A 57,671-nucleotide genomic window follows, 5' to 3' on the forward strand; every position below is an offset into this window, starting at 1 on the left:
CGGCGGCTTGACGCCCATCGAGTTCGAAGCCAAGCTAGCCGAGCCGCACACACTGGCGGCCTAAACCGAACCTGTCACCAGTTCGTTCCTCACGCCCACCAGGTGAAGTTGATCCAGGCCCACACCACCGCGAACATCGCGAACCCGAAGCCGAGGAGCGCGGGCGCGTAGTGCCCTTCGGCGAGCAAGTGCGCGGTCTGGTCGGCGGCGAGTCCGAAGGCCACGACGAACGTCAGGTCGAAGAGCAGTTCGAGCGGGGTCGCGGCGCGATGGGCCTGCCCGACATCGCGGCCGACCATACGGCGCAGTCGGGCCGCGGACGGGGCTGTCGGGGACGATGTCGAGTTCGTCATGCGCCTACTTTGGCATGCGACGCGCGAAGGTTGGCGCGGTGCTGGCGAGAACTCGACGGTGGTGGCGGGAGCGACGGTGGATGATGGCAGGGTGAGTGCCGTGACCGACGTCGATCCCGCCACCGCCCATCGACGGCTCGGCCTTGCGCAGGCCTCGGCGATCTACGTCGCCGCGGTGCTCGGCACCGGCATCCTCGTGCTGCCCGGTCTCGCCGCGGATGCCGCCGGGCCCGCCTCCGTCGTCGCGGTGCTCGTCGTGCTCGCGCTCTCGATCCCACTGGCAGGCACGTTCGCCGCCCTCGCGGCGCGGTACCCCGACGCCGGGGGCGTGGCCACCTTCGTGCGGCTCGCCCTCGGGTCGACCGCCTCGCGCATGGCCGGTTACTGGTTCCTGTTCGGGGTCGGCTTCGGGGCGCCTGTCGTCGCGACGCTCGGCGCCGAGTACCTCCTCGCCGCGATCGGCGCGGGACGGGGCGCCACCGCACCGCTCGCGCTCGCGTTCCTGCTCGTGCCCACGGTGGTCAACCTGTTCGGCCTGCGGGTGAGTGGATCCGCGCAGCTCTTCCTGACGGGATTGCTCATCGCGGTGGTCGTGGCGGTGAGCGTCCCGGCGATCGATCCCGGCAACTTCACGCCGTTCCTGCCCCACGGCTGGCGGGGAGTGGGCCTGGCGATCAGCCTCTTCGTGTGGGCCTTCGCGGGGTGGGAGGCTGTCACGCACATCGCGGGGGAGTTCCGCGATCCGCGGCGCACCATCTCGCTCGCGACGGGGATCGCGATCGTCATCGTGGGGCTCGCCTATCTGGCCCTCCAGCTGGTGACCGTTGGCGTGCTCGGCGCCGGCGAGCCGCGCGGCGCAGTGCCGCTCATCGATCTCGCCGCCGCGACGGTGCCGGGGATCGGTCCCTCCGTCGTCGCTGTGATCGCTGGCGTCGTCGCAGTGGGCGTGCTCAATGCCTATATCCCCGCCTTCGCGAATCTCGCCGCCTCGCTCGGCCGCGACGGGCACCTGCCCGGGTTCCTCGCCAAGGGTGCGGCGGCCGGGGAGGTCCCCAGGCGGGCGATCCTGTCTACGGCGACGATCTCGCTGACGTACTTCGGCGTGATGTGGCTCGCGCTCGACTTCGAGCTCGAGCCGTTCATCCTGATCCACACGAGCTCGATGGTCGCGGTCTACGCGCTCGGCATGGTCGCGGCAGTGCGCCTGCTTGAGCGGTTCAGCGCCGGATGGTGGATGGCGGCGGTCTCCGTCGTGCTCGTCGCCTGCCTGCTCGTGCTCGCGGGAGCGCACCTCATCGTTCCCGCGGTGCTCGCGCTCGCGGCGGTTGTCGTCACGCTCGTGAAACGGCGGCGCGACCGGGATGCTCTCAGCTGAGGTCCGCGTTACCGCGACGCGGGTTCGAGTAGTCCGTCGCGCCCGTGATCGCCGAGATGATGAGCTCGTTCGTCGCCTCGTCGGAGCGGAACTCGCCGTTGTTGCGACCGAGGCGCAGCACCACGATCCGGTCGGCGACAGCCTGCACATCCGCGATGTTGTGGCTGATCAGGATGATGCCGAGCCCGCGCTCGCGCATGCGCTCGATGAGGTTGAGCACCTCGGCCGTCTGTGCGACGCTCAGCGCCGCGGTGGGCTCGTCGAGGATCACGATGCCGGGCTCCCCGATGAGGGAGCGCGCGATCGCGACTGTCTGACGCTGGCCGCCGGAGAGCGTCGACACCGGTGCCCGCACCGAGGGGATGCGCGCGTTGAGCTCGCGCAGCAGCTGCCAGGAGCGCTGCTCCATCTCGATCTTCTGCAGCACGCCGCGTTCGGTGATCTCCCGACCGAGCCACAGGTTCGCTACGACGTCGAGGTTGTCGCACAGTGCGAGGTCCTGGAACACGGTCGCGATGCCGAGGTCGTGGGCCTCCATGGTGCTGCCGATCATGACCGGCCGACCGCCGAAGGTGATCGAGCCGGAGTCGGGACGGTGCACGCCGGCGAGGATCTTGATGAGCGTCGACTTGCCCGCGCCGTTGTCGCCGACGATCGCCACCGCCTCGCCCGCATGGACTTCGAGGTCGACGGAGGTGAGTGCGCGCACGGCACCGAAGCTCTTGCTGATCCCGCGCATGGCGAGCATCGGCTCGGCGCTCATGCGGACCTCCTTGTCTGCTGGCCATCGTATCGGGGCATCTCAAGCACCGGTCGGCCTCCGTTCGGCGGCGACGTTGTCGATCGCGAGGGCGAGGCATCCGAGCAGTTCCGCCCGCTCGCCGAGGGCGCCGAGCACGATCTCGGGGGCATCGCTGCCCCCACCGGGTGCCGCGCGTTCGAGGGCATGGCGCATCGGGGCCAGCAGCAGTTCGCCCGCGTCCGAGAGCTCGCCGCCGATGACGATGACGTCGGGATCGAAGAGGTTGGCGAGGCTCGCCGCGGCGATGCCGATGTGCCGGCCGGCATCCGCGATCGCCCGCCGTGCACCGGCATTGCCCTCCTCGGCGCGGTGCACGATGTCTCGCAGGCGCTGGAAGCCTGGGTCCTCGCGGAACAGGTCGAGCAAGGCTGGCCCGCCCGCGAGGGTCTCGAGGCAACCGCGGTTGCCGCACCGGCAGATCGGGCCGTTCTCGTCGATCGTCACGTGACCGATCTGACCGGCTCGGCCGTTGACGCCGTGGTAGGGGCTGCCGCCGATCAGCAGGGAGCCGCCGATCGTGTAGCCCACGCGGATGTAGGCCGCTCCCTTCGCCCCGCGCGCGGAGCCGAGCCGCGCTTCGGCGAGGCCGCCCAGGTTGGATTCGGTGTCGACGAACACCGGGAGCCGGATTCGTTCGCGCATCGCGTTGGCGATCGGCACGCCGTCCCAGCCGCGCATGAGCCCGCGGGTCGCGATGAGGCCGGTCGAACCGTTCACCGGAACCGGCAGCGCCATCCCGACGGCGAGCAACTCGGTCAGGGGGGTGTCGAGCGAATCCGCCATATCGCTCAGCAGGAGTGTCGCCCGGTCCATCTCGCGGTCGTACTTGTGGTCGTGCGCGAGGGGCGCGTGGTGCTCGGCGACGATCGTGCGTTCGACGTCGGCGATCGCCACGCGCAGGTGGCGTGCCGAGAAGTGGATGCCGGCGACGAGCCCCGCCCGGCGCACGAGCGTCACTTCCACAGCCCGGCGGCCGCTGCGCGAGGTCGTCGCGGTGTTGAGCACGCCGACGGCGGAGAGCTCCTTGACGATGTTGGACACGGTCGCCGCCGAGAGCCCCGTTGCCCCGGCGAGTTCGACCTGGGTCAGGTGCCCGTGCCGCTGCAGCGACTCCACGATGCGCGCCCGGTTGGCTTCGCGCAATGAAGTCTGGGAACCCGGCGTCGGGTTACGGCTCGCCACGGTGATCACTGTAATGCTTCGGCGCGTTTCCCGGCGAAACGCCGAAGTCTCGGGCCTCGGCGGTAACGCGAGGGTCACGATCCGGCGGTTTCTTGTCTTCACTATTTGACGACAAGCACTTCGGGGGCTACCGTCGAGGTCGAACGCCCACGCAGAACCCAACCGACGAGGAGGTCCGGACCGTGAATCCTGCCGCGTCCGAATCCCCCACCATCCTCGAGATGCGCTCCATCACCAAGGAGTTCCCGGGCGTCAAGGCCCTCGAGAACGTCACGCTCACGGTGCACGCCGGCGAGATCCACGCGATCTGCGGCGAGAACGGCGCGGGCAAGTCCACCCTCATGAAGGTGCTCTCGGGGGTGTACCCCTACGGCAGCTACGAGGGCGAGATCGTCTACCAGGGCCAGGAGATGCGGTTCCGCGACATCCGTGCGAGCGAGGCCGCCGGCATCGTCATCATCCACCAGGAGCTCGCGCTCATCCCGCTGCTCTCGATCACCGAGAACATCTTCCTGGGAAACGAGCCGCGCAACCGTTTCGGGGCCATCGACTGGGTCGACGCCAAGCGCAAGGCGATCGAACTGCTCGCGCGGGTCGGCCTCGACGATGACCCGGACGCCCTCATCAAGGACATTGGCGTCGGCAAGCAGCAACTCGTCGAGATCGCGAAGGCGCTCAACAAGTCGGTCAAGCTGCTCATCCTCGACGAGCCGACTGCGGCGCTCAACGAGTCGGACTCCCAGCACCTGCTCGACCTGCTGCGCGGCCTCAAGGGCCGTGGCATCACGTCGATCATGATCAGCCACAAGCTCAACGAGATCGAGGCGATCGCCGACGAGATCACGATCCTGCGCGACGGTCGCACGATCGAGACGCTCGACGTCGGCGCCGGCGGGGTCGACGAGGATCGCATCATCCGGGGCATGGTCGGCCGCGTGCTCGAGCACCGCTTCCCCGAGCGCAACTCCACGATCGGCGAGGTGTTCTTCGAGGTGCGCGGCTGGACGGTGCAGCATCCCCTCGCAGCCGAGCGCCTCGTGGCCAAGGGCTCGAGCTTCACGGTGCGTCGCGGCGAGGTCGTCGGCTTCGCGGGCCTCATGGGCGCCGGTCGCACGGAGCTCGCGATGAGTATCTTCGGCCGCTCCTACGGCACCTACATCTCGGGCGAGATCATCAAGGGCGGCAAGGTACTGCGCCTGCGCACCGTCGAGGAGGCGATCGATGCGGGCCTGGCCTACGTCAGCGAGGACCGCAAGGCGCTCGGCCTGAACCTGCTCGATGACATCAAGGCCTCGATCGTCTCCGCGAAGCTCGGCAAGATCTCGCCGTTCGGCGTCGTGGACAAGGTCGCCGAGCACAACGTCTCTGAGGAGTACCGCAAAAGCCTGCGGATCAAGACGCCCACCGTCGACGAGGGCGTGAACAAGCTCTCCGGCGGCAACCAGCAGAAGGTCGTGCTGGCCAAGTGGATGTTCACCGACCCCGACCTGCTGATCCTCGACGAGCCGACGCGCGGCATCGACGTCGGCGCGAAGACCGAGATCTACCACATCATCCGCGAGCTCGCCGCCCAGGGCAAAGGGGTCATCATGATCTCCTCCGAGCTTCCCGAGCTGCTCGGCGTCTCCGACCGGATCTACACGATCTTCGAGGGCGCCATCACCAACGAGATCCCCGCAGCCGACGCCGACCCGGAGACTCTGCTCCGCGGCATGACCTCCGAGAAGAAAGTCACCCAGCGATGAGCGACAGCACTCCAGCGCCCAAGAAGTCCGGTGGAATCCGCGACCTGGCAAAGATGTTCGGCGGGTCGAACTCGGCGGGTCGCCAGTTCGGCATCCTCGGCGCCCTGATCGTGATCATCGTGCTGTTCCAGGTGCTCACGGGCGGCAAGACGCTCGACCCGAACAACCTCATCAACATCGTCAACGGCAACGCCTACGTGCTCGTGCTCGCGGTGGGCATGGTCATGGTCATCGTCGCCGGGCACATCGACCTCTCGGTCGGGTCCGTCGCCGCCTTCGTCGGCATCGTGGTCGCGCAGTCGATGTACGTCTTCGACGTGCCGTGGCCCGTAGCGATGGTCATCGGCCTCGCCCTCGGCGCAATCGTCGGAGCCTGGCAGGGATGGTGGGTCGCCTACATGGGCGTCCCCGCCTTCATCGTCACCCTCGCCGGCATGCTCTTCTTCCGCGGAGCGAACCAGTTCGTCGGCAACTCGACCTCGATCCCGGTGCCGCGCGACTTCACCTTCATCGGCGGCGGCTTCCTGCCCGACTTCGGGCCGGACTTCGGCTTCTCCAACCCGACCCTGATCCTCGGCGCGCTCGTCGCCGTCGCGGTGGTGTGGCAGGAGGTGCGGCTGCGGCGCAACCAGCAGCGCATGGGTGCGGAGAGCGCACCCCTGTGGGTGAGCATCGTGAAGGTGGGGGTGATGCTCGCCGTGGTGGTGCTCGCCACCATTCTGTTCGCATCCGGGCGCTCGGGCACGAGCTTCCCGATCGCCGGCATCATCCTCGGCGTGCTCGTGCTCGGCTACTCCTTCCTCACCAACAACACCACGATCGGCCGGCACATCTACGCGGTCGGCGGTAACTGGCGCGCCGCCGAGCTCTCGGGCGTCAACATCCGCCGGGTCAACTTCTTCGTCATGGCCAACATGTCGGTCATCGCCGCGATCGCCGGCATGCTGTGGATCGCCCGGTCGGTGGCCTCGGGGCCTGGTGACGGCGTCGGCTGGGAGCTCGACGCGATCGCGGCGGTCTTCATCGGCGGCGCCGCGGTCTCGGGCGGCATCGGCACGGTCGCGGGCTCGATCATCGGCGGTCTCGTGATCGCCGTGCTCAACAACGGCCTGCAGCTGCTCTCGGTCGGGGCCGACCGCGTGCAGATGATCAAGGGCCTCGTCCTGCTCGTGGCCGTCGGCATTGACGTGTACTCGAAGCGCCAGGGTCGGCCCTCGCTCATCGGGCGATTGACGCGGGGCCGCAAGTCCGACGAAACGCCCGTACCTGCGGCCCCGCAGGGCACTCAGACTCCCACTCCTTCACAGGGTGGGGCCCAGGAAACCGCTCGGCCGCAGGACCTTACTCCCGAGGGCTGAGCACACGGTTTCCACAAACCGGAATGCACCAGGAAAGAGAATATCAATGAAGAAATTCGTCATCGCCTCGGCGTCGATCGCGGCGGTCGCCGCGCTCACGCTCGCAGGCTGTGCTCCGCGTGACGGCGGCGACACCGAGGCGGCTGCCGGCTTCGCCGCCGACGCCACGATCGGTGTCGCACTGCCCGACAAGACCTCCGAGAACTGGGTGCTCGCGGGCGATCTGTTCACCACGGGTCTCGAGGAGGCCGGGTTCAAGCCGGACGTGCAGTACGCGCCCGCCAGCAACACGGTGGCCGAGCAGCAGAACCAGATCACCTCGATGGTGACCAACGGCGCCAAGGTCATCATCATCGGCGCCAAGGACGGCGCGCAGCTCTCCGCTCAGGTCGAGGCCGCGCACGACGCCGGCGCCGTGGTGATCGCGTACGACCGCCTCATCCTCAACACCGAGGCCGTCGACTACTACCTCGCGTTCGACAACTTCAAGGTCGGCCAGCTCCAGGGCCAGGCGCTCCTTGACGGACTCGCCGCGGCGTACCCCGACAAGACGACCTACAACATCGAGTTGTTCTCGGGCTCGCCCGACGACAACAACGCCGGGGTCTTCTTCGACGGTGCGATGGACGTGCTGCAGCCGAAGATCGACGACGGAACCCTCGTCGTCGTCTCGGGCCAGACCGAGGTCAGCCAGACGGCGACCCAGGGCTGGCTCGCCGCCAACGCGCAGAGCCGCATGGACACCCTGCTCGCCGCGAACTATCAGGGCACCGACCTCGACGGCGTGCTGTCGCCGAACGACACCCTGGCCCGCGCCATCCTCGAGTCGGTGCGCAGCGCCGGCAAGCCCCTGCCGGTCGTGACCGGTCAGGACTCCGAGGTCGAGTCGGTGAAGTCGATCGTCGCCGGTGAGCAGTACATGACCATCTACAAGGACACCCGCGCGCTCGTCGCGGCTGCCATCGACATGGTCAAGGAGCTGCAGGCGGGCGCGGAGCCCACCGGCATCAACGACACGGAGTCGTACGACAACGGCGTGAAGATCGTCCCGGCCTACCTGCTGGCTCCGGTCGTCGTGACCAAGGAGAACGCGGCGGAGGCGTACAAGGACAACGAGTCCCTCTTCCCGCTCACCCAGTAGCACCCACTGCGCGAACCGGAAGGCCGGTCGGGGTTCGCCCCGGCCGGCCTTGCGGCATCGAAGGAGTAAGCATGACCCGGCAACTCGGCGTCGCCATGATCGGGCACGGTTTCATGGGCGCGGCGCACTCGCAGGCGTGGCGCACCGCGCCCCGGGCCTTCGACCTCGGCGCGGAACCGGCGATGTCCGTCGTCGTCGGCAGGAACGCGGATGCCGCGGCGGCGGCCGCGCGCCGGTGGGGCTGGGCCGACTCTGGCGCCGACTGGAGGTCCGTGCTCGAGCGGGACGACATCCACATCGTCGACATCGTGACCCCCGGCGACTCGCACGCCGAGATCGCGATCGCCGCCCTCGCGGCGGGCAAGCACGTGCTGTGCGAGAAGCCGCTCGCCAACTCGGTCGCCGAGGCTGAGGCGATGGCGCAGGCGGCGGCGCGCGCCGGCACCGTCGTCATGACGGGGTTCGTCTTCCGCCGGGTTCCCGCGGCGACGCTCGCGCGCGACCTCGTCGCGCAGGGGGCGATCGGCGAGGTCCGGCAGGTGCGCGCGAGCTACCTGCAGGACTGGCTCGCCGACGAGAGGGCACCGTTCGTCTGGCGCCTCGACCGTGAGCTCGCGGGCTCCGGCGCGCTCGGCGACATCGGCGCCCATGCCGTCGACCTCTCGCAGTTCATCACGGGCATGTCGATCGAGTCCGTCTCCGGCACCCTCGCGACGCTCGTGCCCGAGCGGCCGCTGCCCGGCGGCGGGACCGGCACCGTGACGGTCGACGACCTCGCGATCTTCACCGCGCGCTACGACACCGGCGTACTCGGAGTGTTCGAGGCGACCCGGTTCGCCACGGGGCGCAAGAACTCCCTGCGCATCGAGGTCTCCGGCTCGACCGGCGCGATCGCGTTCGACCTGGAGGACATGAACACCCTGCAGGTGTACGACGCGACGACACCGCAGGCGGTGCGCGGCTTCACGCGCGTGAACGTCACCGAGCCCGTGCATCCCTACCTCGAGGGCTGGTGGCCGCCCGGCCACGCGCTCGGCTACGAGCACGGATTCTCGCATCAGGTGAAGGACCTCGTGGACGCGATCGTCGCCGGCGGGCAGGCCTCACCGGACTTCGCGAGCGGACTGCAGGTGCAGCGCGTGCTCGGCGCGATCGAGGCGAGCGCCGCGGCGGGCAGCGCCTGGACGCGCGTCTGAGCGCAGGCGCGGTGCAGAATGGTGCAAGCGTTTCCACCACGGCGCTGCGATCGGAGTCAGCATGGTCACGACAGGTACCCCGGACTACCGCGACAGCGGGCTCGAGTTCGCGAGCGACTTCGTGATCGGCTCGGCGACCGCGAGCTATCAGATCGAGGGCGCCGCCCACGAGGACGGTCGCGGGCCCTCGATCTGGGACACCTTCAGCCACACCCCGGGCAAGACCACCAACGGCGACACGGGGGATGTGGCCGACGACCACTACCACCGGCTGGATTCCGACCTCGACCTCATGCAACGACTGGGGCTCGAGGCGTATCGGTTCTCGATCGCATGGCCGCGCGTCCAGCCGACCGGCGCAGGCAAGCCCAACGCGAAGGGCATCGACTTCTACGCGCGGCTGACCGACGGGCTGCTGGCACGCGGCATCCGCCCGATCGCGACGCTCTACCACTGGGACCTGCCGCAGCCGCTCGAGGATGCCGGCGGCTGGCCGAACCGGGACACCGCGCTGCGGTTCGCCGAGTACGCCGCGATCACGACGCAGGCCCTCGGCGATCGCGTGCACACCTGGACGACCCTCAACGAGCCCTGGTGCTCGGCGTACCTTGGCTACGGTTCCGGAGCACATGCCCCGGGACGTATGAACGGCGCGGACGCGCTCGCCGCGGTGCACCACCTCAATCTGGCGCACGGCCTGGCAATCCCCGAGATCCGTCGTAACGCCCCCGCGGCGCTCGCCTCGGCCACGCTCAACTTCCACGTGATCCGTGGCGACGACGACGAGGCGCGCCGCCGCATCGACGCCCTCGCGAACCGCGCCTTCACGAGTCCGATGCTGCTCGGCCGTTACGACGCCGACCTGCTCGAGGACACCAAGGAGGTCACCGACTGGGGCTTCGTGCGCGATGGTGACCTCAAGCAGATCAACCAGCCGATCGATGTGCTCGGCGTCAACTACTACTCGACCGTCACCGTCAAGATGTGGGACGGCCGCTCGCCGCGCACCAACAACGATGGCCACAAGGACATGGGCGGCTCACCGTGGCCCGGCAGCCGCAACGTCGAGTTCCTTCAGCAGCCCGGCCCCTATACCGACATGGGTTGGAACATCGCCCCCGACGGCCTCGAAGAACTGCTCGTGAGTCTGCACGAGCAGTTCCCGCAGTTGCCGCTGATGATCACCGAGAACGGCGCCGCCTTCCCAGACGCGGTCGTCGAGACCGAGTCGGGCAAGCGGGTGCCGGATGCCGACCGCATCGACTACCTCAACCGGCACTTCACGGCCGCGCACCGCGCGATCGCCCGCGGGGTGGACCTGCGCGGGTACCTCGTGTGGTCGCTCATGGACAACTTCGAGTGGGGCTACGGCTACACCAAGCGGTTCGGCATCGTGCGCGTCGACTACGAAACCCAGGAGCGCATCGTCAAAGACAGCGGGCGCTGGCTCGCGCGCCTGATCGAGACCCGTCGTACGCCCTGAGCGCGCGCCGCGTACTTCGTGGCCACCGCGACGATCGAGCGCGACTGATCCGACACCCGGGCGCGGGGCGTCGTAGGCTGGGTCAACCGGCCGACGGCGTCCCGGTCCACCACTCGCACCACAGTCAGGATCCCGTCTTCTCGTGACCACCGTCGTCCACCCAGGTGATTCGCTGAGCGCACGCCAACGACTCGTCTACGTACTCGTGCTCGGCGCGCTCACCGCTCTCGGTCCATTCACGATCGACCTCTACCTGCCGGCGTTCCCGCTCATCGAGAACGATCTCGGTGTGAGCTCGGCAATGGTGCAGCTCACGCTGACCGCGACGACTCTCGGGTTCGCCGTCGGTCAGCTGTTCGTCGGGCCGTGGAGCGATCGGGTCGGTCGGCGCCTGCCCCTGATCCTGTCGACCGCCGTGCACATCGGCGCGAGCCTGGGTGTGTTGCTCGCGCCGAGCGTGGAGTGGCTCTTCGTCTTCCGCCTGTTGCAGGGCGCGGGAGCCGCCGCCGGTGGTGTCGTCTCGATGGCGATCGTGCGCGATCTCTTCGGCGGCCTGCCGCTCGTGCGGATGCTGTCGCGGTTGTCGCTGGTCAACGGGCTCGCCCCGATCATCGCCCCGCTCATCGGCTCGCAACTGCTGTTGATCATGCCCTGGCGTGGGATGTTCGGATTCCTCGCCATCTACGGCCTGCTCGTATTGCTCGCCGCCTTGTTCTTCATCGTCGAGACCCTGCCGCCCGCGCGGCGCGTGGGCGACCCGGGTCACGCAACGATCGGGCAGCGCTACCGTGCACTGTTCACCGACCGCATCTTCGTCGGCGTCGCGATCATCGCGGGGATGACCTTCTCCGGCCTCTTCGCCTATCTGTCCTCCTCGTCCTTTCTGTTCCAAGACGTCTACGGCCTGGATGCCCAGCAGTACGGCCTGCTCTTCGCTGTCAACTCCGTGGGGGTCGTGGTCGGCGTTCAGCTCAGTTCCTTCCTCGCGCGCTTCATCGGCCCCCAGTGGATACTCACCGGCACGACCGTGCTCTTGTTGCTCTCCGCGAGCGCCATCGTGCTGCTCGACCTCGCCCAGGTCGGGCTCGTGGGCATCCTCGTGCCGCTGTGGTTCTTCATCTTCGCGTGCGGGCTCTCGTTCCCGTGCAACCAGGTACTCGCGCTCGCCGGACACGGTGGCGAGGCCGCGACCGCCGCATCCCTGCTGGGTGCCCTCAACTTTGGACTCGCCGGGGCGATCTCGCCGATCGTCGGACTGTTCGGCATCGAGAACGCGATCCCGATGGGCGCGATCATGGCAAGCACGGCGCTCGTCTCGATCGTCGTGCTGTGGACCGTCGTGCGACCGTGGACGGTGCCCGCACTCGTGCGCTGACCGTCTCTGCCCGGCGATCGCGTGCGATGCAGCAACGCGCGCTCCGCGCGCTAGCGTGGCTGGATGACGCCGCCCCAGCCCTCGTCGCGTGCACCCCGGCGCTGGCCGTTGATCACCGGCGCCACGGCATTGGCGCTCGCGGTCGCGCTCGGCACCCTCATCGTGCTTCGCGGTGCTCGGGAGCCGTACCTCGACCTCGAGTGGATGCACGAGATCATCGAGCATCGCAGCCCGGTATGGGAGGTTCCCGCGCTCGTCATGAGCTTCATCGGCGGCGGTTGGTTCGGCATACTCGTCGTCCCCATCGGTGCCGCCCTCGCTCTCGCGCTGGCGCGCGGCCGATGGTCGGCGACCTATTTCTTGGTGGCGAGCATCGCGAGCGCGACGCTCGTGCAACTGCTCAAACACCTCTTCGGGCGGGCCAGGCCCGAGCAGATGCTCGTGCCCGCAGACTTCGGTTCGTTCCCTTCCGGCCATGTCGCCAATGCCGCGACCGTCGCGATCGCCCTCGCGCTCATCGCGCGACGGTGGTGGGTGTGGTTTGCCGGCTCGCTGCTCGTCGTGCTCATGGCGCTCAGCCGCACCTACCTCGGCGTGCACTGGCTCAGCGACACCGTGGGTGGGTTGCTCGTCGGAGTGGGGGTCGCTGTGATCGCCTGGGCTCCCTTCTCGGCGCATCTTCAACGGGAGCGACTCGGTCGAGACGCGCCGGCAACCGGTGACGCCGCCGGAGCCACGCACTAGCGTGGTGCCATGAGAATCCTCCTGGTCGGCGCCGGTGGCGTCGGCGATGCCATCGCCAAGATCGCAGCACGACGCGACTTCTTCGAGACCATGATCGTGAGCGACTACGACGTCGCTCGCGCCGAGCGCACCATCGCCTGGATCGAGGCCCGCGGCGAGGGCAAGGGGCGGTTCGTGGCGTCGAAGATCGATGCATCCGACCCGGACAACGTGGCCGCCGTCGCGCGCGAACACGGCGCCACGCACGTCATGAACGCCGTCGAGCCCAAGTTCGTGCCGACGATCTTCGCTGGGGCGCTCGCGGCTGGCGCGGACTACCTCGACATGGCGATGAGCCTGAGCGAGCCGCATCCCACCGATCCCTATGCGCAGACCGGAGTCAAGCTCGGCGACGACCAATTCGCGCAGGCGCCCGACTGGGAGACCGCCGGTCGACTCGCGCTCGTGGGCATGGGCGTTGAGCCCGGGCTCAGCGACGTGTTCGCGCGATATGCGGCGGACCACCTGTTCAGCGAGATCGACGAGCTCGGCACGCGCGACGGCGCCAATCTCGTGGTGCGCGACGAGGCGGGCAACGAGATCTTCGCACCGTCGTTCAGCATCTGGACGACGATCGAGGAGTGCCTGAATCCGCCGGTGATCTGGGAGAAGGATCGCGGCTGGTACACGACGGCGCCGTTCAGCGAGCCAGAGGTCTTCGACTTTCCCGAAGGCATCGGCCCGGTCGAGTGCGTTAACGTCGAGCACGAGGAAGTGCTGCTCATGCCCCGCTGGGTGGACGCGAAGCGCGTGACCTTCAAGTACGGCCTCGGCGACGAGTTCATCGGCATTCTGAAGACCCTGCACCAACTCGGACTCGACAAGACCGAGCCGCTGCGCGTGCGCTCCGCGGACGGCCCGGTGATGGTCGCGCCACGGGACGTCGTTGCCGCAGGCCTGCCCGACCCCGCCACGCTCGGACCGCGGATGACCGGCAAGACCTGCGCCGGCCTGTGGGTCACCGGCACCGGCCTCGACGGCGCGCCGCGTGAGGTGTACCTGTACCACGTGAGCGACAACGAGTGGACGATGGCGGAGTACGAGAGCCAGTGCGTGGTGTGGCAGACCGCCCTCAACCCGGTGATCGCGCTCGAGCTGCTCGCGAACCGAACCTGGTCCGGTGTCGGCGTGCTCGGCCCGGAGGCCTTCGATGCCGCGGCGTTCCTGGAACTCATGGCGCGCCCGATCGCCGACGGCGGCTACGGGCAGCCCTGGGGCCTGCAAGACCGTGCGGTCGCCTGACGATGACGCGCGTGGTGATCGCCCCCGGGTACGGGGAGCCGGAGATCCTGCAGCTGGTCGAGGTCGAACGCCCCGAACCGGAGCCCGGTCAGGTGCGCATCGCGGTGCGCGCCGCCGCGATCAACCCCGCCGACCTCAAGCGGCTCCGCGGCCAGTTCGGCGGCAAGGATCGCATGCCCATGCGATTCGGCAGCGAGGTGTCCGGGGTGGTCACGGCGGTGGGCGCGGATGCGGTCGGTCCGCTCGGCGCGATCGCACTCGGCGATGAGGTGATCGGCTATCGCGTCTCGGGCGGATACGCGGACGAGGTGGTGGCCGCCGGTTCATCCGTGCTGCCGAAGCCCTCGACGTTGAGCTGGGCCGAAGCGGCCGGGTTGATGGTCGCCGGTGTCACCGCGATGCACCTGCTCGAGGCCACCGGTGTGGGTGCTGGGGACCGGATCGTGGTGCACGGCGCCTCCGGCTCCGTGGGGGCGATGGCCGTGCAGTTGGCGCGAGTGCGCGGCGCCGAGGTCGTCGGCACGGCAGGGGATGCCGCGCAGGAGCGGGTGCGGGCGTTGGGTGCCACACCGGTGCGCTACGGCCCCGGACTCGCCGACCGCATCCGTGCCGTGTTCCCCGATGGAGTCGATGCCGCGCTGGACACGGTCGGCACCGATGAGGCACTCGACGTCTCCGCCGAACTCGTGACCGATCGCACGAGGATCGCCACCATCGCCGGCTTCGCGCGCGCAGCGGAGCTGGGCATCGCCGCCCTCGGCTCGGGGCCCGGTGCCGACCCGGGCACCGAACTGCGCAACGCCGCCCGCGCGGTGCTCGTCGACCTCGCCGAGCAGGGGCGGCTCACCGTGTCGATCGCCCGCGAGTTCCCGCTCGAGGAGGTCGCCGCGGCGATGCGTCTGGTCGCGAGCGGACACCCGGGGGGCAAGGTCGTGCTCGTGCCGGATCAGAACCGTTCGAACCAGTAGGCCAGGCGCGGGTGGTCCCGCGCCAGCTCGCGCAGGGTCACCACATCGACGAGCACGGTCACGGGCACGTCGAGCGCCTCGGTGAGGGCATCCATGTCGCGACTGGACCAGAACTGGCCGCGCATGCGCACCATGCACCGACCCTCGGCATCGCACACGAAGAGCTGATCGACCTCTTCGGATCCGTGCCGGAACACGCGGGCGCGCACCACCTGCGCGACCTGGGAGAGCGGGAACACCCGCTTGGGGCTGAAGAATCCGCGCTCGCCGAGGCCCGCCGCGCTCACCCAGATCGCCACGGAGAAGAAGCGGGCGCATCCGATGAACACGGCGACGCTCGCCGCGATCTGCACGGCCAGGACCGCCGGCCAGCCACCCGTCGGCCCGTTGATCAGATACAGCGCGACGAAGATCGGGCCCAGGAAGACGATGCAGGCGACCAGTCCCTGCCACAGCAGCGCAGGTCGCGGACGCAGGCGCAGCTGCGGTTCCGCGTCCGGAAACCGCACGTCATTGCGTTCGCTCGTCACGTCGACCACGGTTCTCCCGGGCGTTCGGCAATTAGGGGTGTGTGCGAAAAGTGAAGATTGCACTGCAATGAGTATGGCGGAGAATGGGGGATTCGAACCCCCGAGGGCTTGCACCCAACACGCTTTCCAAGCGTGCGCCATAGGCCACTAGGCGAATTCTCCCGGAGCTTCGGCGACGTGGCCGAAGACCTCAAGGAATCATAGCGGTACAATCGTGGAGGCTCCTCGCGTGGCGCCATCCAGGCCAACTCCCCCAGGGCGGAAACGCAGCAAGGGTAACCGGGCTCTGGCGGGTGCGCGAGGGGCCGTTACCGTTTCAATCGCCGTAGGCTGAGGTTGTGGCGAGTTCGGTGTACATCACCTCGGTCGAAGGTCATTCCGGCAAGTCCGCGATCGCGCTCGGGGTGCTCGACACCCTCGCGCACAGCGTCGAACGGGTGGGCGTGTTCCGCCCCATCGCGCGGTCGACGGCCGAGCCCGACTTCGTGCTGGAGCTGCTGCTGGCGCACGACGGGGTCACGCTCGACTACGAGGAGTGCGTCGGGGTCACCTACGAAGAGGTGCACGAAGACCCGGATGCGGCCCTGTCGCGCATCGTCGAGCGATTCAAGTCCATCGAACGCCAGTGCGACGCCGTCGTCATCGTCGGTTCGGACTACACGGATGTCGCGACCCCGACCGAACTCGGATACAACGCCCGCATCGCAGCCAACCTCGGCGCCCCGGTGCTCGTCGTGCTCACCGGCCAGGCCACGGACGAGGGCCGGCCCCGCACGGTGCACGACCTGCAGCAGGTCGCGGAACTGATCCTGCCCGAGCTGACCGGCGCGCACGCCACGGTGCTCGCCGCGGTCGTCAACCGCGCGGATCCCGATCACCTCGACGAGATCGTCGCCGCGATGGCCGCGACCTTCGGTACACCGGCATGGGCCGTTCCCGAGAGCGAGATCCTCGTCGCGCCGAGCGTGGAGTCGATCATGGAGGCCGTCGACGGGCTCCTCGTGCGCGGCGATCCTGCGCTCCTGGCCCGCGAGTCCCTCGGCACCGTCGTCGCCGGCATGGGCATGGAGAACGTGCTGCTGCGCCTGATCGAGGGCGGCGTGGTGGTCGTCGCCGGCGATCGCAGCGACGTGATCGTCGGCGCCCTCACGGCGAACGCCTCCACGACGTTCCCCACCATCGCGGCCCTCGTGCTCAACGGCGGCTTCGAACTCTCTCCCGTGATCGAGCGGCTCGTGGGCGGTCTCGACGACACCTTGCCGATCATCTCCACCGAACTCGGCACCTACGCCACCGCGCAGCGCATCGCGCAGGTGCGCGGGCGGCTCACCGCCGCATCGCAGCGCAAGGTCGACACCGCGCTCGCGCTCTTCGAGCAGCACGTCGATGCCGCGGTGCTCACCGACGCTATCGGTGCCGGCACCACCGCCGTCGTCACCCCGCTCATGTTCGAGTACGGCCTGCTGGAGCGCGCTCGCTCGGACCGCAAGCACATCGTGCTGCCCGAGGGCGACGACGACCGCATCCTGCAGGCGGCGGGCACACTGCTCAGCCGCAATGTCGTGGAGCTCACGATCCTCGGCGAGGAAACGGAGGTGCGCGCCCGTGCGGCCGCACTCGGTGTCGACATCGCGGCCGCGCGCATCCTGAGCCCGCTCGACCCCGAGCTGCACGAGCGGTTCGCCGCCGAGTACGCCAGGCTGCGGGCGCACAAGGGCGTCACGCTCGAGCAGGCCGCCGACATCGTGACGGATGTCTCGTACTTCGGCACCATGATGGTGCAGCTCGGCCTCGCCGACGGCATGGTCTCGGGCGCCGCGCACACCACCGCCCACACCATCACGCCGGCCCTGCAGTTCGTCAAGACGGTGGAGGGGGTGAAGGTCGTCTCGAGCGTGTTCTTCATGGCGCTCGCCGACCGGGTGCTCGTCTACGGCGACTGCGCGATCGTGCCCGACCCGACCGCGGAGCAGCTGGCCGACATCGCGATCTCATCGGCCGCCACCGCGGCCAAGTTCGGCATCGAGCCGCGCATCGCGATGCTCTCGTACTCGACGGGGGAGTCCGGCACCGGCGCGGACGTCGACAAGGTGCGCGCCGCCACCGAGCTGGTGCGCTCCCGCCGACCCGACCTGCTCGTCGAGGGACCCATCCAGTACGACGCCGCGGCCGATGCCGCGGTCGCCGCGAAGAAGATGCCGGAATCCCGGGTGGCGGGGCAGGCCACGGTGTTCATCTTCCCCGACCTCAACACCGGCAACAACACCTACAAGGCGGTGCAGCGCAGCTCCGGCGCGGTCGCGATCGGTCCGGTGCTGCAGGGCCTGCGCAAGCCGGTGAACGACCTCTCTCGCGGTGCGCTCGTGCGCGACATCGTCAACACCGTCGCGATCACGGCCATTCAGGCGCAGTCGGCGGGGGAGGCGCTCGCGTGAGTCTCGTCTTCGTCGTCAACTCGGGCTCGTCATCCATCAAGTACCAGCTCGTCGGCCCGGGCACCGAGGAGGTCGTGGTCGGCGGCATCATCGAGCGCATCGGCGAGCCGGGGCAGGTTCCCGACCACGCCGCGGGGATGCGGGAGGTGCTCGAGCGCATCGGCCCAGGTCGCGAGATCGCTGCGGTCGGTCACCGAGTGGTGCACGGCGGCTCCCGGTTCACCGAGGCGACCCTCATCACGGACGAGGTGGAGCAGGCGATCGACGAGCTCTCCGCGCTCGCGCCGCTGCACAATCCGGCGAACCTGCTCGGCATCCGCGCCGCGCGGGCGGCGCTGCCCGGAGTGCCGAACGTGGCCGTCTTCGACACCGCGTTCCACCACACCCTGCCGCCCGAGTCGTACACCTACGCGATCGACGCGGCGCTCGCCGCGCAGCACCAGGTGCGTCGGTACGGATTCCACGGCACGTCGCACCAGTACGTCGCCCGGCAGACCGCGCTCTACCTCGGGCGACCGCTCGAGTCCCTGCGGCTCATCATCATGCACCTCGGCAACGGCGCATCGATCACGGCGGTGCGTGGCGGTGATTCGATCGACACCTCGATGGGCCTCACACCCCTCGAGGGACTCGTCATGGGCACGCGTTCGGGCGACCTCGATGCCGGCGTCATCTTCCACCTCGCCCGTCAAGCCGGCCTCGGCATCGACGAGCTCGACGATCTGCTCAACCGACGCAGCGGACTGCTGGGACTCACCGGCACCGGTGACATGCGCGATGTGCAGGAGGCGGCATCGAACGGCGACGAGGCGGCGCTGGCCGCGCTCGCGGTCTGGCGGCACCGCATCCGGCACTACATCGGCGCCTACCTCGCCGAACTCGGCGGGGTGGATGCCCTGGTCTTCACCGCGGGCATCGGCGAGAACAACGCGCTGCTGCGTCGTCGTGCGCTGGCCGGACTCGAGTTCCTCGGCATCGAGATCGACGACGACCGCAACGAACTCGCCTCGCGCCGGGCGCGCACCATCTCGCCCGAGGGTGCCGCGGTCGCGGTGCTCGTGGTGCCCACCAACGAAGAACTCGAGATCGCCCGCCAGAGCCTCGCGGTGGTCTGAGCCGCGAGTGCCTGACCGCACTCGACCGTGCGCGGCGGCACCCTGCGTCACTGCACCGTGTGCGCAACCGCACGGATTCGGGGCGGCACGCCGCGCGCGGCCGGCCGACACGCGGCATCCGGCCTGAATCCGTGCAGCCCCGTACGCCGCGCGAGCTACCGTCGCCGAGCATCCGCAACCATGCGCTCGATCGCGGCGAGGGTGTCGGGCCAACTGTCGAACACGTGCGGGGAGCCGAGCCGCAGCACCCGGATGCCCCAGCTCTCGATCGTGATGTCCTTGCTGCGGTCCGCGATGAACGTCGCCTCATGGAATTGCCTGCCGTCGGTCTCGACACCCACGCATTCGTCGACGAGCAGATCGAGCGGTCCGGCACCGGGGACGATCGCCTGCGTGCGAACACGGTGTCCGGCATCCTGCAGTCTGAGCCTCGCGTGCGTCTCCAGCCCGGACTGGGCACCACGGTCCAACCGGGCGAGGGTCGCCCGCATCCAACGCGGGGCGAGCTCCCGCAACCGGCGCAGGCCGCGCTCGTCCAATTCGCGAAGGTGCAGGGCCGACTCGATGCAGGCGAGGGCGTCGTCGTGGTCGAGGCAGCGCATCGCCTGCAGCAGGGCATCCACGATCGACACCTCGAGTGGATGCTCGCCCGTCTCGTGTCGCCCGGCCCAGTGCACGACGGCTCCGATCGGCACGGCGCCGTGGTGGCGCCCCGCCTGCGCGCGCAGGTGCAGTCGGGCGTCGCGGATGCCGGACCACACCCCGCGCCGGGCCAGAGCGGTGACGCAATCGAGCCGGAGGCCCGCTCGCGCCGCAGTGAGTTGCACGGGTTCGAGGTGCGGGCATGCGTACACACCGCGCGCGGGCCGGAGGGCCCGCCCGACGGTAACGGCCCTCGCGAGCTCCCGCCGCGTGAGTCCGGCGGCGAGCAGGTCGCGCGTCGAGGCGACGTGGCCGAGGGAGCACAGGCGGTGCATCCGCCCAGCCTCGCGGGACGGATGCCAGCGCGCGTTCCCCGGCGGCGATCGGTGTCGTTCGCGCGCCTGCACTCGCGGTGGGCGAGAGGCCCCGGCATCGACGTGGTCGCGGTGCGCAACTGCACGGATCGCGGCGCGGCGCGGGCGCGTCGGCGCGCGGGGGCGGCGAGCCGCGCCGAATCCGTGCAGGGGCGCTCACCACGTCCCTCGGCGCCCGCACGTGTCACCCGGCGCGGCTACGCTGGTGACGTGGTCGCTGCCCTGTACCGCCGTTACCGGCCGGAGACGTTCGCCGAGCTCATCGGCCAGTCGCAGGTGACCGATCCGCTGCGCACGGCGCTGCGCACCGACCGGGTCAACCACGCCTACCTGTTCAGCGGTCCGCGCGGCTGCGGCAAGACCACGTCGGCGCGCATCCTCGCCCGCTGCCTCAACTGCGCCGAGGGGCCGACGGATACGCCGTGCGGGGTGTGCCCCTCCTGCGTGGAGCTCAGTCGGGACGGCAGTGGCTCGCTGGACGTCGTGGAGATCGACGCGGCATCCCACAACGGCGTCGACGACGCGCGGGACCTGCGCGAGCGCGCCGTGTTCGCCCCGGCGCGCGACCGGTTCAAGATCTTCATCCTCGACGAGGCGCACATGGTCACGCCGCAGGGCTTCAATGCGCTGCTGAAGATCGTGGAAGAGCCGCCGGAGCACGTGAAGTTCATCTTCGCGACCACCGAGCCCGAGAAGGTCATCGGCACGATCCGCTCGCGCACGCATCACTACCCGTTCCGGCTCGTGCCGCCCGCGCAGATGCTCGACTACGTGCAGCAGTTGTGCACGTCCGAGGGCATCGAGGTCGAGCCCGGTGTGCTGCCGCTCGTGGTGCGCGCCGGTGGCGGCTCGGTGCGCGACACGCTCAGCCTGCTCGACCAGCTCATGGCCGGCTCGGAGGCCCCGTCGGATTCGGGCACCGTGACGATCGAATACGAACGCGCGGTCGCCCTGCTCGGCTACACGCACGGCGCGTTGCTCGACGAGGTGGTCGAGGCCTTCGCCGCCCGGGATGCCGCGGCCGTCTTCTCCGCGATCGACCGCGTCATCCAGACCGGCCAGGACCCGCGGCGCTTCGTGGAGGACCTGCTCGAGCGACTGCGGGATCTCATCGTGGTCGCGGCGACCTCCGGCAATGCCGCGGCGGTGCTCCGGGGGGTTCCGCAGGACCAGCTCGACCGCATGACCGCGCAGGCGGCGAGCTTCGGTGCGGCCGAGCTCTCCAGGGCTGCGGATGCCGTCAACACCGCGCTCACGGAGATGACCGGCGCCACCTCGCCGCGACTGCACCTCGAGCTCATGGCGGCGCGCATCCTGGTTCCGGCCAGCGACGACACGGAGCGCGGTGCCCTCGCGCGCGTGGAGCGGCTCGAGCGCCGCATCGGGGTCGCGGATGCACCGGCGCAGGCGACCCCGACCGCTCGACCCGATGCGGCACCGACGCGAGGCGAGGCGGTGCCCGAGCCAACCGTGGCGACGGAGCCGACGGTCTCGCGGGAGGCGGCCACGGCGCCTCCCGCGAAGCCGCCGGTCGCGGCGCCGAAACCGGTGGGCCCCGTGACGCTGCAGCACGTGAAGGACTCGTGGCTGGAGATCCTCGACGTCGTCAAGGAGACCAAGCTCAACGCCTGGATGGTCGTCTACACGGCTCGCCCGCTCGAACTGCGCGACGGCAAGACCCTCGTGCTCTCGTTCCCGAGCCAGAAGGATGTCGACGCGCTCAAGCAGCCGGCGGCACCGGGCCAGGGCGTCGGCGAGCTGCTCAAGAAGGCGTTCGTGCAGGTGCTCGGTCTCGAGCCCGCGTTCATCGCCCGCGTGGATGCCGCGACCGCCCGCACCTCCGATGCCGAGGCCGCGCCCGCCGACCCCGCCCAGCCCCCCGCTGCCGCGCAGGCACCCGCCGAGACCGCGTCGTCGTCGCCCGCTGCGCAGCCGCCCGCCGCGCCGGCCGACCCCCCGCCCTCGGACGAGCCGCCGATGGACGAGCCGCCGGCCGACGACTTCCCGCCCACCGAGAGCGAGGGCTGGGCGGTCGCCGCGATCCCGGACGCCGCGCCGGCCCCGGCCCCGCAGAAGCCCGAGGCGAAGGCCGTGGTGCCCACCGCATCGAGCGAGCCGGCCCGCTACGGCGAGTCGGTCGTGCGCGAGCTGCTCGGCGCCAGCTTCATCGAGGAGCAGACCGTCGCGCCGCGCGTCGTACCGCGGGCGGAGGACTGATGTACGACGGCATCGTGCAGGAGCTCATCGACGAACTCGGTCGGCTTCCCGGCATCGGACCGAAGTCAGCGCAGCGCATCGCGTTCCACATCCTGCAGACCGAGAGCTTCGACGTCACGCGCCTGTCGGAGGTGCTGCGCGACGTGCGCGACAAGGTGCGCTTCTGCGACATCTGCGGCAACGTGACCGAGGAGAGCACCTGCTCGATCTGCCGCGACCCGCGTCGCTCGGCCGCGACCATCTGCGTCGTCGAGGAGGCGAAGGACGTCGTGGCGATCGAGCGCACCCGCGAGTTCAAGGGCCTGTACCACGTGCTCGGCGGTGCGATCAGCCCGATCGATGGCATCGGACCGGACGATCTGCGCATCAAGCAGCTGCTGTCCCGCCTCGCCGACGGCACGGTCACCGAGGTGATCATCGCGACCGACCCGAACCTCGAGGGCGAGGCGACGGCGACGTACCTCACGCGCCTGTTGCAGTATCCGAACCTGCGGGTCACGAGGCTGGCATCCGGTCTCCCGGTCGGCGGCGACCTGGAGTACGCGGACGAGGTCACGCTCGGGCGGGCCTTCGAGGGCCGCCGACTGGTCGAGAACTGAGCCTGCCCGAACCCCGGCATCCGCCCACGAGGTCAGGCTAGCGCTGTGCACGCCGTAAGATGGTGCGTCGCCGTCGTCCATCATCCGGAGTTCCAGTGAGCCTCATCGTCCAGAAGTTCGGGGGCTCATCGGTCGCCGATGCCGAGAGCATCAAGCGCGTCGCCAAACGGATCGTGGAGACCAAGAAGGCCGGTCACGACGTGGTGGTCGTCGTCTCCGCGATGGGCGACACGACCGACGACCTGCTGGAGCTGGCCGAGCAGGTGGTGCCGGTGCCGTCCGGTCGCGAGCTCGACATGCTGCTCACCGCCGGCGAGCGCATCTCGATGGCGCTGCTGGCCATGGCGATCAAGGGCCTCGGGGTCGAGGCCCGCAGCTACACCGGCAGCCAGGCCGGACTGATGACCGACGCACGGCACGGCTCGGCCCGCATCGTGGATGTCGCCCCCAAGCGGGTGCGCGACGCCCTCGAATCGGGCGCCATCGCCATCGTCGCCGGCTTCCAGGGCATCAACGCCCACGGCGACATCACCACCCTCGGCCGCGGCGGCTCGGACACGACGGCGGTCGCCCTCGCGGCGGCCCTCGGCGCCGAGGTGTGCGAGATCTACACCGACGTCGATGGCGTCTTCACCGCGGACCCCCGCGTCGTGCCCACCGCACGCAAGATCGACCGGGTCACCAGCGAGGAAATGCTGGAGCTGGCGGCAGCGGGGGCGAAGGTGCTCTACATCCGTGCCGTCGAATATGCGCGCCGGCACGGTGTGACGCTGCACGTGCGCTCGTCGTTCAACAACCACCAGGGCACGCTCGTCGTGAACCCGAAGGAAGGAGAGATCGTGGAAGAGGCGATCATCACCGGTGTGGCAGCCGACACGAGCGAGGCGAAGATCACCGTCGTCGGTGTGCCGGACGTGCCGGGCAAGGCCGCCCGCATCTTCACGATCGTCGCCGACACCGACGCGAACATCGACATGATCGTGCAGAACGTTTCCGCAGCGCTCACCGGGCTCACCGACATCTCGTTCACGGTGCCGAAGTCGGACGCGCAGAAGGTGATCACGGCACTGACCGCCCACCAGGACGAGGTGGGCTTCGATTCGGTGCAGCACGACGATCAGATCGGCAAGCTCGCCGTGGTCGGGGCGGGCATGCGCACGAATGCCGGCGTCTCCGCGAAGCTCTTCACGGCCCTCTCGGATGCCGGCATCAACATCGAGATGATCTCCACGAGCGAGATCCGCATCTCCGTGGTCACCCGCGCGGACCAGCTCGACGACGCCGTGCGAGTCGTGCACACCGCGTTCGGCCTCGACGGCGACGACGAGGCCGTCGTGTACGCCGGAACCGGCCGCTAAGCGGCGCTGGCTGGCAGTCTCTCGACGGCGGGCGCTGCGGCCGAGACCTAGAATCGAACGCATGACTAGCGGAGTACGAATCGGCGTCGTCGGCGCAACGGGACAGGTCGGCGCGGTGGTGCGCCAGCTTCTTCACGAGCGGGACTTCCCCATCGCCGAGATCCGCTTCTTCGCCTCCGCGCGCAGCGCCGGCACGACCCTCGAGTTCAAGGGCGAGCAGATCGTGGTCGAGGATGCCGCGACCGCCGATCCGACCGGGCTCGACATCGCGATCTTCTCCGCTGGCGCCACCACGAGCAAGGCGCAGGCACTCCGCTTCGCGGAGGCCGGCGTGCTCGTCATCGACAACTCCTCCGGTTGGCGCATGGACCCGGACGTGCCGCTCGTGGTCAGCGAGGTCAACCCGCACGCGATCGGCGAAGCCCGCAAGGGCATCATCGCCAACCCCAACTGCACCACGATGGCCGCGATGCCGGTGCTCAAGGTGCTCGACACCGAGGCCGGGCTGCAGCGCCTGATCGTCTCCACCTACCAGGCGGTCTCGGGCGCCGGGCTCAAGGGCGGGGAGGAGCTTCTCGCCCAGGCGAAGGCGGCCGTCGCACAGGATGCCATCGAGCTCGTGCACGACGGGGCATCCGTGGACTTCCCGGCCCCGAGCGCCTTCCCGAAGACGATCGCGTTCGACGTGATCCCGCAGGCCGGCAGCTTCGTCGACGACGACCTCTTCGAGACTGACGAGGAAAAGAAGCTGCGCAACGAGAGCCGCAAGATCCTCGAGCTGCCCGAGCTGCTCGTGAGCGGCCTGTGCGTGCGCGTGCCCGTCTTCACCGGCCACTCGCTGGCGATCAACGCCGAGTTCGCGAGCCCGCTGAGCGTCGAGCGCGCCAAGGAGTTGCTGAAGGATGCCCCGGGCGTGGTGCTCACGGACGTGCCGACGCCCCTCGAGGCCGCCGGCAAGGACCCGAGCTTCGTCGGCCGCATCCGCCAGGATGAGGGCGTGCCGAACGGCCGCGGCCTCGCGCTGTTCATCAGCAACGACAACCTGCGCAAGGGCGCGGCGCTCAACGCCGTGCAGATCGCCGAGCTCGTCGCCGCGCGCCTGAGCCCCGTCGACTAGCCGCCCCGCACGGGTGCGCTCGCGGGGGCCGGTAGAATCGAGGGCGTGAACACCCCCATCGACGTCGCCCTCGTCGGTGGCGGCATCATGAGCGCGACCCTCGGCGCCATCCTCAAAGAGCTTCAGCCCGAGTGGGACATCCGCATCTTCGAGCGTCTCGGCGAAGTCGCCGAGGAGAGCTCGAACCCCTGGAACAACGCCGGCACCGGCCACGCGGCGCTGTGCGAGCTGAACTACACCCCGCAGCGCGCGGACGGCACCATCGACATCGCGAGCGCGGTGAAGGTCAACGAGCAGTTCCAGGTCTCCCGGCAGTTCTGGGCGCACCTCGTGAAGATCGGCGCCATCCCGGAGCCCTCCGCCTTCATCAACGCGACGCCGCACATGAGCTTCGTATGGGGTCAGTCCAACGTCGACTACCTGCGCAAGCGCTTCGAGGCGCTGAAGGATCACCCGCTGTTCGCGGGTATGGAGTACAGCGAGGACGCTCGCGTCATCCGCTCCTGGGCGCCCCTGATGATCCCGGGCCGGGCGAAGTCCGAGCCGATCGCCGCGACCCGCATCGCCTCGGGCACCGACGTGGACTTCGGCGCCCTGACGCGCCTGCTCACCGGTCGCGTCGTCGATGCCGGCGGCACGTTCACACGGGGCACGCTCGTGACGAACGTCACGCGCCAGCGCGACCGCACCTGGAAGCTCAGCCTGCGCCACGACGTCGGCGGCACCCCGATGGAGCCGGTCACCGCGCGTTTCGTGTTCGTCGGCGCCGGCGGCTGGGCGCTCAATCTGCTGCAGAAGTCGGGCATCAAGGAGATCCGCGGGTACGGCGGCTTCCCGGTCAGCGGCGAGTTCCTGCGCACCGACAACCCCGAGGTCGTCGCGCGCCACACCACGAAGGTCTACGGCAAGGCCGCGGTCGGCTCGCCGCCGATGTCGGTGCCGCACCTCGACAAGCGCGTCGTGGACGGCAGCGGCAGCCTGATGTTCGGACCGTACGCCGGTTTCAGCCCCAAGTTCCTCAAGTCCGGCTCGGTGCTCGACCTGTTCGCCTCGATCCGCTGGCACAACCTGGTGCCGATGGTCGCCGCGGGCCTGCAGAACCTGTCGCTCGTGAGCTACCTGATCGGGCAGCTCGTCGCGCGGCCCTCGACGAAGTTCGCGGAGTTGCAGCGCTTCTACCCGGATGCCGACCCCGCCGACTGGTACCGCATCACGGCCGGACAGCGCGTGCAGGTGATCAAGAAGGACAAGAAGAAGCTCGGCGTGCTGCAGTTCGGCACCGAGGTCGTCGCGGCCTCCGACGGGTCGATCGCCGGCCTGCTCGGTGCCTCTCCGGGTGCGTCGACCGCCGTGCCGATCATGCTGCAGGTGATCGAGAAGTGCTTCCCCGACCGCATCGAGGGGTGGATGCCGCGGCTGACCGAGATGGTCCCGAGCTACGGCAGGCAGCTCTCCGACGACCCGAAGCTCGCCGCGAGCACGCTGGCGGACACGGCGAAGGCGCTCGGCATCCAGGCTTGACCTCGATTCGAACATATGTTCGAATCATCGGGTGCGATGGTCTGATCAGGAACTCGACGCCGAGAGTGCGAGCGCGCTCCCGGGCCTGGCGCGACTCTCCAACCTCGTGCGGTCGGTCACGACCCCCGAGTTCGCGGGCATGCGTTTTCACGAGGTGCTCGCGAAGTCCGCGCTCAACAGGGTGCCGGGGCAGAGTGCGATGCCGTTCGGTTGGACCATCAACCCGTATCGGGGGTGCAGTCATGCCTGCGTCTACTGCTACGCCCGCGGCACCCACCGCTACCTCGACCTCGACGCCGGGCGGGACTTCGACGGCGAGGTGATCGTCAAGGTCAACGTCGCGGAGGTGCTCGCGAAGGAGCTCGCGCGACCGACGTGGGGGCGGCACCCGGTCGCGCTCGGCACCAACACCGACCCCTACCAGCGGGCGGAGGGGCGCTACCGGCTGATGCCCGGCATCATCGCGGCGCTGGCCGACAGCGGCACGCCGTTCAGCATCCTCACGAAGGGCACGCTGCTGCGCCGCGATCTGCCACTGCTGGCCGAGGCCGCGGAGCACGTGAACGTCGATCTCGCGATGTCGATCGCGATCTACGACGACGAGCTGCAGCAGTCCCTCGAGCCCGGCACGCCGACGACGAGGGCCCGACTCGACACCGTGCGCGCGGTGCGCGATCACGGGCTCGAGTGCTCCGTGTTCCTGATGCCGGTGCTGCCGTACCTCACCGACACCGTCGAGCACCTCGACGCCGCCCTCCAGCAGGTGAAGGGCGCGGGGGCCACCTCGGTGCTGTACACGAGCCTGCATCTGCGTCCGGGCGCCCGCGAGTGGTTTCTCGAGTGGCTGCAGCGCGAGCATCCGCACCTCGTGGCGCGCTATGCCGAGGTCTACGGCACGAGTTCGTACGCGGCCAAGGGGTACCGCGAGTGGCTGGCGCGGCGCATGCGGCCACTGCTGCGCCGCTACGGGCTCGAGCGCAGCGCGGTGGACCCTTCGACCGGCGGCGTGCGCAGCGCGGCTCTGAGGGGCGCACGCGGGCTCATCGTCGCGGAGCTGCCGGCCACCCAGCCGACCCTGTTCTGACCTGTACCCCGAGAGCGGGGTACAGATCGTGCTCGTGTGGTGCCATAGTGGACTGCGGGAACAGGGGGAACCATGGCGGTCGACGATGCGGTGACGCACGACGTCGCTGCGCCGCGCGTGCGCCTGGCCATCCTCGACGATCACGAGGTGCTGCTCGACAGCCTCGCGACGTGGATCTCGAGCAATGCGCCCGACTTCGATCTCGTGTTGAGCGCGAGCACCTGGCTGCAGCTCGTGCACAGCCCCGCGTTTCCGACGGATCTGGTGTTCCTCGACTTCCAGCTTCGGGAGCCGGTCTCCATCGAGGCTCGCGTGCGCACCTGCCGCGCGGCCGGAGCGAAGGTGGTCGTACTCACCAGCCTCGACTCGAAGGAGTCGAGGGATCGCGCGTTGGACGCGGGGGCGGCGGCGTTCCTGTCGAAGTCGATGCCCATGCGCGAGGTCATGGATGCCGCGCGTGCCGTCATGGGCCTGCAGGTCAGCCCCGCCATCGCCCGCGAGGGGCGTCCCCGCACGAGCGGACTGCCGACGCAGTCGCGCCCGAAGCTCAGCGCGGGCGAGGAGCAGGCGCTCATTCTCTACACCTCGGGGCTCAGCACACCCGAGGTCGCGGAGCGCATGAACGTGCAGTACGAGACCGCGAAGACGTATCTTCGACGGGTGAGGGAAAAGTACTCGAGGGCCAATCGCCCCGCCAGCAAGAAGGCGGAACTCATCCGACGCGCGGCCGAAGACGGCTATCTGAACTGATGAGCAAGCTGTACTTCCGCTACGGAGCGATGAACAGCGGCAAGAGCACGGCGCTCCTGCAGGCCGCATTCAACTACGAGGAGCGCGGCCAGCGCGTGCTGCTGGCCAAGCCCGCCATCGACACGAAGGGCGAGGCGGCCATCGTCTCGCGGTTGGGCGTGACCCGTTCGGTCGACTTCACCATCGGCCCGGAGGAAGACCTCTACGAGGCGTTCCAGCGCGAGCGGCGGGGTGAGGTGGCGGTGAGCTGTCTGCTCATCGACGAGGCGCAGTTCCTCAGCGAGCAGCAGGTGGACGACCTGCTGCGGATCGCGATACTCGACAGCGTGCCGGTGCTCGCGTACGGCATCCGCACCGACTTTCAGACGGTGGCGTTCCCCGGCAGCCGGCGCCTGCTCGAGATCGCGCACTCGCTCGAAGAGCTCAAGACGATCTGCCGCTGCGGTCGCAAGGCGGTGTTCAACGCCCGCCAGGTGGACGGCCGGTTCATCTTCGACGGCGACCAGGTCGCGATCGACGGCGCGGATGTCACGTACGAGAGCCTCTGCGGTGCCTGCTACCTCGACGAGTCCGGCGGTGTGCTCAACAACGGCTGGCGCCCGAAGGCGGACTTCAGCTACCGCAGCGCACCGGATCCGGACTTCGCCTGAGGCCGCGTCCGCTCCGCCTCCGCAGAACACACCATTCGGGAGGACGGCGCGCCGTCTCGCCCGGGTGGATGCTTGCAGAAGCGGCGTGTCGTCCTCCGCAATGGTGGGCGACGACGGGGATGCGGCGCTCGGTTGCACGGCGCAGCCGACGACGCGGAGGGCCGGCCCCGAATCATCCGTGAAGGACGACTCGGGACGCGACTGCCAAACAAGTGTCGGGGTAGCGGGATTTGAACCCACGACCTCTTCGTCCCGAACGAAGCGCGCTACCAAACTGCGCCACACCCCGATGACCCGAGGGCCTCATCAAGAATAGCCGATATCTCCGGCCGTCAGTGTCACGATCACCGCTTCCGGTGGGCAGAAGAAGCGCACGGGCGCGTAGATCGACGTTCCGAGGCCCGCGCTGACCTCCAGATAGGCCGCGTGGCGGGCGTGGTGCCACACACTCAGCCCCTGCGCCTGCTCGCGTGGGATGTCGCAGTTCGTCACGAGTGCGGGCAGGCCGGGCAGCCGCACCTGGCCGCCGTGGGTGTGCCCGGCGAAGATCACGTCGGCACCGTAGGTGACGAAGGAGTCCAGCACGCGGCGGTACGGTGCGTGCGTCACGCCGATCGTCACGACATCGGGGCCCGCGCTGTCGTCCTGCCAGCCGACGTTCTCGCGCATCTCCTCGATCACGGTCGGCAGCCGGTCGAGCCGGTCCCAGCCGCGGTGCGCGTCGTTGACGCCGAAGAACTCGAGCCGCGAATCGCGGATCTCGATCGCCCTGGCCGCGTTGTTCAACGAGAGCCAGCCCAGATCGTGCTCGAAGTAGCGCTCGAGCTGCCCGGTGTCGAGGGTCGGCGACTTCTGCACGTGACCCGAGGGCCCGCCGAAGTAGGCGAACGGGTTCTTGGCCTGGGGGCCGTAGTAGTCGTTGGACCCGTTCACGAACACGCCCGGCACCCCGGCGAAGGCGGCGAACGCCGCCTCGATGCCGTCGATGCCGTCCGGGTGGCCGAGGTTGTCGCCGGTGTTCACGATGAGATCGGGCTCGTAGACCGCGAGCGATCGCACCCACTCCTGCTTGCGCCGCTGCCACGGCGCCATGTGCAGATCGGAGAGGTGCAGCACGGTCAGCGAACGCGCACCCGGGTCGAGGATCGGCAGGATGTCGTGACGCACCGTGAACCGGTTGCGTTCGACGAGCGCGCCCCAGGCCAGGGCGGCCGCACCCGCGGCTGCCACGGCCCCGAGGGCCGTGGCAGCCGGATGCCTGGGTCTGCCGGTCAAGGGCTGCAGGTGATCTTGCCGATGGACAGCGTCACCGCGACGCCGGGGATCACCTTGGTGCCCGGTGCGGGGTTGGATGCCTGCACCTTGTCGATGCGCGGATCACCCGGCAGCACCGCGGGGTCGCCGTTCAGCGGCTCGAGCACCACACAGGTCTGCGAGACGCTCGGATACTGGCTGCCCAGCGTGGATTGCGCCTGGCCGAAGGTGAACTGGGTGCCGTCACCGACGACATCCGGGAACGCCTTCATGTTCGCCTTGCTGGTGTAGACGGTCACGAGCGCGCCCTTGGCCGACTGGGTTCCTGCCGCAGGGTCGGTCTGCACGATCTTGCCGGCGTCGGCATCCGAGTCGACCTGACCGCCGTCGGCGAACGAGAAGCCGAGGCTCTCGAGCAGCGCCTTCGCGGCCTCCGGGGTGAGCCCGACGACGTTCGGGATCTCGGCACCGGAACCGGTGAGCAGGTTCGCCGCGGGCGCGGGCCAGTCGCCGCCGCCGTACTTGGCATTGGCGGTGCCGATCACGTTGCGCGTGATGATGTGCCGCAGCAGCTGTCCTCTGACGCCGTTGTAGCTGGCGTCGAACATGTCGTAGTCCCCGATGCTGTTACCGACCCACACCGCCATCGCGATGTTCGTGGTGGCCGAGGCCATCCAGGTCTGGTTGTTGCTGTCGGTGGTGCCGGTCTTGCCGAAGATCGGCACGCCGTCGCGCGGGTTCGCGTTCGCGGTCGCGCTCACGTTCAGCACCTGCTTGAGCACGTCGACCGCGGTCGCGGCGACCTCGGGCGAGAGCACGTTCTTGCACTCTGGCGTCTGGCCGGTGATCTCCTCGCCGGTGGGCTTGATCACGGTGTCGACGATGATCGGCTTGCAGTACTTGCCGAGCGCGGCGACCGTCGCGTAGGCCCCCGCCATGCTCAGCGGCGTGACGTAGTTCGTGCCGATGATCGAGCTGACGTTGGTCTCGAGTTCGCCGCCGTCGGCGCGCTCGACGCCGAGTCGCACTGCGACATCCCGGATGTCACAGAGGTCGAGCTGCTGGGCCATGCGGAAGTAGATGCCGTTGATGGACTGCACCGTGCCGTCACGGATCGTGTAGATGCCCTTCTCGTTGCTCGCGTTGCGGAAGGTGAAAGGCGGTCCTCCGGCGGCGTCGCCGCACACCTTGAACGACGACTGTTCCATGCGGCCCGGATCGGCCACGAGTCGTTCGTTCACGCCCTTGCCGGCCTCCATCCAGGCGAGGAAGGTGAAGAGCTTGTACGTCGAGCCCGGCTGGATGCCGTTCGAGCCGCCGTAGTTGTAGCTCGTGTTGTAGTTGACGGCCGAGTACTCGGGCCCGGGGGGCTCGAGGGAGTCGTCGAAGATCTTGTTCTCCGCCATGACGAGCACGCGTCCGGTGCCCGGCTGCACCGCCGAGATCGCGCTACCGAGCGCGAAGGTCGTCTCCGACGGGGGTGCATACGTCCAGACCTGGTCTTGCGCCGTGACCTGCACGTCCATGTCGAGCGTGGTGTAGAGCTTGTAGCCGCCGGCCTTCCAGGCGTCCTTGCGCTCCTGCTCGGTGGCGCCGAGGAAGGCGAAGTCCTTCACGCTCTTGACCACGTAGTCGCAGAACCACTTCGCGTGGTCGTTGGCGGCGATGCATCCGTTGGTCGGCGCCTGGAGCTTGACGAAGTTCTCGTCGACGGGAATGGCGATGGCCTCGTCGTACTCGGCCTGGGTGACGCTGCCGGCGTCCAGCATGGCGCCCAGGATGTAGTCGCGGCGGATCTGGTTCTCGCCGTAGTTCTCCGGGTCGGCCAGGTTGCGCTGGTTCGGGTACTGCACGATCGCGATGAGGCTCGCCGCCTGCGCGAGGGTGAGATCCTTCGCATCCACGCTGAAGTAGCGCTGCGCCGCGGCCTGGATGCCGTAGGTCGCGTTGCCGAAGTTGGAGATGTTCAGGTACGCGACCAGGATCTCCTTCTTCGTGTACTTCTTCTCGAGGCCGATCGCGAGCTTCATCTCCTTGAGCTTGCGGTCGAACGAGGTGGCGACGGCCTTCTCGTAGGCGGCCTCGACCTTCTCCGGGGTCTCCTCGTTGAGCGCGTCCTGGATAAAGGTGTTCTTCACGACCTGCATCGACAGCGTCGATGCGCCCGACTCGATGCCGCCGGCACCGATGTTGCCGAGCGCCGCGCGGATGAGGCCCGGCATGTCCACACCGCCGTGGTCGAAGAACCGGCGGTCCTCGCCGTCGACGGCCGCATCGAGGGCGTACTGCGAGATCTGGTCGTACGGCACCTCCTCGCGGTTCTGGTCGTAGACCGTGGCGATCTGCACCGGACCCGCGGCGGAGTTCGCGTAGATCTCGTTGCGCTGGGGGAGGTCGCCGATCTCCAGATACTCGGGCAGGCTGTCGAAGACGCCGATGGCGCTCGAGGCCGTGACCCCGGTCACGGCGATGGCGGGAGCGACCATGACGGTCACGAGCAGGCCGGCGAGGGCGCTGAACCCGAGGAGTCCGAGAATCGCGGAGAAGAATCCTCGACGCGGGGCTTTTTGGGCAGACATAAGATCAAGGGTACGGGATCACCCCGTGCGCCAAGCTGAACGGAAGCCGCCAATGCCGCAGTGGGAATACCTCACCACACCGCTCATGATCCACAACACCGCCGCGATCCTCAACAACTGGGGATCCGAGGGTTGGGAGCTCGTCCAGGTCGTCACGGGCCCCGAGGGCGGTCTCGTCGCCTACTTCAAGCGCCAGAAGGCGGCCGCCTGATGGCCGGCGTCGCCGCGCGGCTGACCGAGCTCGGTCTCGCGCTGCCCGCGGTCGCCGCACCGGTGGCCGCCTACATCCCCGCCGTCGTCAGCGGCAACCTGGTCTACACGTCCGGGCAGCTGCCCTTCGTCGACGGTGCGCTGCCGGCGACGGGCAAGGTCGGCGCCGGCGTGTCCGCGGAGGACGCCAAGGCCTACGCCGCCACGTGCGTGCTCAACGCCCTCGCCGCCGCGGAGGGCGCGATCGGGTCGCTGGATCGGGTCACCCGGGTGGTGAAGGTCGTCGGGTTCGTGGCATCCGACCCCGCGTTCACCGGGCAGCCGGGTGTGATCAACGGGGCCTCGGAGCTGCTCGGCGAGATCTTCGGCGATGCCGGGCGTCACGCACGCAGCGCCGTCGGCGTCGCGGTGCTGCCGCTGGACTCGCCGGTCGAAGTGGAGCTCGTGCTCGAGTTCGCCTGAGTCAGTCGGCGGTCGGCAGGGTCGCGAGGGCGGTTCCGCGCAGGGCGGAGCGCATCGCCTCGCGGTCGTCCCACGGGTACTCCGTGGTGCCGAACGCCATCGACTGTTCGTGGCCCTTGCCGCACGCGATCACGAGATCGCCCGCGCTGGCCTGCTCGCAGGCGTAGAGGATGGCGGCGCCGCGGTCCGGGACGACGACGTGGGTGCGCCCGCGTTCGCTGCCCGCGGCGGTGGCGGCGGCATCCATCTCGGCGAGGATCTCGTCGAGTGACTCGGTGCGCGGGTCCTCTGCGGTCAGCACCGTGAGGTCGGCCTGGGCGACCGCGACCTTCGCCATGAGCGCGCGCTTCTCGCGGTCGCGCAGGCCGGCGCTGCCGAAGACGACGATGAGCCGACCGCCCTCGCCGAGCATCTGCCGGCACACGCCGAGCACGGCGCCGAGCGAATTCGGGGTGTGGGCGAAGTCGACGATCGCCGTGAACGGCTGCCCCTCGTCGATGCGCTCGAGGCGACCGTCGATCGCCACCACGGCGTCGAGGCCGCGCTGGATCGCGTCGTCGTCGAAGCCGAACGCTCGCCCGAGCGTGATCGCGGCGAGCACGTTGGAGACGTTGAACCGCCCCAGCAGCGCCGTGCGGAACGGATGCCCACCCACCGTGAACCGCGTGCCCCGCGGCCCGTACTCCACCGCCTCGGCGCGCGTCTGTGCCGCGTCATCCATGCCGTACCGCAGCACCGTCGCGCCGGCCGCGAGCTCGGCGAAGTAGCCGGCGTTCTCGTCGTCGGCGTTCACGACGGCGATGCCCCCCGCGGCCCGCTCGAACAGGATGCCCTTGGCATCGCGATAGGCCTCGAAGGTGCCGTGGTAGTCGAGGTGCTCGTGGGTGAGATTGGTCATCACCGCCGCATCGACCTCCACCCCGTTGAGCCGCCCCTGGGCCAGGCCGTGGCTGGTCATCTCCACCACCACGTGGGTGAGGCCGTTGCGCACCATCTGGGCGAGCAGGCTCTGCACCTGGGGGGCGCCCGGGGTGGTCACGTGCAGGCCGACGTCGGTGGTGGCATCCCCGGTGTCGGCGTTGAGGGTGGTCATCAGCCCGACCCGGCGGCCCAGGCCGGCCTCGAGCACGGCGCGCACGAGGGTCGAGGTGGTGGTCTTGCCGTCCGTGCCCGTGACCCCGACGACGGTGAGGTGCCGGGAGGGGTTGCCGTGGTACTCGGCGGCGAGGTATCCCACCGCCTGTTGGGCGTCGCGCACGCGGGCGTACGGCACGGCCAGCCCGCTGATCTCGCGCTCGCCCACGATCGCGACCGCTCCCGCGGCGATGGCGGCCGGGATGAAGTCGTGGCCGTCGCGACCGAGGCCCACGCGAGCGACGAACACCGCACCGGGATGCACCTCGCCGCTGGCCTCGACGACGGGAGCGGTGACCTCGGCGTCGCCGTTCGAGTCGAGCAGCATGCCGGGAGGAAGGGTGGCGAGCAGGGTGGAGAGACGGGCCGCCATGATGCAGCCAGTGTACGGCGCCCCGAGTGCCGGCGCCGCTCGACCACCGGGGCCGTCGAGACCCGGTGGTCGAGCGTGCCGCGACCTACTGCAGCTTGTCGCTGATGATCTGCATCACCGAGGTGTCGGCGAGCGTCGTCGTGTCGCCGATCTCGCGGCCCTCGGCAACATCCTGCAGCAGACGCCGCATGATCTTGCCCGATCGAGTCTTCGGCAGCTCGGCGACGACGAAGATCTCGCGCGGCCGGGCGATGGCGCCGATCGCGGATGCCACGTGGGCGCGCAACACGGTCGAGGCCTCCTCGGCGGTCTCGACGTCCTTCTGGTTCGCTTTGAGGATCACGAAGGCGACGACGGCCTGACCGGTCGCCTCATCCGCGGCCCCCACCACGGCGGCCTCGGCGACCATGTGGTGCGAGACGAGCGCGGACTCGATCTCCTGCGTGGAGAGCCGGTGTCCGGAGACGTTCATCACGTCGTCCACGCGGCCGAGCAGCACGATGTCGCCGTCCTTGTCGACATGCGCGCCGTCGCCGGCGAAGTACTTCCACACGCCGTCCTTCGAGAACCGCGACCAGTAGGTCTCCAGGTAGCGATCCGGGTCGCCCCAGATGCCGCGCAGCATCGCCGGCCATGGCTCGCTCACGACGAGCAGGCCACCCTGCGGCGGGTCGACCCGGGTGCCCTCGTCGTCGAGGATGTCGATCTTGATCCCCGGGATCGGTACCTGCGCCGATCCGGGCTTCAGGGTCGTGATGCCCGGCAGGGCGCTGATCATGATGCCACCGGTCTCGGTCTGCCACCAGGTGTCGACGATCGGCGCGACGCCGCTGCCGATGATCTCGCGGTACCAGATCCACGCCTCCGGGTTGATCGGCTCGCCGACCGAGCCGAGCACGCGCAGGCTCGACAGGTCGAAGCTCTTGGGGATCTCTCGGCCGAGCTTCATGAACGAGCGGATCGCGGTGGGCGCCGTGTAGAAGATGCTCACCCCGTACTTCTGGATGATCTCCCACCAGCGACCCGGATGCGGCGTGTCCGGCGTGCCCTCGTAGAGCACCTGGGTCGCACCGTTCGCGAGCGGACCGTAGACCACATAGCTGTGGCCGGTGATCCAGCCGACGTCCGCCGTGCACCAGTAGACGTCGGTCTCGGGGTGCAGGTCGAAGACGTTCTTGTGGGTGAAGGCCGTCTGCGTCAGGTAGCCGCCACTGGTGTGCAGGATGCCCTTCGGTCGGCCCGTCGTGCCCGAGGTGTAGAGGATGAACAGCGGGTTCTCGGCCTCGAAGGCCTCGGCCTCGTGTTCAGCCTCGACCTTCGCGACCTCCTCGTGCCACCAGAGGTCGCGGCCGTGCTTCCATTCCACGTCGTTCTCGCCGCGCTTGACGACGAGCACGTGCTCGACGGTGGAGTCGCCCGAGGCGAGTGCGGCATCCACCGCGGTCTTCAACGGGAAGACCTTGCCCTTGCGCCAGCCGCCGTCCGCCGTGATGACCACCTTCGCGGCGGCATCATCGATGCGGCTGCGCAGGCTCTCCGCGCTGAAGCCGCCGAACACGACGGAGTGCACGGCGCCGAGGCGCGCGACGGCGAGCATCGCGACGACCGCCTCCGGGATCACCGGCAGGTAGATCGCGACCCGGTCGCCCTGACCGATGCCGAGCGCCGCGAGGGCGTTCGCCGCGCGCTTGACCTCGGCGGTGAGCTCCGCGTAGCTGATCGAACGGCTGTCGCCCGGCTCGCCCTCCCAGTGGATCGCGATGCGGTCGCCGTTGCCCGCCAGCACGTGGCGGTCGAGGCAGTTGTAGGCGACGTTGAGCTTGCCGTCGGCGAACCAGCGGGCGAACGGCGCGTTCGACCAGTCGAGGGTCTGCGTGAACGGCTCGTGCCAGTGCACGTACTCGCGGGCGCGGTCCGCCCAGAAGCCCAGCCGGTCGGCCTTGGCCGCCTCGTAGAGCTCGGGGCCGGCCACCGCATCGGCCGCGAACTCCGGCGAGGGTGGGAAGTGGCGGGTCTCGGTGAACAGGCTTTCAATCGAATGTGCGGACATCGTTATCCCTGCGATCTCGCGCGGTGGCCAGGATCCCGCGAAACGGTGAACAGTGCTGACTGAACATCCTAGTAACCTCCCATTGACCTCAGGGTCACCGGCGGTAGACTTGGCGCGTCATGCGCAAGTGTGACGAGCGACCCGAGTGATTCCCCCCAATCCCGGCGTCGCTGTGGCGGCGCCTGTTCCCCCCAATAGGCGCCGCCCCTCTCGTTAACGCCGGGTGCCGACGACCGGATGCGCACAGCTTTCGCGCGACCGTCGTTGCGGGCGCGACGAGCGGCTTACTGTTCCGACGTGCACGCATCGCCCTTCGTCGCCAGCCCACCGGGAGCCGAGCCGGCGCCGCCGCGCATCGACCGCGAGCGCTTCGGTGCGCTCGCGCGGTTCGTCGCGGACGCGAAGGTGACGGACGTGTTCGTCAACGGTCCGGGCGAGGTCTGGGTCGACCGCGGCGCCGGCTTGGTGCGGGAGCACGTGATGCTCACCGAGTCCGAGGCGCGTGATCTCGCCGTCTCGCTCGTGGCCGCCGGCGGGCGGCACATCGACGAGGCGACGCCGTGCGTCGATGTGCGGCTCGGCGAGGGCATCCGGGTGCACGCGGTGCTCCCGCCGCTCGCGCCGCGCACGTTGCTGTCGATCCGCGTGCCGCATTCGACGCCGCTCGGCCTCGACGAACTCGACGCGCAGGGGTTCTTCGCCGCGGTCGGGGTGCAGCGGGTGCGGGCGCTCGTCGCGCGTCGCGCGAATCTGCTCATCACCGGTGCCGCCGGCTCAGGCAAGACCACCCTGCTCGCGTCGCTGCTGGGCGAGGCCGCGGAGACGGAGCGCATCGTGGTGATCGAGGATGTCGCGGAGCTGCGCATCCGGCACCCCCATGTCGTGACGCTCGAGGCCCGCCAGCCCAACCTCGAGGGCGCCGGGGGCATCGGCGTGGCTCGTCTCGTGCGCGAGGCGCTCCGGATGCGCCCGGACCGACTCGTGCTCGGCGAATGCCGCGGCGAAGAGGTTCGCGACCTGCTCGCCGCACTCAACACCGGCCACGACGGCGGGGCCGGCACCCTGCACGCGAACTCGCTCGCCGACGTGCCCGCGCGGCTCGAGGCGCTCGGTGCGCTCGCCGGGCTCGGGCCCTCCGCCATCGCACGGCAGGCGGTGAGCGCGTTCGGCGCGGTGCTGCATCTCGAACGCGACGGCGGCGGGCGTCAGCTGGCGTCGATGGGTTCGCTCGGGCTCGACGAGCACGACAGGCTCACGGTGGTGTCGCTGTGAGCACGGCTCCGTCGCTGACCGAGGTCGCCACCGTCACGCAGCGGCTCGCGGTGCTGCTGGCCGCGGGTGTCGCACCGGCGTCCGCGTGGCGGTTCGTGGCCGAGTCCTCTGCGTCGTCGGTACCGGCGGCGGTGGTGGAGCAGGGCGATGTCGCGGGGGCGATCGCCGCGGCATCCGCGGATCTGCCTGGGCTCGAACGGCAGGGCTGGAGCGGGCTGGCCGCCGCCTGGGCCGTGGCGACCGAGGCGGGCGCGCCGCTGGCGGCGACGCTGCGCGAGTACTCAGCATCGCTGCGCTCGCTCGCCGACGCCCAGCGGGACGCCGCGGTGGCCCTCGCCTCGCCGCGGGCGACCGCGCGGGTGGTGCTCGTGCTGCCGCTGGTGGGCGTCGTGTTCGGCGCGCTCATGGGCTTCGGCACCCTGGCGGTGCTGTTCGCCTCGCCCGTCGGCTGGGCGTGCCTGGCGGTGGGCGCGGGCCTGATGCTCGCCGCACGGGCATGGAACCAGCGACTGGTGCGCTCCGCGCAGCCACGGGATGCCGCAGCCGGACTCGACCTCGATCTCATGGCGATCGCGGTCAGCGGCGGTGCCGCGCTCGACCGCTCCCGCGCGCTCGTCGCCGCCGTGACCGCGCGTTTCGGCATCGAGGCGCCGTCGGACCGCATCGAAGACGTGCTCGATCTCTCGCAACGTGCAGGCGTGCCCGCCGCGGAGCTCCTGCGCGCCGAGGCCGAGGAGATGCGACGCGATGCCAGGGCCCAGGCGCAGCGTGCGGCGGCAGCACTGTCGGTGCGGCTCATGTTGCCGCTCGGCATCTGCGTGCTGCCGGCGTTCCTCGTGCTGGGCGTGCTTCCGCTGATGATCGCGGTGCTCTCATCCACAGTCGGCTCGTTCTGAACGGGTGCGCAGTTCGGCTGCCGTCGCCCACCGGTCGGCGCGCAGGCGCGAGCATGGTGGTGCTCGGGCCGGAGAGAGGAACGATCATGATTCGACCCCTGACCCGCCGCCTCCTGCAGGAGCGCGGCGCCGCCACCGCGGAGTACGCGATCGCGACCATGGCCGCGGTCGGCTTCGCCGGCCTGCTCGTGGTGATCCTGCGCTCCGAGGAGGTGCGCGGCATGCTCACCGATCTCGTGCGCACGGCGCTGTCGATCCCGGGATGATCGCCGCCGACCGCGGCAGTGTCACGGCGGAGTTCGCCATCGCGCTGCCCGCCCTCATGGTGGTGTTGGCATGCTGCCTCGCCGGCATGCAGGTCGCGGGCGCACAACTGCGTCTGCAGGATGCCGCGGCCGCCGCCGCCCGTTCGCTGGCCCGCGGCGAACCGCCCGCGGTGGCCGCGCAGCTCGTGCCCGGCGCCGCGGTGTCCCGCAGCGCCGACGGAGACCTGGTGTGTGCCACGCTGTCGGTTCGGGCGTCGGGCATGCTCCCGCTCGGGCTGCAGGCGACCAGCTGCGCACTCGGCGGTGGCCGGTGAGCGGCACCGTGGTCACGGTCGGGCTGGCCGCGGGGCTCGTCGGCCTCGCGGGCATGTACCTGCCGGTGTACGCCGCACTGGCGACCCGGCAGGCCGTCGCGGGCGCGGCGGATGCCGCAGCGCTCGCCGCAGCGGACGTCGCCGTCGGCATCCACCCGGGCTACCCGTGCGAGGCGGCGGAGCGGGTGGCGACCGCCAACGGGGCGTCGCTGCTCGAGTGCGAGCTCGACGGACTGGTGGCGAGCGTGACGGTGGGGCGCGGCATCCTCGGCATTCCGGTGACCGCCAGCGCCACCGCCGGGCCGCCGCGCTGAACCCCCGATTCGACAGGATCACTGTCGAGGTGTGTATGGTGTCGCTGGCGACGGCTGCTTGTGTCGCTTCATCCTGTCCGCATATAGAGGAGTACCGTGCCCGGCACGAAGAAGCTCGTGATCGTCGAGTCGCCGACGAAGGCGAAGACGATTGCGGGATACCTCGGCGAGGGCTACGAGGTGCAGTCCTCGGTGGGGCACATCCGCGACCTCATCGAGCCGAAGAACCTGCCGCCGGAGCTGAAGAAGGGCTCGCTGGGCAAGTTCTCGGTGGACGTGGAGAACGACTTCGAGCCCTACTACGTCGTCTCCGACGCGAAGAAGAAGACGGTCGCCGATCTCAAGCGCGCCCTCAAGGACGCCGACGAGCTCTACCTCGCAACGGATGAAGACCGCGAGGGCGAGGCCATCGCGTGGCACCTGCTGCAGGTGCTCAAGCCCAAGGTCCCCGTGCACCGCATGGTCTTCCACGAGATCACGAAGGACGCCATCCAGGCCGCCCGCGACAACACCCGGCAGATCGACACGGCGCTCGTCGATGCCCAGGAGACCCGCCGCATCCTCGACCGGCTCTACGGCTACGAAATCTCGCCGGTGCTGTGGCGCAAGGTGGGCCCCGGGCTCTCCGCCGGTCGCGTGCAGTCCGCCGCCACCCGCCTCGTCGTCGACCGCGAGCGCGAACGCCTCGCGTTCCGCACCGCGACCTATTGGGATCTGCTCGCCCACCTCGCCCCACTCACCGACGAGCAGCGCTTCGAGTCCCGGCTCGTGCGCCTCGACGGCAAGCGCATCGCCGCCGGTCGCGATTTCGACGACCGCGGCCAGCTCAAGGGCGATGTCGTGGTGGTGGATGAGGCGGCCGCCGAGGCGCTCGCCGCGGCCCTGCGCGAACCGGGCGTTCCGATCACGGTCACCTCCGTCGAGTCGAAGCCGTACACCCGCCGCCCCGCCGCACCCTTCACCACCTCGACGCTGCAGCAGGAGGCCGGCCGCAAGCTGCGCTTCTCCGCCAGGCAGACGATGAGTGTGGCGCAGTCGCTCTACGAGAACGGCTACATCACCTATATGCGCACCGACTCGCCGACGCTCTCGCAGCAGGCGATCGACGCGGCTCGCTCGCAGGCGAAGGCGCTCTACGGGGCCGAGACGGTGCCGGAGAAGCCCCGCGTCTACAGCGGCAAGAGCAAGAACGCGCAGGAGGCGCACGAGGCGATCCGCCCGTCGGGCGACGTCTTCCGCACGCCCGCCGAGCTCGCGAACGTGCTGCGGGGCAACGACTTCAAGCTGTACGACCTGATCTGGAAGCGCACCGTGGCCTCGCAGATGGCGGACGCCAAGGGTTCGACGGCATCCGTCACCATCGAGGCGAAGGCCGGCGCGCAGACCGCCGAGTTCGTCGCGAGCGGCACCGTGATCACGTTCCGCGGCTTCATGCTCGCCTACGAGGAGTCGCAGGACGAGGAGCGCAACGAGGCCGCCGAGCCCACCGAGGCCAAGCTCCCGCCACTGGCCCAGGGTCAGCAGCTCGCACTCGTCGAGGTCGAGGCCAAGGGTCACGAGACCTCGCCGCCGCCCCGCTACACCGAGGCGAGCCTGGTCAAGGCGCTCGAGGAGCTGGGCATCGGCCGCCCGTCGACCTACGCGAGCATCATCTCCACCATCATCGACCGCGGCTACGTCACGCCGCGCGGGCAGGCGCTGGTTCCGAACTGGATCGCGTTCAGCGTGGTGCGCCTGCTGGAGGAGTTCTTCGGCGACCTCGTCGAGTACGACTTCACCGCCGAGATGGAGGACGACCTCGACCGCATCGCCGGCGGCACGGAGAACCGGGTGGAATGGCTCAAGGGCTTCTACTTCGGCAACCCGCAGCACAAGGGGCTGCGCACCGTGATCGACAACCTCGGAGAGATCGACGCGCGCGAGATCAACTCGGTGCGCATCGCCGACGACATCACGCTGCGCATCGGCAAGTACGGTCCGTACCTCGAGGCGCCCGCCGCCGAGGGCGAGACGCCGCGCCGCGTCAACATCCCGCAAGACCTGGCTCCGGATGAGCTGACCGCCGAGAAGGCTCGCGAACTCATCGAGGCGCCCGTCGTCGGTGACCGCGTGATCGGCACCAACCCCGACAACGGCAAGGAGATCGTCGCGAAGGACGGCCGGTTCGGTCCCTACGTGACCGAGCTCGAGCCCGAGGTGCCGCCGGCCGAGCCCGAGTACGTGGTCGACAAGAAGACCGGCGAGATGAAGGAGAAGAAGCCGAAGAAGGTCGCGGTGGTCAAGCCGCGCACGGCATCCTTGTTCAAGTCGATGGATCTCGCGACGATCGACCTCGACACGGCACTGGCCCTGCTCAACCTCCCGCGCGTCGTCGGCGTCGACCCGGAGTCGGGCACCGAGATCACCGCGCAGAACGGTCGCTACGGCGCGTACCTCAAGAAGGGCACCGACACCCGCTCGCTCACGAGCGAAGAGCAGATCTTCGACCTCGACCTGGCGGGGGCGCTCGAACTGTTCGCGCAGCCGAAGTACGGCAACCGCGCGGCATCCAGCGCACTGAAGGAGTTCGAGGCCGACCCGGTCAGCGGCAAGCCGATCAAGGTCAAGGACGGCCGATTCGGCCCGTATGTCACCGACGGCACCACGAACGCCACGATCCCGCGTGGCGAGACCGTGGAGGAGATCGACTTCGAGCGGGCGGTGCAGTTGCTCGCCGACAAACGCGCGAAGGGACCGGCGCCGAAGAAGAAGACCACGACCACGCGCAAGCCCGCCGCCAAAAAGCCCGCGGCCAAGAAGGCCTGACGTGGCGGAGGGGCTGTTCATCACCTTCGAGGGCGGTGACGGCTCGGGCAAGTCGACGCAGTCCAGGCTGCTCGTGGACTGGCTCGAGGCGCAGGGACGCACCGTCGTGGTCTCCCGCGAACCCGGCGGCACCGAGCTGGGACTCGAGTTGCGGCAGATCGTGCTGCACCGCCGCGGCGACATCGCCCCCCGCGCCGAGGCCCTGCTGTACGCGGCCGACCGCGCGCACAACGTGGCGACGAAGGTGCGTCCGGCGCTGGAGCGCGGCGACATCGTGGTGCAGGATCGCTACCTCGACTCCTCCGTGGCCTACCAGGGGGCGGGCCGGGTGCTCGGCGCCCAGGAGGTGCGGGACCTCTCGCTGTGGGCGACCGAAGGGCTGCTGCCGGATCTGACGATCCTGCTCGACCTGCACGAAGGCGAGGGCCGGGAGCGGATGGCCGAGCGCACCGCCTACGACCGCCTCGAGGCCGAAGCCGACGACTTCCACTCCCGCGCCCGCGCGGAGTACCTCGCACTGGCCGCCGCCGAGCCCGAGCGCTTCCTCGTGCTCGACGCGCGCGGCAGTATCGACGAGATCGCGGCGGCCATCCGGGGTCGCGTCGCCGGGTTGCTCTAGGCTTCGGGAATGGCGGTCTGGGACGAGCTCACCGGGCAGGGTGAGGCGATCGCCGTCGTGGAGGCCGCGGCATCCCGCTCGACGACCTCGATGACGCACTCCTGGTTGTTCACCGGGCCACCCGGTTCGGGGCGTTCGAATCTCGCCTATGCCTTCGCGACCGCGCTGCTGAGCCCCGCACCCGAGCACGACGACGCCACCGCGAAACAGGTGATCGCCCGCACGCACCCCGATCTCGGCGTGCTGTCGACCGAGCGGGTGATCATCTCCATCGACGAGGTGCGCCAGCTCGTCGCGAGCTCCCAGTTCTCGCCCTCGGTCGGCCGGTACCGGGTGATGATCATCGAGGACGCGGACCGCATGACCGAGCGCACGTCCAACGTGCTGCTCAAGGCCCTCGAAGAGCCGCCGCCGCGCACGGTGTGGATCCTGTGCGCACCGAGCGAGGCCGACCTGATCCCCACCATCCGGTCGCGGGTGCGCACCGTGCGACTGCGGGTGCCCGCCGTCGACGAAGTCGCCGACCTGCTCGTGCGTCGCGACGGGGTGGATGCCGCGACCGCGACCCGCGCGGCGCGCGAAGCCCAGTCGCACATCGGCATGGCACATCGTCTCGCAACGAACGCGGAGGCCCGCGCCCGCCGCGAGCGCACCCTCGAGATCGCCCTCGGCATCCGGTCCGTCGCCGGAGCGGTGCTCGCCGCGGCCGAGCTCATGGACCTCGCGAAGGCCGACGCCGAGGCGATCACGCTCGAGCGCGACGCCCAGGAGCGCGACGCCGCGCTGCGCTCCCTCGGCGTGGAGCCCGGTGGCACCATCCCCGCTGCGCTGCGTGGACAGCTGAAGAGTCTCGAGGAGGACCAGAAGCGTCGCGCGACGAGAAGCCTGCGCGACGGCATCGACCGCATCATGGTGGACCTGCTCTCGCTCTATCGCGACGTGCTGCTGCTGCAGCTCGGCGCGCCCGGCGAACCGATCAACGCGGCGATCGCCGACCGGGTGCACGCCGCCGCCAGTGCCTGCGCCCCCGAGCAGACGCTCGAGACCATGGATGCGATCGCCATCGCTCGCGCGCGCATCGAGTCCAACGTGGCGCCTGCCCTCGCGCTGGAGGCCATGCTCGTGACGGCGATCCGGAGTCAGCGGTGAGGCGCGCGGCGATCGCGATCGTGCTCGCGCCCGCGTTGCTGCTGACCGGGTGCGTGCAGTGGTTTCTGCCGCCCCAGACCAGCTCCACCTCGACGCCGACCGACGAGGCCGTCGCCGCCGAGCTCCAGCCGTACTACCGGCAGTCGCTGTCGTGGGAGACCTGCGGCAACGCCCTGCAGTGCGCCACCGCGATCGCGCCGCTCGACTGGGCCGACCCGGGCGGGGAGCGCATCGAGCTCTCGCTCGTGCGGCAGCCCGCGACATCCGGTGCCCGCATCGGCTCGCTGCTGGTGAATCCCGGCGGCCCCGGCGGCTCGGGCACCGACTTCATCCTCGACAGCGTGGACTACGCGACCGACGAGCGGCTGCAGGCGAGTTTCGACATCGTCGGCTTCGATCCCCGCGGCGTGAACCGGTCGACCGCGGTGAGCTGCTACCGCGATCCCGCCGAGATGGACGCCTACCTCTACGACCTCTACCCCGGTGCGCCGGGCTCGGACGAATGGCTCGCGGCCGCGCGGGCCGGCGCCACGGCGTTCGGCGAGCGCTGCCTGGAGATCACCGGCCCGCTGCTGGGCACCGTCGACACGATCAGCGCCGCGCGCGACCTCGACATGCTGCGCGCCGCGCTCGGTGACGAAAAGCTCAATTACCTGGGCTACTCCTACGGCACCCTGCTCGGGCAGGTCTACGCCGAGCTGTTCCCGACGAAGACCGGCCGTCTGGTCTTCGACGGCGCGGTCGACCCGGCCGCGAGCGACTTCGAGGGCACCGTGGCGCAGGCGCGCGGGTTCGAGCGCGCGCTCACGGCGTTCCTCGAGGACTGCGCACAGCAGAGCGACTGCCCCTTCGGTGGCGACGTCGAGGAGTCCCTGACCCAGATCCGCACCCTGCTCGACACCCTCGATGCGAGCCCGCTGGCCAACGCCGATGGCCGGTTGCTGTCGAGTTCGGCGATGTTCAACGCAATCATCCTGCCGCTCTACAACCAGACCAACTGGCCCTACCTTCGCGAGCTCTTCACGGGCGTGTTCGCGGGCGACCCCGCCTACGCTTTCCAACTGGCCGACAACTACAACGGTCGCAATCCGGACGGCACCTACCGGGACAACCAGACCGAGGCCTTCATCGCCATCAATTGCCTGGATGCCCGCGGCGACGCCGACACGGAGCTGATGCGCGAGCAGGCGGCCGAGCTGCGCCGCCTCGCGCCCGTGTTCGGGCCGCAGATGTCGTGGGGTGGGATCGGCTGCGCCACGTGGCCGGTGCCGGCCAAGCGCGAACGCGAGCCGATCGTCGCGGCGGGTTCGGCGGACATCCTGGTGATCGGCACCACCAACGACCCGGCGACCCCCTACGAGTGGGCGCAGACGGTGGCGAAGACCCTCGAGCACGGGCACCTGCTGACCTACCGGGGCGAGGGGCACACCGCGTACAACAAGTCCAATGCCTGCGTGAACGACGCCGTGGACGACTTCCTCATCGACGGCACCGTGCCGGACTCGGGTCTGCGGTGCTGACCGGCATATAGGCTCGTCGCGTGACCACGGCATCCTCACGCTCCCGCGCCCTCGCGGCCGTCGCGACGCTCGCGACCGTCCCGCTGCTGCTCGCCGGCTGTTTCGCCCCGAGCGGGAACACGACATCGACGCCCACCGGCGAGACGGTCGACCCGGCGCTCGAGCCGTACTACAGCCAGGTGATCTCCTGGCAGGACTGCGAGGACGGCTTCCAATGCGCCACGGTCATCGCGCCGATGGACTGGGCGAACCCCTCGCCCGAGACCGACATCGAGCTCGCGATCGTGCGCCAGCCCGCGACCGGCACCGCGATGGGCTCGTTGTTCACCAACCCGGGCGGCCCGGGCGCCTCCGGCTACGACTTCGTGCGCGACAGCGTCGACTTCGCGGTGAGCGAGGACCTGCAGTCGCACTTCGACATCGTCGGCTGGGACCCCCGCGGGGTCGGCCGCTCGACGCCCGTGACCTGCTACGACGACGCCGAGCTCGACGAGTTCATCTTCGGGCTGCCGGATGCCGCGATCGGCACGCAGGAGTGGCTCGCGGAGGTGACCAAGGCATCCGTCGACTTCGGCCAGGCGTGTCTTACGGGCACCGGCGAGGTGCTGCAGTTCATCGACACCCAGTCGACCGTGCACGACCTCGACATGCTGCGCGCGATCGTCGGCGATGAGAAGCTCAACTACCTGGGCTATTCCTACGGCAGCGACATCGGCTCGTACTACGTCGAGAACTTCCCGGACAAGGTGGGCCGCATCGTCGTCGATGGTGCGACCGATTCCTCGATCTCGGTGTTCGAGGTCGGGCTCACCCAGACCGCGGGCTTCCAACGGGCGCTCGAGAACTACCTCACCGCGTGCCCGACGATGTTCGACGACTGCCCGTTCACGGGCAACCTCGACACCGACCTCGCGACCATCCGCGCGCTCTACGACCGCTACGACGCCACCCCGATTCCCGGCGCCGACGGTCGACTCATGGATGCCGGCGTGCTCGACATCGCGATGAGCATGGCGCTGTACTCCCAGGACTCCTGGTCATACCTCAACGACCTGTTCTCGGAGGCGGAGGCCGGCATCACCGACACCGCGTTCTTCCTCGCGGACTACTACTACAGCCGCGACGTCGACGGCACCTACCTTGACAACTCGCTCGAGGCGTTCCTGGCCATCTACTGCGTCGACTATCCGGTGGAGACCGACCCCGCGGTGCTCGCCGAGCAGGAGGTGCTGATGCAGCAGGCATCCCCCACGACGTATCGCAACTTCCCGCCCACCGGCGACCTCACCTGCATCAACTGGCCGTACCACTACATCGGGCCCGGCATCGAGCCGCTCACCGGCAAGGGGGCTCCGCCGGTGCTCGTCGTCGCCACCACGGGCGACCCGGCGACGCCCTACGAGTGGGGTGTCGCGCTCGCCGACCAGCTCGAGAGCGCGCAATTGATCACGTTCAACGGCGAGGGGCACACAGCCTACGGGCAGGGCAACGCGTGCATCACGAGCACGGTGGACGACTACTTCATCAAGGGCACCGTGCCCGCCGAGGACCCCAACTGCTGACCACGTCCCGCGCGAAACTTGCAGGCTGTGCAAGAATAGTGGGATGACCGTCGGCATGGCGCCCGAGACCCCCGGGCTGCGCGAACGCAAGCGGCTGGCGACGCGTCGCGCGATCCAGCTGGCCACGCTGCGCCTGCTCGCGGAGCAGGGCCCCGATGGCGTCACCGTCGACGAGATCAGTCGGCGCGCCGACATCTCACCGCGCACCTTCTTCAACTACTTCGCCTCCAAAGAGGATGCGATCCTGGGCGACCAGCCGCAGTTCACCGACGAGGCCGCGGTGCAGGAGTTCGTGAGCGGCACCGGTGCGCTTTTGGACGACCTGTCGCGCCTGCTCGTCGTCGCCGCCGAGGCGTCCCTCGCCGACGTGGAACAGGTGCGGCTGCGTCATGGTCTGCTCAAGCAGTATCCGCAGCTGTTCGCGCTGCGCATGGCGAAGATGCGCCACTTCGAAGACGAGGTCAGCGCGGTGGTGTGCCGCCGCATCCTGCACGGCGAACCCGGGCTGGATGCCGCGGTCGCCGAGGACCGGGCCCGCCTGACCACGCTCGTGGCCTTCGGGGTGATGCGGCACGCCTGGATGCGCTGGGCCCACGCGGATCCGCCGGATCGCCTCGGCGAGCAGCTCGCGGCGAGCTTTCGCGACCTCGGAACGCTGCTGGCTCCGCCGATTGGTGACATCGGCTAAGCTACTCAACGGTGTTCCGGGCCCAGCCCGGTTCCGCCGCCCTAGCTCAGTCGGCAGAGCATCTCACTCGTAATGAGAAGGTCAAGGGTTCGATTCCCTTGGGCGGCTCCACGCAGCCATCGAATGTCCCCCATTGTGCGGACCGACAGGGCCACGACATGCCCCCAATCCGCGGGTATACGCATCGGTTCGGGACGTTCGCCCTTGCGTTGTACCCCAGTGCAGTCGTACGGTCAGACCACTGGCACCGGGGGGTGTCACACGTGGTAACGGGGGACACCATGAAGAGACTGGCCATTCTGGCATCGGTTTTCACAGCCGTACTTGTCTTGGTGCTTCCGTTCGTGGGCGGCGGCGGGCCGGGTCTCGCGACCTCGGCGGTGGCGGATTCGGGTTCCGCCACCCCGCCGCTCGCCTCGGTCATCGCCGCGCCGCCGGTCGTCGACGCGGTGACGGTGGGCTACACCCAGCGCATCGACGAGACCGCGATGGCGGCGGCACAGGCCGCCACGGCTGCCGCCCTCGCCAAGGACACCGAGCACCTCGCCCAGAAGATCGTGCCCAAGCCGGTGGTGATCACGGCCAACTCCACCCCGGCCGAGCGTCGAGCGGCCCGCGAGGCCGCCGGGCTCTCGTGCCCCGGGATGCCCGGGGGTGGCGCCGGCGGTTCCGGCGGCGTCTCCGCGGCGGGAGTGCAGGGCACCACCTCGGACGACATCGCCTCCTTCGCGTACCAGTACAACGCGATCCGGGTCGCGAACTGCCTCGACCCGATCCCCTACGGTCGCTTCTACGTCGACACCTGCATGGAGGCTCGCCTGTTCTGGATGGCCGAGTCGCCCAGCCCCGACCCGATGGACGCCTGGGGCCACATGGGCTCGGTGCGCATCGACGGCGTGCCCAGCGTGGGCTGCGACGGCAACCTCGCGGGCGGCTCGGGCAACACCGGTGCGACGGTCGCGCAGAAGTGGTGGAACTCCGGCTCGCACCGGGCGTCGCTGTACCGCCCGAGTTCGGGTATCGGCGGGGCGTGCATCGCGTTCGCGATGACCCACGGCGGCATCGACGAGCCGTACTCCTTCACACGAGCCGCCGCCCGCTGGGTCAGCTGCTGAGGCACCGGGCCCCGGCTCGGGGCCCGGGTATCATGGCCAGGTGACGGATTCGCCGGATGTCCCGCCCACCGAGGCGCTCACCCGGCGGGCCGCGCGGGAGGCGGCTTCGGCTCCACGCAGGCCCGCTTCCGGTGGCCTCGGCGCGCTGATCCGCAAGCACCCGCGGGCCTGGTTGGCCTCCGCGCTCGGGGTGGCGTTCCTGCTCCTGGGCACTGCGGCGGTGTTCGCCGGCATCGCGAGCGGCTCCGACGGCCCGGCCGTGGCGGCGCCGTCGGCGAGCGCGATCCCGCCTCGACTGCAGCCGACCGAGCTGCTGGCGGCGAGTCGGCTGCGCACCTGCTCGGTGGCCGGCGCCGCGGCGAATCCGGCCCTCGGGTCCCTGGCCGGCTCGGTGATCAACGCCAACACCGGTGAGGTGCTGCTCGACCGCGCGGGCACGACCCCGCAGAGCACGGCGAGCGTGCTGAAGGTGCTCACGGCCGCCGCCGCAATCATGGTGCTCGGGCCCGACGCCCAGCTCTCGACGCGCGTGATCGACGGATCCACTCCGGGTTCCATCGTGCTCGTCGGCGGCGGCGATCCGACCCTGGCGACGACCCCGAACTCGTACTACACCGACGCACCGCTGATCGAGGACCTCGCGGACGCGGCCATGGACGAGTACGACAAACGGCATCCCGGGGTGCCGGTGACCAGCATCGTGCTCGACGCGAGCATGTGGTCCACGGCCGACGCCTGGGACCCGAATTGGTCGACGTCGGAACGCACGCAGGGCTACCAGTCGTACGTCACCGCGCTCATGGTCGACGGCGACCGCGCCGACCCCACCAAGGCGGTGAGCGAGCGCAGCACCGACCCGATCGCCCGCGCCGGGCAGGCCTTCGCCGAGGCGGCCGGGCTCAGCGGGGTGAGCTTCTCCACGGGTACCGCCGTCGGCAGCACGGTGCTCGCCGAGGTGAAGTCGCAGCCCGTGCGCGTGCTGCTCGACCAGATGCTCAAAGACAGCGACAACACCATCGCGGAGAACCTCGCGCGCGTGATCTCCCGCACGAGCGGGCTCGACGGTTCGGCGGCATCCCTGCAGCAGGCGATCACCGGTGCGCTCACCCGCACCGAGCTGCCGGCCATCGCGGGTTCGATCATCAAAGACGGCTCGGGTCTCAGCGCCGCCAACGCGGTCTCGCCGCAATACGTCGCCCAGCTGATGGTGGCGCTTCGCGCCAACGCGCTCCAGTTGCGCATCGTCTATGACACGCTGCCGGTCGGCGGCGTCTCGGGCGACCTCGCCGATCGCTTCACCGGGCCGAACGCCGCCGCCGCGAGCCGCGTGGTCGCCAAGCCCGGCTGGATCGACACCGAGCGCTCCCTCGCTGGGGTCGTGGATGCCGCGGACGGCACCCCACTCGCCTTCGCGTTCTACGCCATCAACCCGGGCGGCATCCCCTATGAGGCGCGGGCCGCGCTCGACGACCTCACCACCGCGGCGTTCAACTGCGGCGACAACCTCTCCAACCACTAGACCGACGCGAGGAGACGCGATGACCAAGGCGCTGTTCATCATCGACGTGCAGAACGACTTCACCGAGGGCGGTGCGCTCGGCGTCGAGGGCGGCGCCGCGGTCGCGGCGGGGATCACGACACTGCTGGCCGAGCATCCCGATCGCTACGACGTGGTCTTCGCCTCACGCGACTGGCACGACGGCGACAACGACAACGGCGGGCACTTCCACCCCGAGCCCGACTACGTCGACTCCTGGCCGGTGCACTGTGTCTCGGGCACGACCGGCGCCGAGTACCACCCGGCGCTCGCGGTCGACGCGATCGACGTGCACGTGCGCAAGGGTCAGGGCAAGCCTGCGTATTCGATCTTCGAGGGCACGACGGATGACGGGGCCACCGTCGCCGAGAAGCTCGACGAGCTCGGCGTGACCGACATCGACGTCGTCGGCATCGCGACGGACTACTGCGTGCGCGCCTCGGCGCTCGATGCCCTCGCCGGCGGGCGCCGGGTTCGCGTGCTCACGGACCTGGTGGCGGGTGTCGCCCCCGAGTCCAGTGCCGCCGCGCTCGAGGAGGTCGTCGCGGCCGGCGGCCGTCTGGCGGCGGGATGATGCAGCCCACGGTCCGCTGATGCCGGTCATCCCGATCACCGACCTCGACGACCCGCGGCTTGCCGACTACTCGCATCTCACCGATGTCGCGCTCAAGAAGGCGCGGGGCACGGAGCACGGGCTCTACCTGGCCGAGTCGGCGCTCGTGCTGGAACGCGCACTGCGCGCGGGGCACGCGCCGCGTTCGGTGCTCGCGCTCGGTTCGGCGGTCGACGAAGCCGTGGCGCTCGTCGGGGATAACGTGCCGGTGTTCTCCGGTCCGCCCGAGCTGCTCGAGCAGTTGACGGGATACCTTCTGCACCGCGGCCTCATCGCCTCGATGCACCGCCCGCCGCTGCCCTCGGTGGAGGCGCTGGTCGCGGATGCCCGCCGCGTCGTCATCCTCGAGAACGTCGTCGATCCCACCAACGTCGGCGCGATCTTCCGGTCGGTCGCGGGGATCGGCGCCGATGCCGTGCTCGTCACCGAGCGCTGCAGCGACCCGTTCTACCGCCGCGCCATCCGGGTCTCGATGGGCACGGTGCTGCAGGTGCCGTGGACGCGCCTCGGCGACTGGATGACCGCCCGCGAGCAGCTCGCCGGCTTCCACCTCGCCGCCCTCGCCCTCGAACCGGGCGCGGTCTCGTTGCGGGAGTTCGCCGCCACGGCCCCGGAGCGCGTCGCACTCGTGCTCGGCACCGAGGGGGAGGGGCTCACCAGCGAGGCGCTCGCCGCGGCCGACACGATCGTGCAGATACCGATGGCGCACGGCATCGATTCGCTCAACGTCGCGGCCACCGCCGCGGTCGCGATGTACGCGCTCGCGGGGTAGCCGACGCCGCGCTCACACCAGCAGCTGGTGCTTCGCCAGGTCCTTGTAGAGCGGGGTCGACTTCACGAGCTCGGAGTGGGTCCCCACGCCGACCACGCGGCCGTGGTCGAGCACCACGATCTGGTCGGAATCGACGACGGTCGAGAGCCGGTGCGCGATCACGATGAGCGTGCGATTCTCGGCGACCGCGTCGATCGCCTCGCGCAGCATCTGCTCGTTGAGTCCGTCGAGGCTCGAGGTCGACTCGTCGAGCAGCAGGATGGGCGGGGCGGCGAGCAGGGTGCGCGCGATCGCGAGACGCTGGCGTTCGCCCCCGGAGAGCATGACGCCGTCTTCGCCGACCGCGGCATCCAGCCCGGCGGGGTTGCGTTCGAGCACCTCGGTGAGGTTCACGGCGCGCAGCACCTCCACACACTGTTCGTCGGTCGCGTCGGGGGCGCTCAGCAGCAGGTTCTGGCGGATCGAACCGGCGAGCACGGGGGCGTCCTGCTCGACGTAGCCGATCTGCGAGCGCAGCTCGACACGGTCGAGACCGCGGATGTCCACACCACCAAGCCGCACGACGCCGGAGGTCGGGTCGTAGAAGCGCTCGATGAGCGCGAGGATCGTGGACTTGCCCGCGCCGGACGGCCCGACGAGCGCGGTGCGCTTGCCCCGCTCCGCGGCGAAGGAGACCCCCCGCAGCACCGTGAGGTCGTGCGGTTCGACGTCCTCCGGTGCCGCCTCGTCGTGCACGGCGACGGCCTCGCGGGGGTAGGTGAAGGTGACGTTCTCGAAGCTGATCGCGGCATCCGATTCGATGGCGGCGACCGGCACGATCTCGGCGTCGCGGTCGGTCTCGGTCGGCAGCGAGATGATCTCCTGGATGCGGCCGAGGGCGCCGAGCGCCTGGTTCACGGAGTTGATCGCGCCGAAGGCCTGCCCGAGCGGCATGATCATCATGAACAGGAACAGGATGAACGAGATCAGGCTCGCGATCGTGATCGCACCGCTGGCCACCCGGAAGCCGCCGACGCCGAGCACGACGAGCAGGGCCACCTGCAGGGCGATGCCGGAGATCGGCACGACGAGCGCCGAGATGCGCGCGACCTGCAGGCCGGCGCTCCACGCGCCCTCGGCATCCTTCTCGACCGTCGCGATCTCACGGTCGGTGGCGTTGGAGGCGCGCACGGTGCGCACGGCGCTGAGGCTGCGCTCGACCGCGGCGGCGAGGTCGCCGACCTTCTCCTGCTGCTTGCGGCTGGCGACCCGGATGCGCGAGGACAGCGTGACCACGGTGATCACGGCGACGGCGATCACCGCGACGGTGAGTGCGAGCAGCAACGGGTCGATGACCAGCATCGCGATGAGGGCGCCGACGAACACGAGCGCGCCGCCGATCGCGTCGACGAGGCCCTGGGTGATGACCGCGTAGAGCAGCGTGGTGTCGGAGCCGACGCGGGAGACGAGGTCGCCGGTGCGGCGCGTGTCGAACTCGCTGATCGGCAGCCGCAGCATGCGCCGCACGAGCTGGCGACGCGCCGAGAGCACCACCGAGGTGCCGGTGCGCTGCAGCAGGTAGTGCTGGAAGCCGCTGATGATGGCGGATGCCACGACCAGTCCCACGAGGGCCCACACGAGCATCCCGAGCGCATCGCCGGCCTGCACGACCGTGATCACCTGGCTGACCAGCAGGGGCTGGGCGAGGGACGCCGCGGCACCGATGATGCTCAGCGCGATCACGACGCTCAGCACGCCCTTGTGCTCGGCGAGATAGGGCAGCAGTTGGGAGAACCGCGCCCGGGGGCCGGTGTCGTTCTTGGGTGCGAACATGCCGCGTCGGGGGGAGGTCGTGGTGTCGCTCATGGTTCCTTCAGTCTCGCGCCGGAGTGGGCCGAGCCCGTACTCCGTCGGGCGGTGCCCCGCGACGCCGACGGTCGTAATTCCGGTCGCGCGCCCACGCACGAGCGTAGCGGTGCCTCGATCGACCCCCTCGCGGCGTTCGCTCTCGGCGTGCGGGTCAGTACCCGGTGCTGCCGCCGACGATGCACGAAGCGGCGAGGAATTCCTCGTGCCATCCGGCACCCGGCGCTCCGAACGACTCGCCGAGCGGGGTGATCTCGACAGCGCAGTTCGTGAAGCCGATCGTCGGGCTCGCGTCGGGGTCGTTGCTGAAGCCGAAGGTGAGCCTGGACCAGAAGTGCAGCGGGGGGAGGCCGTCGCGGCCCGCTGCATCCTGTTCGGCGCCCGAGAACACGTCGCCCTCACCGGCGCCCGTGAGCATCGCGGTCTGTTTGCAGTGCGGCACGTAGTCGCCAGGCTGCGGGAGAGGCGAGGGCACCTGCGCGACGTTGCCGGTCGCCGCGAGGGTCGTGTATTCGGGAGTCGGGTCGAGCAGGATGCGTTCCTCGGCCGGCCAGGTGAGCTCGCCGAGCTGCTCGGCGTCGACCTCGATGCGGGTGAAGGAGGTCGCCGCGGCGGCGATCACGTCGGCGTCGACCTCGCCCGCGCACCACGCGATCGTCGCGGCCGCGCCATCTGCACCGGCCGCGGCATCCCACGCGCCCGGCTCGTGCACGATCAGGCGCAGATCCAGCTGCGCGCCGGTCGAGGCGGTGGCGGTAGCGGTCACGACCATGAGCGCGTCGGCGGGCAGCGGCTCGGCGGAGGGTGCCGGCGTCGCGGTCGCGCTCGCTCCGGGGGAGCCGGAAGCGGGAACGGGATCCGATACGCCCGGCCCGCAGGCGGCCAGTGAGAGCAGCGCGGGAATCGCGGCGATCGCGAGGAGGTGACGGGCCTTCACGTGCGCCAGTCTAGGGCTGCGATCGCCCCGCGCGAGCTGTTCCAACTCGACGTGTGTCGGCCCCGGCACGTAGTCTCGGTCAGGTGTCAACGCCCGTCATCACCGCCACTGCCCTGACCAAGAAGTACAAGGACTTCGCCGCCGTCGACGGCATCGACTTCGAGGTCGCGCCGGGGGAGTCGTTCGGGCTGCTCGGCCCGAACGGTGCGGGCAAGTCGACGACCATGCGCATGGTCGGCGCCGTCTCCACGCGCACGAGCGGTGACCTGACGATTCTCGGCCTCGACCCGAACGAGCACGGCCCCGCCATCCGATCCCAGCTCGGCGTCGTGCCCCAGGCGGACAACCTCGACACCGAGTTGCGAGTGCGCGACAACCTGCTCGTCTACGGCCGCTACTTCGGCCTGCCACGCTCGCAGGTCGCCTCCCGCGCCGACGCCCTGCTCGAGTTCGCGCAGCTGGCCGACCGTGCGAAGGCGAAGGTCGACGACCTCAGCGGCGGGATGAAGCGGCGCCTGACCATCGCGCGCGCGCTGATCAACGACCCCCGCATCCTGCTGCTCGACGAACCGACGACGGGGCTGGACCCGCAGGCGCGGCACATCCTGTGGGATCGCCTGTTCCGGCTCAAGGAGCAGGGCACGACCCTCGTGCTCACGACGCACTACATGGACGAGGCCGAGCAGCTGTGCGACCGCCTCGTGGTCGTCGACAAGGGCCGCATCATGGCGGAGGGCTCGCCGGCGGCGCTGATCCGCGAGCACTCCAGCCGGGAGGTGCTGGAGGTTCGGTTCGGCTCGGAGCGCAACGAGACGGCCGCCGCGGAGCTCGCCGGCATCGGTGAGCGTCTCGAGGTGCTGCCCGATCGCATCCTGGTCTACGCGGCCAGCGGCGAGGAGGCGCTCGTCGAGGTGGTGCGCCGGGGCCTCGACCCGATCACGAGCCTGGTGCGCCGCTCCAGCCTCGAGGATGTCTTCCTGCGGCTGACCGGACGGAGCCTGGTCGAATGAGCGGCCTCGCGACCGGCTCGACCGCCGTGAGCCCCATCGAGTTCAGCGCCAGGTCACGCCGCTACGGCGCCTGGTACGTCACCGAACACAAGGTCCGCCAGATGCGCGGCTACCTCGGCACGCTGCTGGCGACCGCGCTCGGCACGCCGGTGCTCTATCTCTTCGCCTTCGGGGTCGGGCTGGCCACGCTGATCACCGGCAACGTGGGGCCGACGCCGGGCGTGACGTACCTCCAGTTCGTGGCGCCCGCCCTGCTCGCCAGCGCGGCCGTGCTCGTCGCGATGGAGGAGTACACCTTCGGCATCCTGCTCGGCCTGAAGTGGAACGCGACCTACGTCGGCATGAACGCCACCCCGATCACCGGTCGGCAGATCGTTGACGGCATCATGATCTTCGTCGGGCTGCGCATGATCGTCACGTGCGGCATCTACTACGTCGTGATGCTCGCCTTCGGCGCGGTGGATTCCGGGTGGTCGGTGCTGACGATCGTCGCTGGGTTGCTCGCCGGATTCGCCTTCAGCCCGGTCGCCGCGTACTCGGCGACGATCCAGGAGGATCGCGGCCAGTTCGCGATCCTCCAGCGCACCGTGATCCTGCCGCTCACCCTGTTCAGCGGCACCGTGTTCCCGCTGACCCAGCTGCCGATCTTCCTGCAGTGGATCGGATGGCTCTCGCCGCTGTGGCACGCGAGCGAGTTGGGGCGGCAGTTCGTGTACGGGCCGACGGAGCCGATCTGGCTCAGCATCATCCATGTCGTCTACCTGCTGCTGCTCGGCATCGTCGGCTGGCAGTGGTGCGCTCGCAACGTCACGCGGAGGTTGAACAAGTGAGCGTGCAGAGTCCCGCGAGGGCGACCTCGGGTGGCGTGCGCGCCCTGTACGCGGGCAACGCGCGCGCCGTCGTCGGTCGCGGCCTGCTTGCCACCCGCAGCACCAACTGGATCATCGTGCTCACCGGGGTGTTCGAGCCCGTCTTCTACC

General features: G+C 69.8%; 50 protein-coding genes, 3 tRNA genes, 1 other RNA gene and 1 pseudogene (1 of these 55 running past the window's edge). 42 read left to right on the top strand and 13 right to left on the bottom strand.

Annotated elements, in window-relative coordinates; translation table 11 throughout:
* Nucleotides 1–92 precede the first annotated feature (92 nt).
* Nucleotides 93–299, bottom strand: a pseudogene (locus PYV02_RS08090) (low temperature requirement protein A); the annotation flags it as partial.
* A 145-nt stretch (nt 300–444) separates the two neighbouring features.
* Between PYV02_RS08090 and PYV02_RS08095 the strand changes: the two are divergent.
* Nucleotides 445–1,728: an APC family permease gene (locus PYV02_RS08095; RefSeq protein ID WP_275757978.1), complete on the top strand. Its 1,284-nt coding sequence runs from the start codon at nt 445–447 to the stop codon at nt 1,726–1,728.
* Here PYV02_RS08095 and PYV02_RS08100 read toward each other — a convergent pair.
* Nucleotides 1,721–2,491 (bottom strand): ATP-binding cassette domain-containing protein, encoded by a 771-nt coding sequence (locus tag PYV02_RS08100; protein ID WP_275757980.1) that lies wholly within the window; start codon nt 2,489–2,491, stop codon nt 1,721–1,723. The two genes, PYV02_RS08095 and PYV02_RS08100, sit on opposite strands and share 8 nt — an antisense overlap.
* 39 nt (nt 2,492–2,530) lie before the next feature.
* Nucleotides 2,531–3,712, bottom strand: a complete 1,182-nt coding sequence (locus tag PYV02_RS08105; protein WP_275757982.1) for an ROK family transcriptional regulator — start codon at nt 3,710–3,712, stop codon at nt 2,531–2,533.
* Between the two features lie 221 nt (nt 3,713–3,933).
* On the opposite strand from PYV02_RS08105, the gene mmsA reads away from it, so the two are divergent.
* The 9 genes from mmsA (at nt 3,934) to PYV02_RS08150 (ending at nt 15,003) form a co-directional block, all read left to right on the top strand.
* Nucleotides 3,934–5,457 carry a multiple monosaccharide ABC transporter ATP-binding protein gene (gene mmsA, locus PYV02_RS08110; protein ID WP_275758696.1) on the top strand — a complete coding sequence of 508 codons (1,524 nt, stop codon included), beginning with the start codon at nt 3,934–3,936 and terminating at the stop codon, nt 5,455–5,457.
* Nucleotides 5,454–6,815 (top strand): multiple monosaccharide ABC transporter permease, encoded by a 1,362-nt coding sequence (gene mmsB / locus PYV02_RS08115; RefSeq protein WP_275757984.1) that lies wholly within the window; start codon nt 5,454–5,456, stop codon nt 6,813–6,815. Before mmsA ends, mmsB begins: the two co-directional genes overlap by 4 nt.
* Before the next feature lie 46 nt (nt 6,816–6,861).
* Nucleotides 6,862–7,956 carry a substrate-binding domain-containing protein gene (locus tag PYV02_RS08120; RefSeq protein WP_275757986.1) on the top strand — a complete coding sequence of 365 codons (1,095 nt, stop codon included), beginning with the start codon at nt 6,862–6,864 and terminating at the stop codon, nt 7,954–7,956.
* 71 nt (nt 7,957–8,027) lie between these two features.
* Entirely contained in the window at nt 8,028–9,152 is a 1,125-nt protein-coding gene (locus PYV02_RS08125) for a Gfo/Idh/MocA family protein (protein WP_275757988.1), read from the top strand.
* Nucleotides 9,153–9,213: 61 nt separating this feature from the next.
* The gene (locus tag PYV02_RS08130; RefSeq protein WP_275757990.1) at nt 9,214–10,635 is read left to right on the top strand and encodes a GH1 family beta-glucosidase; all 1,422 of its coding nucleotides are present in this window, start codon (nt 9,214–9,216) and stop codon (nt 10,633–10,635) included.
* Between the two features lie 142 nt (nt 10,636–10,777).
* Complete coding sequence (locus PYV02_RS08135; RefSeq protein ID WP_275757992.1) at nt 10,778–12,010, top strand: multidrug effflux MFS transporter; 1,233 nt, start codon at nt 10,778–10,780, stop codon at nt 12,008–12,010.
* A 63-nt stretch (nt 12,011–12,073) separates the two neighbouring features.
* The gene (locus tag PYV02_RS08140) at nt 12,074–12,754 is read left to right on the top strand and encodes a phosphatase PAP2 family protein (RefSeq protein ID WP_275757994.1); all 681 of its coding nucleotides are present in this window, start codon (nt 12,074–12,076) and stop codon (nt 12,752–12,754) included.
* A gap of 9 nt (nt 12,755–12,763) precedes the next feature.
* Nucleotides 12,764–14,035 carry a saccharopine dehydrogenase family protein gene (locus PYV02_RS08145; protein ID WP_275757996.1) on the top strand — a complete coding sequence of 424 codons (1,272 nt, stop codon included), beginning with the start codon at nt 12,764–12,766 and terminating at the stop codon, nt 14,033–14,035.
* Between the two features lie 2 nt (nt 14,036–14,037).
* Nucleotides 14,038–15,003 (top strand): quinone oxidoreductase family protein, encoded by a 966-nt coding sequence (locus PYV02_RS08150; RefSeq protein WP_275757998.1) that lies wholly within the window; start codon nt 14,038–14,040, stop codon nt 15,001–15,003.
* Here the strand turns inward: PYV02_RS08150 and PYV02_RS08155 are convergent.
* Together PYV02_RS08155 and PYV02_RS08160 are read right to left on the bottom strand one after the other, a co-directional pair.
* Nucleotides 14,982–15,533, bottom strand: a complete 552-nt coding sequence (locus PYV02_RS08155; RefSeq protein WP_275758000.1) for a hypothetical protein — start codon at nt 15,531–15,533, stop codon at nt 14,982–14,984. The two genes, PYV02_RS08150 and PYV02_RS08155, sit on opposite strands and share 22 nt — an antisense overlap.
* Nucleotides 15,534–15,607: 74 nt before the next feature.
* Nucleotides 15,608–15,695 (bottom strand) — tRNA-Ser (locus PYV02_RS08160).
* A 54-nt stretch (nt 15,696–15,749) separates the two neighbouring features.
* On the opposite strand from PYV02_RS08160, the gene ffs reads away from it, so the two are divergent.
* The 3 genes from ffs (at nt 15,750) to PYV02_RS08175 (ending at nt 19,083) form a co-directional block, all read left to right on the top strand.
* Nucleotides 15,750–15,846: signal recognition particle sRNA small type (ffs, locus tag PYV02_RS08165), an RNA gene on the top strand.
* A gap of 25 nt (nt 15,847–15,871) precedes the next feature.
* A complete protein-coding gene (gene pta, locus PYV02_RS08170; protein ID WP_275758002.1) occupies nt 15,872–17,968 on the top strand; it encodes a phosphate acetyltransferase in 2,097 nt (698 codons plus the stop codon).
* A complete protein-coding gene (locus tag PYV02_RS08175; protein WP_275758004.1) occupies nt 17,965–19,083 on the top strand; it encodes an acetate/propionate family kinase in 1,119 nt (372 codons plus the stop codon). Before pta ends, PYV02_RS08175 begins: the two co-directional genes overlap by 4 nt.
* A gap of 155 nt (nt 19,084–19,238) precedes the next feature.
* On the opposite strand, the gene PYV02_RS08180 is transcribed toward PYV02_RS08175, so the two are convergent.
* Complete coding sequence (locus tag PYV02_RS08180; RefSeq protein ID WP_275758006.1) at nt 19,239–20,060, bottom strand: type IV toxin-antitoxin system AbiEi family antitoxin domain-containing protein; 822 nt, start codon at nt 20,058–20,060, stop codon at nt 19,239–19,241.
* A gap of 249 nt (nt 20,061–20,309) precedes the next feature.
* Here PYV02_RS08180 and PYV02_RS08185 point away from each other — a divergent pair, with 249 nt between their 5' ends.
* From PYV02_RS08185 to PYV02_RS08220, 8 genes are all read left to right on the top strand, one after another.
* On the top strand, nt 20,310–22,316 hold the full coding sequence (locus PYV02_RS08185) for a DNA polymerase III subunit gamma and tau (RefSeq protein WP_275758008.1): 2,007 nt from the start codon (nt 20,310–20,312) through the stop codon (nt 22,314–22,316).
* Nucleotides 22,316–22,915, top strand: coding sequence for a recombination mediator RecR (gene recR / locus PYV02_RS08190; protein ID WP_275758010.1), 600 nt, complete (start codon nt 22,316–22,318; stop codon nt 22,913–22,915). Before PYV02_RS08185 ends, recR begins: the two co-directional genes overlap by 1 nt.
* Nucleotides 22,916–23,010: 95 nt before the next feature.
* Nucleotides 23,011–24,273 (top strand): aspartate kinase, encoded by a 1,263-nt coding sequence (locus tag PYV02_RS08195; protein WP_275758012.1) that lies wholly within the window; start codon nt 23,011–23,013, stop codon nt 24,271–24,273.
* 61 nt (nt 24,274–24,334) lie between these two features.
* Entirely contained in the window at nt 24,335–25,390 is a 1,056-nt protein-coding gene (locus PYV02_RS08200; protein ID WP_275758015.1) for an aspartate-semialdehyde dehydrogenase, read from the top strand.
* Nucleotides 25,391–25,435: 45 nt separating this feature from the next.
* The gene (locus PYV02_RS08205; RefSeq protein WP_275758017.1) at nt 25,436–26,911 is read left to right on the top strand and encodes a malate:quinone oxidoreductase; all 1,476 of its coding nucleotides are present in this window, start codon (nt 25,436–25,438) and stop codon (nt 26,909–26,911) included.
* A 31-nt stretch (nt 26,912–26,942) separates the two neighbouring features.
* Nucleotides 26,943–27,995, top strand: coding sequence for an Rv2578c family radical SAM protein (locus PYV02_RS08210; RefSeq protein WP_275758019.1), 1,053 nt, complete (start codon nt 26,943–26,945; stop codon nt 27,993–27,995).
* Between the two features lie 72 nt (nt 27,996–28,067).
* Nucleotides 28,068–28,745, top strand: coding sequence for a response regulator transcription factor (locus PYV02_RS08215; protein ID WP_275758021.1), 678 nt, complete (start codon nt 28,068–28,070; stop codon nt 28,743–28,745).
* Nucleotides 28,745–29,395 carry a thymidine kinase gene (locus tag PYV02_RS08220; RefSeq protein ID WP_275758023.1) on the top strand — a complete coding sequence of 217 codons (651 nt, stop codon included), beginning with the start codon at nt 28,745–28,747 and terminating at the stop codon, nt 29,393–29,395. The genes PYV02_RS08215 and PYV02_RS08220 overlap by 1 nt, the downstream gene beginning before the upstream one ends.
* A 215-nt stretch (nt 29,396–29,610) precedes the next feature.
* Here the strand turns inward: PYV02_RS08220 and PYV02_RS08225 are convergent.
* From PYV02_RS08225 to PYV02_RS08235, 3 genes are all read right to left on the bottom strand, one after another.
* Nucleotides 29,611–29,684: transfer RNA gene (locus PYV02_RS08225), tRNA-Pro, on the bottom strand.
* 17 nt (nt 29,685–29,701) lie between these two features.
* Nucleotides 29,702–30,670 carry a metallophosphoesterase gene (locus PYV02_RS08230; protein WP_275758025.1) on the bottom strand — a complete coding sequence of 323 codons (969 nt, stop codon included), beginning with the start codon at nt 30,668–30,670 and terminating at the stop codon, nt 29,702–29,704.
* Nucleotides 30,667–33,228 carry a transglycosylase domain-containing protein gene (locus tag PYV02_RS08235; protein ID WP_275758027.1) on the bottom strand — a complete coding sequence of 854 codons (2,562 nt, stop codon included), beginning with the start codon at nt 33,226–33,228 and terminating at the stop codon, nt 30,667–30,669. Before PYV02_RS08235 ends, PYV02_RS08230 begins: the two co-directional genes overlap by 4 nt.
* 52 nt (nt 33,229–33,280) lie before the next feature.
* Here PYV02_RS08235 and PYV02_RS08240 point away from each other — a divergent pair, with 52 nt between their 5' ends.
* Nucleotides 33,281–33,439 (top strand): Sp36 family protein, encoded by a 159-nt coding sequence (locus PYV02_RS08240; RefSeq protein WP_275758029.1) that lies wholly within the window; start codon nt 33,281–33,283, stop codon nt 33,437–33,439.
* Nucleotides 33,439–33,900: a RidA family protein gene (locus PYV02_RS08245; RefSeq protein WP_275758031.1), complete on the top strand. Its 462-nt coding sequence runs from the start codon at nt 33,439–33,441 to the stop codon at nt 33,898–33,900. Before PYV02_RS08240 ends, PYV02_RS08245 begins: the two co-directional genes overlap by 1 nt.
* 1 nt (nt 33,901) lies before the next feature.
* On the opposite strand, the gene PYV02_RS08250 is transcribed toward PYV02_RS08245, so the two are convergent.
* Both PYV02_RS08250 and acs read right to left on the bottom strand, forming a co-directional pair.
* The gene (locus PYV02_RS08250; RefSeq protein ID WP_275758033.1) at nt 33,902–35,407 is read right to left on the bottom strand and encodes a UDP-N-acetylmuramoyl-L-alanyl-D-glutamate--2,6-diaminopimelate ligase; all 1,506 of its coding nucleotides are present in this window, start codon (nt 35,405–35,407) and stop codon (nt 33,902–33,904) included.
* 85 nt (nt 35,408–35,492) lie between these two features.
* Nucleotides 35,493–37,457: an acetate--CoA ligase gene (gene acs, locus PYV02_RS08255; protein ID WP_275758035.1), complete on the bottom strand. Its 1,965-nt coding sequence runs from the start codon at nt 37,455–37,457 to the stop codon at nt 35,493–35,495.
* A gap of 297 nt (nt 37,458–37,754) precedes the next feature.
* Here acs and PYV02_RS08260 point away from each other — a divergent pair, with 297 nt between their 5' ends.
* From PYV02_RS08260 to PYV02_RS08335, 16 genes are all read left to right on the top strand, one after another.
* A complete protein-coding gene (locus PYV02_RS08260; protein ID WP_420833603.1) occupies nt 37,755–38,729 on the top strand; it encodes a TadA family conjugal transfer-associated ATPase in 975 nt (324 codons plus the stop codon).
* A complete protein-coding gene (locus PYV02_RS08265) occupies nt 38,726–39,625 on the top strand; it encodes a type II secretion system F family protein (protein WP_275758036.1) in 900 nt (299 codons plus the stop codon). The genes PYV02_RS08260 and PYV02_RS08265 overlap by 4 nt, the downstream gene beginning before the upstream one ends.
* A gap of 86 nt (nt 39,626–39,711) precedes the next feature.
* The gene (locus PYV02_RS08270; protein WP_275758038.1) at nt 39,712–39,891 is read left to right on the top strand and encodes a DUF4244 domain-containing protein; all 180 of its coding nucleotides are present in this window, start codon (nt 39,712–39,714) and stop codon (nt 39,889–39,891) included.
* Nucleotides 39,888–40,205 carry a TadE family type IV pilus minor pilin gene (locus PYV02_RS08275; protein WP_275758040.1) on the top strand — a complete coding sequence of 106 codons (318 nt, stop codon included), beginning with the start codon at nt 39,888–39,890 and terminating at the stop codon, nt 40,203–40,205. The genes PYV02_RS08270 and PYV02_RS08275 overlap by 4 nt, the downstream gene beginning before the upstream one ends.
* On the top strand, nt 40,202–40,519 hold the full coding sequence (locus tag PYV02_RS08280; protein WP_275758042.1) for an Rv3654c family TadE-like protein: 318 nt from the start codon (nt 40,202–40,204) through the stop codon (nt 40,517–40,519). Before PYV02_RS08275 ends, PYV02_RS08280 begins: the two co-directional genes overlap by 4 nt.
* Nucleotides 40,520–40,615: 96 nt before the next feature.
* Nucleotides 40,616–43,324 carry a type I DNA topoisomerase gene (gene topA / locus PYV02_RS08285; RefSeq protein WP_275758043.1) on the top strand — a complete coding sequence of 903 codons (2,709 nt, stop codon included), beginning with the start codon at nt 40,616–40,618 and terminating at the stop codon, nt 43,322–43,324.
* A 1-nt stretch (nt 43,325) separates the two neighbouring features.
* Complete coding sequence (tmk, locus tag PYV02_RS08290; protein ID WP_275758045.1) at nt 43,326–43,943, top strand: dTMP kinase; 618 nt, start codon at nt 43,326–43,328, stop codon at nt 43,941–43,943.
* A gap of 9 nt (nt 43,944–43,952) precedes the next feature.
* A complete protein-coding gene (locus tag PYV02_RS08295) occupies nt 43,953–45,092 on the top strand; it encodes a DNA polymerase III subunit delta' (protein ID WP_275758047.1) in 1,140 nt (379 codons plus the stop codon).
* On the top strand, nt 45,089–46,612 hold the full coding sequence (locus PYV02_RS08300) for an alpha/beta hydrolase (RefSeq protein WP_275758049.1): 1,524 nt from the start codon (nt 45,089–45,091) through the stop codon (nt 46,610–46,612). The genes PYV02_RS08295 and PYV02_RS08300 overlap by 4 nt, the downstream gene beginning before the upstream one ends.
* A 20-nt stretch (nt 46,613–46,632) precedes the next feature.
* Nucleotides 46,633–48,174, top strand: a complete 1,542-nt coding sequence (locus PYV02_RS08305) for an alpha/beta hydrolase (protein ID WP_275758051.1) — start codon at nt 46,633–46,635, stop codon at nt 48,172–48,174.
* Between the two features lie 43 nt (nt 48,175–48,217).
* Nucleotides 48,218–48,862, top strand: a complete 645-nt coding sequence (locus PYV02_RS08310; protein WP_275758053.1) for a TetR/AcrR family transcriptional regulator — start codon at nt 48,218–48,220, stop codon at nt 48,860–48,862.
* Nucleotides 48,863–48,897: 35 nt separating this feature from the next.
* Nucleotides 48,898–48,973, top strand: a tRNA-Thr gene (locus tag PYV02_RS08315).
* A gap of 221 nt (nt 48,974–49,194) precedes the next feature.
* Nucleotides 49,195–49,977 carry a hypothetical protein gene (locus tag PYV02_RS08320; RefSeq protein WP_275758054.1) on the top strand — a complete coding sequence of 261 codons (783 nt, stop codon included), beginning with the start codon at nt 49,195–49,197 and terminating at the stop codon, nt 49,975–49,977.
* A gap of 40 nt (nt 49,978–50,017) precedes the next feature.
* Nucleotides 50,018–51,496, top strand: a complete 1,479-nt coding sequence (locus tag PYV02_RS08325; RefSeq protein WP_275758056.1) for a D-alanyl-D-alanine carboxypeptidase/D-alanyl-D-alanine-endopeptidase — start codon at nt 50,018–50,020, stop codon at nt 51,494–51,496.
* A gap of 19 nt (nt 51,497–51,515) precedes the next feature.
* Nucleotides 51,516–52,088 carry an isochorismatase family protein gene (locus PYV02_RS08330; RefSeq protein WP_275758058.1) on the top strand — a complete coding sequence of 191 codons (573 nt, stop codon included), beginning with the start codon at nt 51,516–51,518 and terminating at the stop codon, nt 52,086–52,088.
* Nucleotides 52,089–52,107: 19 nt separating this feature from the next.
* Nucleotides 52,108–52,899 (top strand): TrmH family RNA methyltransferase, encoded by a 792-nt coding sequence (locus tag PYV02_RS08335; protein WP_275758060.1) that lies wholly within the window; start codon nt 52,108–52,110, stop codon nt 52,897–52,899.
* 12 nt (nt 52,900–52,911) lie between these two features.
* Here the strand turns inward: PYV02_RS08335 and PYV02_RS08340 are convergent, their stop codons facing one another.
* Both PYV02_RS08340 and PYV02_RS08345 read right to left on the bottom strand, forming a co-directional pair.
* Nucleotides 52,912–54,744, bottom strand: a complete 1,833-nt coding sequence (locus PYV02_RS08340; RefSeq protein WP_275758062.1) for an ABC transporter ATP-binding protein — start codon at nt 54,742–54,744, stop codon at nt 52,912–52,914.
* A gap of 154 nt (nt 54,745–54,898) precedes the next feature.
* Nucleotides 54,899–55,681, bottom strand: coding sequence for a hypothetical protein (locus tag PYV02_RS08345; protein WP_275758064.1), 783 nt, complete (start codon nt 55,679–55,681; stop codon nt 54,899–54,901).
* A gap of 83 nt (nt 55,682–55,764) precedes the next feature.
* Here PYV02_RS08345 and PYV02_RS08350 point away from each other — a divergent pair, with 83 nt between their 5' ends.
* The 3 genes in view from PYV02_RS08350 to PYV02_RS08360 are tightly spaced (each overlapping or abutting the next) and all read left to right on the top strand, a layout consistent with a single transcriptional unit that may run on beyond the window.
* Nucleotides 55,765–56,691 (top strand): ABC transporter ATP-binding protein, encoded by a 927-nt coding sequence (locus PYV02_RS08350; RefSeq protein WP_275758066.1) that lies wholly within the window; start codon nt 55,765–55,767, stop codon nt 56,689–56,691.
* Nucleotides 56,688–57,521: an ABC transporter permease gene (locus PYV02_RS08355; protein WP_275758068.1), complete on the top strand. Its 834-nt coding sequence runs from the start codon at nt 56,688–56,690 to the stop codon at nt 57,519–57,521. Before PYV02_RS08350 ends, PYV02_RS08355 begins: the two co-directional genes overlap by 4 nt.
* Nucleotides 57,518–57,671: the beginning of an ABC transporter permease gene (locus tag PYV02_RS08360; RefSeq protein WP_275758070.1), read on the top strand. Its footprint extends 662 nt past the window's final position; 154 of the gene's 816 nt are visible here — the first part of the coding sequence; its start codon is at nt 57,518–57,520; its stop codon lies beyond the right edge, outside the window. Before PYV02_RS08355 ends, PYV02_RS08360 begins: the two co-directional genes overlap by 4 nt.

Origin of the sequence: Antiquaquibacter metalliresistens, from assembly GCF_029211225.1 — a bacterium.
Lineage (GTDB): Bacteria > Actinomycetota > Actinomycetes > Actinomycetales > Microbacteriaceae > Rhodoglobus > Rhodoglobus metalliresistens.

What these genes read in the sequence shown, in the direction of transcription:
- PYV02_RS08100 (WP_275757980.1), bottom strand. Translation starts at nt 2,491, where the DNA reads ATGAGCGCCGAGCCGATGCTCGCCATGCGCGGGATCAGCAAGAGCTTC.
- mmsA (WP_275758696.1), top strand. Translation starts at nt 3,934, where the DNA reads ATGCGCTCCATCACCAAGGAGTTCCCGGGCGTCAAGGCCCTCGAGAAC.
- mmsB (WP_275757984.1), top strand. Translation starts at nt 5,454, where the DNA reads ATGAGCGACAGCACTCCAGCGCCCAAGAAGTCCGGTGGAATCCGCGAC.
- PYV02_RS08120 (WP_275757986.1), top strand. Translation starts at nt 6,862, where the DNA reads ATGAAGAAATTCGTCATCGCCTCGGCGTCGATCGCGGCGGTCGCCGCG.
- PYV02_RS08125 (WP_275757988.1), top strand. Translation starts at nt 8,028, where the DNA reads ATGACCCGGCAACTCGGCGTCGCCATGATCGGGCACGGTTTCATGGGC.
- PYV02_RS08130 (WP_275757990.1), top strand. Translation starts at nt 9,214, where the DNA reads ATGGTCACGACAGGTACCCCGGACTACCGCGACAGCGGGCTCGAGTTC.
- PYV02_RS08140 (WP_275757994.1), top strand. Translation starts at nt 12,074, where the DNA reads ATGACGCCGCCCCAGCCCTCGTCGCGTGCACCCCGGCGCTGGCCGTTG.
- PYV02_RS08145 (WP_275757996.1), top strand. Translation starts at nt 12,764, where the DNA reads ATGAGAATCCTCCTGGTCGGCGCCGGTGGCGTCGGCGATGCCATCGCC.
- PYV02_RS08150 (WP_275757998.1), top strand. Translation starts at nt 14,038, where the DNA reads ATGACGCGCGTGGTGATCGCCCCCGGGTACGGGGAGCCGGAGATCCTG.
- PYV02_RS08180 (WP_275758006.1), bottom strand. Translation starts at nt 20,060, where the DNA reads ATGCACCGCCTGTGCTCCCTCGGCCACGTCGCCTCGACGCGCGACCTG.
- recR (WP_275758010.1), top strand. Translation starts at nt 22,316, where the DNA reads ATGTACGACGGCATCGTGCAGGAGCTCATCGACGAACTCGGTCGGCTT.
- PYV02_RS08200 (WP_275758015.1), top strand. Translation starts at nt 24,335, where the DNA reads ATGACTAGCGGAGTACGAATCGGCGTCGTCGGCGCAACGGGACAGGTC.
- PYV02_RS08215 (WP_275758021.1), top strand. Translation starts at nt 28,068, where the DNA reads ATGGCGGTCGACGATGCGGTGACGCACGACGTCGCTGCGCCGCGCGTG.
- PYV02_RS08220 (WP_275758023.1), top strand. Translation starts at nt 28,745, where the DNA reads ATGAGCAAGCTGTACTTCCGCTACGGAGCGATGAACAGCGGCAAGAGC.
- PYV02_RS08235 (WP_275758027.1), bottom strand. Translation starts at nt 33,228, where the DNA reads ATGTCTGCCCAAAAAGCCCCGCGTCGAGGATTCTTCTCCGCGATTCTC.
- PYV02_RS08240 (WP_275758029.1), top strand. Translation starts at nt 33,281, where the DNA reads ATGCCGCAGTGGGAATACCTCACCACACCGCTCATGATCCACAACACC.
- PYV02_RS08245 (WP_275758031.1), top strand. Translation starts at nt 33,439, where the DNA reads ATGGCCGGCGTCGCCGCGCGGCTGACCGAGCTCGGTCTCGCGCTGCCC.
- PYV02_RS08250 (WP_275758033.1), bottom strand. Translation starts at nt 35,407, where the DNA reads ATGGCGGCCCGTCTCTCCACCCTGCTCGCCACCCTTCCTCCCGGCATG.
- acs (WP_275758035.1), bottom strand. Translation starts at nt 37,457, where the DNA reads ATGTCCGCACATTCGATTGAAAGCCTGTTCACCGAGACCCGCCACTTC.
- PYV02_RS08270 (WP_275758038.1), top strand. Translation starts at nt 39,712, where the DNA reads ATGATTCGACCCCTGACCCGCCGCCTCCTGCAGGAGCGCGGCGCCGCC.
- PYV02_RS08275 (WP_275758040.1), top strand. Translation starts at nt 39,888, where the DNA reads ATGATCGCCGCCGACCGCGGCAGTGTCACGGCGGAGTTCGCCATCGCG.
- PYV02_RS08295 (WP_275758047.1), top strand. Translation starts at nt 43,953, where the DNA reads ATGGCGGTCTGGGACGAGCTCACCGGGCAGGGTGAGGCGATCGCCGTC.
- PYV02_RS08310 (WP_275758053.1), top strand. Translation starts at nt 48,218, where the DNA reads ATGACCGTCGGCATGGCGCCCGAGACCCCCGGGCTGCGCGAACGCAAG.
- PYV02_RS08330 (WP_275758058.1), top strand. Translation starts at nt 51,516, where the DNA reads ATGACCAAGGCGCTGTTCATCATCGACGTGCAGAACGACTTCACCGAG.
- PYV02_RS08335 (WP_275758060.1), top strand. Translation starts at nt 52,108, where the DNA reads ATGCCGGTCATCCCGATCACCGACCTCGACGACCCGCGGCTTGCCGAC.
- PYV02_RS08340 (WP_275758062.1), bottom strand. Translation starts at nt 54,744, where the DNA reads ATGAGCGACACCACGACCTCCCCCCGACGCGGCATGTTCGCACCCAAG.
- PYV02_RS08355 (WP_275758068.1), top strand. Translation starts at nt 56,688, where the DNA reads ATGAGCGGCCTCGCGACCGGCTCGACCGCCGTGAGCCCCATCGAGTTC.